This is a genomic window from Kineococcus haloalkalitolerans (genome assembly GCF_050871905.1).
In the GTDB taxonomy this organism is placed as follows: Bacteria; Actinomycetota; Actinomycetes; order Actinomycetales; family Kineococcaceae; genus Kineococcus.
The window spans coordinates 1-55,640 of record NZ_JBJLSH010000028.1; the positions used below are offsets into that span (position 1 = coordinate 1).

55 protein-coding genes and 1 tRNA gene are annotated in these 55,640 nt (G+C 77.1%); 45 read left to right on the forward strand and 11 right to left on the reverse strand.

Annotated elements, in window-relative coordinates; translation table 11 throughout:
* The first annotated feature begins 51 nt into the window (after nt 1–51).
* Nucleotides 52–603 (forward strand): transporter associated domain-containing protein, encoded by a 552-nt coding sequence (locus ACRYMY_RS12060; RefSeq protein WP_432547499.1) that lies wholly within the window; start codon nt 52–54, stop codon nt 601–603.
* Nucleotides 600–1,670, forward strand: coding sequence for a hemolysin family protein (locus tag ACRYMY_RS12065; RefSeq protein WP_432547500.1), 1,071 nt, complete (start codon nt 600–602; stop codon nt 1,668–1,670). Before ACRYMY_RS12060 ends, ACRYMY_RS12065 begins: the two co-directional genes overlap by 4 nt.
* Before the next feature lie 61 nt (nt 1,671–1,731).
* Here ACRYMY_RS12065 and ACRYMY_RS12070 read toward each other — a convergent pair whose 3' ends face one another.
* On the reverse strand, nt 1,732–2,094 hold the full coding sequence (locus tag ACRYMY_RS12070; protein WP_432547501.1) for a PRC-barrel domain-containing protein: 363 nt from the start codon (nt 2,092–2,094) through the stop codon (nt 1,732–1,734).
* A 140-nt stretch (nt 2,095–2,234) separates the two neighbouring features.
* Here ACRYMY_RS12070 and ACRYMY_RS12075 point away from each other — a divergent pair, with 140 nt between their 5' ends.
* Entirely contained in the window at nt 2,235–3,158 is a 924-nt protein-coding gene (locus tag ACRYMY_RS12075; protein WP_432547502.1) for a hypothetical protein, read from the forward strand.
* Nucleotides 3,159–3,204: 46 nt separating this feature from the next.
* Here ACRYMY_RS12075 and ACRYMY_RS12080 read toward each other — a convergent pair whose 3' ends face one another.
* The 4 genes from ACRYMY_RS12080 to ACRYMY_RS12095 all read right to left on the reverse strand — a co-directional run bounded on the left by ACRYMY_RS12080 (nt 3,205) and on the right by ACRYMY_RS12095 (nt 7,269).
* On the reverse strand, nt 3,205–4,134 hold the full coding sequence (locus ACRYMY_RS12080) for an NAD(+)/NADH kinase (protein WP_432547503.1): 930 nt from the start codon (nt 4,132–4,134) through the stop codon (nt 3,205–3,207).
* Nucleotides 4,135–4,168: 34 nt separating this feature from the next.
* Nucleotides 4,169–5,026 (reverse strand): ABC transporter ATP-binding protein, encoded by an 858-nt coding sequence (locus ACRYMY_RS12085; RefSeq protein WP_432547504.1) that lies wholly within the window; start codon nt 5,024–5,026, stop codon nt 4,169–4,171.
* An 81-nt stretch (nt 5,027–5,107) separates the two neighbouring features.
* A complete protein-coding gene (locus tag ACRYMY_RS12090) occupies nt 5,108–6,208 on the reverse strand; it encodes a FecCD family ABC transporter permease (protein ID WP_432547505.1) in 1,101 nt (366 codons plus the stop codon).
* Nucleotides 6,205–7,269, reverse strand: coding sequence for an iron chelate uptake ABC transporter family permease subunit (locus tag ACRYMY_RS12095; RefSeq protein ID WP_432547506.1), 1,065 nt, complete (start codon nt 7,267–7,269; stop codon nt 6,205–6,207). The genes ACRYMY_RS12090 and ACRYMY_RS12095 overlap by 4 nt, the downstream gene beginning before the upstream one ends.
* A 232-nt stretch (nt 7,270–7,501) precedes the next feature.
* Here ACRYMY_RS12095 and ACRYMY_RS12100 point away from each other — a divergent pair, with 232 nt between their 5' ends.
* The 4 genes from ACRYMY_RS12100 (at nt 7,502) to ACRYMY_RS12115 (ending at nt 13,734) form a co-directional block, all read left to right on the forward strand.
* Nucleotides 7,502–9,112 carry a DEAD/DEAH box helicase gene (locus ACRYMY_RS12100; RefSeq protein WP_432547507.1) on the forward strand — a complete coding sequence of 537 codons (1,611 nt, stop codon included), beginning with the start codon at nt 7,502–7,504 and terminating at the stop codon, nt 9,110–9,112.
* A gap of 80 nt (nt 9,113–9,192) precedes the next feature.
* Nucleotides 9,193–11,772: an ATP-dependent helicase HrpB gene (gene hrpB, locus ACRYMY_RS12105; RefSeq protein WP_432547548.1), complete on the forward strand. Its 2,580-nt coding sequence runs from the start codon at nt 9,193–9,195 to the stop codon at nt 11,770–11,772.
* Entirely contained in the window at nt 11,769–12,839 is a 1,071-nt protein-coding gene (locus tag ACRYMY_RS12110) for an FAD-dependent oxidoreductase (RefSeq protein ID WP_432547508.1), read from the forward strand. The genes hrpB and ACRYMY_RS12110 overlap by 4 nt, the downstream gene beginning before the upstream one ends.
* Before the next feature lie 73 nt (nt 12,840–12,912).
* Nucleotides 12,913–13,734, forward strand: coding sequence for a class I SAM-dependent methyltransferase (locus ACRYMY_RS12115; protein WP_432547509.1), 822 nt, complete (start codon nt 12,913–12,915; stop codon nt 13,732–13,734).
* 28 nt (nt 13,735–13,762) lie between these two features.
* Here the strand turns inward: ACRYMY_RS12115 and ACRYMY_RS12120 are convergent, their stop codons facing one another.
* Nucleotides 13,763–14,212, reverse strand: coding sequence for a SprT-like domain-containing protein (locus ACRYMY_RS12120; protein ID WP_432547510.1), 450 nt, complete (start codon nt 14,210–14,212; stop codon nt 13,763–13,765).
* A 123-nt stretch (nt 14,213–14,335) separates the two neighbouring features.
* Here ACRYMY_RS12120 and ACRYMY_RS12125 point away from each other — a divergent pair, with 123 nt between their 5' ends.
* A complete protein-coding gene (locus ACRYMY_RS12125) occupies nt 14,336–15,784 on the forward strand; it encodes a phytoene desaturase family protein (RefSeq protein ID WP_432547511.1) in 1,449 nt (482 codons plus the stop codon).
* A 19-nt stretch (nt 15,785–15,803) separates the two neighbouring features.
* On the opposite strand, the gene ACRYMY_RS12130 is transcribed toward ACRYMY_RS12125, so the two are convergent.
* Nucleotides 15,804–15,875: transfer RNA gene (locus ACRYMY_RS12130), tRNA-Arg, on the reverse strand.
* Nucleotides 15,876–16,013: 138 nt separating this feature from the next.
* Here ACRYMY_RS12130 and argS point away from each other — a divergent pair.
* From argS to ACRYMY_RS12250, 24 genes are all read left to right on the forward strand, one after another.
* Entirely contained in the window at nt 16,014–17,678 is a 1,665-nt protein-coding gene (gene argS / locus ACRYMY_RS12135; RefSeq protein ID WP_432547512.1) for an arginine--tRNA ligase, read from the forward strand.
* A complete protein-coding gene (lysA, locus tag ACRYMY_RS12140; RefSeq protein ID WP_432547513.1) occupies nt 17,678–19,111 on the forward strand; it encodes a diaminopimelate decarboxylase in 1,434 nt (477 codons plus the stop codon). Before argS ends, lysA begins: the two co-directional genes overlap by 1 nt.
* Nucleotides 19,112–19,217: 106 nt before the next feature.
* Entirely contained in the window at nt 19,218–20,537 is a 1,320-nt protein-coding gene (locus ACRYMY_RS12145; RefSeq protein WP_369053749.1) for a homoserine dehydrogenase, read from the forward strand.
* Nucleotides 20,537–21,628, forward strand: a complete 1,092-nt coding sequence (thrC, locus tag ACRYMY_RS12150) for a threonine synthase (protein WP_432547514.1) — start codon at nt 20,537–20,539, stop codon at nt 21,626–21,628. Before ACRYMY_RS12145 ends, thrC begins: the two co-directional genes overlap by 1 nt.
* A gap of 31 nt (nt 21,629–21,659) precedes the next feature.
* Nucleotides 21,660–22,688, forward strand: a complete 1,029-nt coding sequence (thrB, locus tag ACRYMY_RS12155; RefSeq protein ID WP_432547515.1) for a homoserine kinase — start codon at nt 21,660–21,662, stop codon at nt 22,686–22,688.
* Between the two features lie 307 nt (nt 22,689–22,995).
* Nucleotides 22,996–25,236, forward strand: a complete 2,241-nt coding sequence (gene rho, locus ACRYMY_RS12160) for a transcription termination factor Rho (protein ID WP_432547516.1) — start codon at nt 22,996–22,998, stop codon at nt 25,234–25,236.
* A 151-nt stretch (nt 25,237–25,387) separates the two neighbouring features.
* Entirely contained in the window at nt 25,388–25,603 is a 216-nt protein-coding gene (rpmE, locus tag ACRYMY_RS12165) for a 50S ribosomal protein L31 (RefSeq protein WP_432547517.1), read from the forward strand.
* Between the two features lie 147 nt (nt 25,604–25,750).
* On the forward strand, nt 25,751–26,812 hold the full coding sequence (prfA, locus tag ACRYMY_RS12170; protein ID WP_432547518.1) for a peptide chain release factor 1: 1,062 nt from the start codon (nt 25,751–25,753) through the stop codon (nt 26,810–26,812).
* Between the two features lie 53 nt (nt 26,813–26,865).
* Nucleotides 26,866–27,372, forward strand: coding sequence for an ArsR/SmtB family transcription factor (locus ACRYMY_RS12175; protein WP_432547519.1), 507 nt, complete (start codon nt 26,866–26,868; stop codon nt 27,370–27,372).
* The gene (locus ACRYMY_RS12180) at nt 27,369–28,952 is read left to right on the forward strand and encodes a serine hydrolase domain-containing protein (RefSeq protein WP_432547520.1); all 1,584 of its coding nucleotides are present in this window, start codon (nt 27,369–27,371) and stop codon (nt 28,950–28,952) included. Before ACRYMY_RS12175 ends, ACRYMY_RS12180 begins: the two co-directional genes overlap by 4 nt.
* Nucleotides 28,953–28,986: 34 nt before the next feature.
* Nucleotides 28,987–29,928, forward strand: a complete 942-nt coding sequence (prmC, locus tag ACRYMY_RS12185; protein WP_432547521.1) for a peptide chain release factor N(5)-glutamine methyltransferase — start codon at nt 28,987–28,989, stop codon at nt 29,926–29,928.
* Nucleotides 29,925–30,662, forward strand: coding sequence for an L-threonylcarbamoyladenylate synthase (locus tag ACRYMY_RS12190; protein WP_432547522.1), 738 nt, complete (start codon nt 29,925–29,927; stop codon nt 30,660–30,662). Before prmC ends, ACRYMY_RS12190 begins: the two co-directional genes overlap by 4 nt.
* Nucleotides 30,663–30,671: 9 nt before the next feature.
* On the forward strand, nt 30,672–31,853 hold the full coding sequence (locus ACRYMY_RS12195; protein ID WP_432547523.1) for a glycosyltransferase family 4 protein: 1,182 nt from the start codon (nt 30,672–30,674) through the stop codon (nt 31,851–31,853).
* 155 nt (nt 31,854–32,008) lie between these two features.
* The gene (locus ACRYMY_RS12200; protein ID WP_432547524.1) at nt 32,009–32,431 is read left to right on the forward strand and encodes a hypothetical protein; all 423 of its coding nucleotides are present in this window, start codon (nt 32,009–32,011) and stop codon (nt 32,429–32,431) included.
* 48 nt (nt 32,432–32,479) lie between these two features.
* The gene (locus tag ACRYMY_RS12205) at nt 32,480–32,740 is read left to right on the forward strand and encodes an AtpZ/AtpI family protein (protein WP_432547525.1); all 261 of its coding nucleotides are present in this window, start codon (nt 32,480–32,482) and stop codon (nt 32,738–32,740) included.
* 90 nt (nt 32,741–32,830) lie between these two features.
* On the forward strand, nt 32,831–33,616 hold the full coding sequence (gene atpB, locus ACRYMY_RS12210; RefSeq protein WP_432547526.1) for a F0F1 ATP synthase subunit A: 786 nt from the start codon (nt 32,831–32,833) through the stop codon (nt 33,614–33,616).
* A 64-nt stretch (nt 33,617–33,680) separates the two neighbouring features.
* Nucleotides 33,681–33,884 (forward strand): F0F1 ATP synthase subunit C, encoded by a 204-nt coding sequence (locus tag ACRYMY_RS12215; RefSeq protein WP_369053771.1) that lies wholly within the window; start codon nt 33,681–33,683, stop codon nt 33,882–33,884.
* 59 nt (nt 33,885–33,943) lie between these two features.
* Nucleotides 33,944–34,501: a F0F1 ATP synthase subunit B gene (locus tag ACRYMY_RS12220; protein ID WP_432547549.1), complete on the forward strand. Its 558-nt coding sequence runs from the start codon at nt 33,944–33,946 to the stop codon at nt 34,499–34,501.
* On the forward strand, nt 34,498–35,322 hold the full coding sequence (locus tag ACRYMY_RS12225) for a F0F1 ATP synthase subunit delta (protein WP_432547527.1): 825 nt from the start codon (nt 34,498–34,500) through the stop codon (nt 35,320–35,322). The genes ACRYMY_RS12220 and ACRYMY_RS12225 overlap by 4 nt, the downstream gene beginning before the upstream one ends.
* A gap of 221 nt (nt 35,323–35,543) precedes the next feature.
* Nucleotides 35,544–37,196 (forward strand): F0F1 ATP synthase subunit alpha, encoded by a 1,653-nt coding sequence (gene atpA, locus ACRYMY_RS12230; protein ID WP_432547528.1) that lies wholly within the window; start codon nt 35,544–35,546, stop codon nt 37,194–37,196.
* A gap of 46 nt (nt 37,197–37,242) precedes the next feature.
* Entirely contained in the window at nt 37,243–38,172 is a 930-nt protein-coding gene (locus ACRYMY_RS12235) for a F0F1 ATP synthase subunit gamma (protein WP_432547529.1), read from the forward strand.
* Nucleotides 38,173–38,223: 51 nt separating this feature from the next.
* The gene (gene atpD, locus ACRYMY_RS12240; RefSeq protein ID WP_432547530.1) at nt 38,224–39,687 is read left to right on the forward strand and encodes a F0F1 ATP synthase subunit beta; all 1,464 of its coding nucleotides are present in this window, start codon (nt 38,224–38,226) and stop codon (nt 39,685–39,687) included.
* The gene (locus ACRYMY_RS12245) at nt 39,687–39,959 is read left to right on the forward strand and encodes a F0F1 ATP synthase subunit epsilon (protein WP_432547531.1); all 273 of its coding nucleotides are present in this window, start codon (nt 39,687–39,689) and stop codon (nt 39,957–39,959) included. The genes atpD and ACRYMY_RS12245 overlap by 1 nt, the downstream gene beginning before the upstream one ends.
* Nucleotides 39,960–39,997: 38 nt before the next feature.
* The gene (locus tag ACRYMY_RS12250) at nt 39,998–40,450 is read left to right on the forward strand and encodes a DUF2550 domain-containing protein (RefSeq protein WP_432547532.1); all 453 of its coding nucleotides are present in this window, start codon (nt 39,998–40,000) and stop codon (nt 40,448–40,450) included.
* 54 nt (nt 40,451–40,504) lie between these two features.
* Here ACRYMY_RS12250 and ACRYMY_RS12255 read toward each other — a convergent pair whose 3' ends face one another.
* Nucleotides 40,505–40,873, reverse strand: a complete 369-nt coding sequence (locus tag ACRYMY_RS12255) for a hypothetical protein (protein ID WP_432547533.1) — start codon at nt 40,871–40,873, stop codon at nt 40,505–40,507.
* A gap of 463 nt (nt 40,874–41,336) precedes the next feature.
* On the opposite strand from ACRYMY_RS12255, the gene ACRYMY_RS12260 reads away from it, so the two are divergent.
* Nucleotides 41,337–41,690 (forward strand): STAS domain-containing protein, encoded by a 354-nt coding sequence (locus ACRYMY_RS12260; RefSeq protein ID WP_432547550.1) that lies wholly within the window; start codon nt 41,337–41,339, stop codon nt 41,688–41,690.
* Here ACRYMY_RS12260 and nucS read toward each other — a convergent pair.
* Nucleotides 41,642–42,322: an endonuclease NucS gene (nucS, locus tag ACRYMY_RS12265; protein WP_432547534.1), complete on the reverse strand. Its 681-nt coding sequence runs from the start codon at nt 42,320–42,322 to the stop codon at nt 41,642–41,644. The two genes, ACRYMY_RS12260 and nucS, sit on opposite strands and share 49 nt — an antisense overlap.
* 279 nt (nt 42,323–42,601) lie before the next feature.
* On the opposite strand from nucS, the gene ACRYMY_RS12270 reads away from it, so the two are divergent.
* From ACRYMY_RS12270 to ACRYMY_RS12280, 3 genes are read left to right on the forward strand one after another with little or no spacing between them, the layout of a single operon-like run.
* Nucleotides 42,602–42,886 (forward strand): hypothetical protein, encoded by a 285-nt coding sequence (locus ACRYMY_RS12270; RefSeq protein WP_432547535.1) that lies wholly within the window; start codon nt 42,602–42,604, stop codon nt 42,884–42,886.
* 30 nt (nt 42,887–42,916) lie between these two features.
* Nucleotides 42,917–44,026, forward strand: coding sequence for a threonine aldolase family protein (locus ACRYMY_RS12275; RefSeq protein WP_432547536.1), 1,110 nt, complete (start codon nt 42,917–42,919; stop codon nt 44,024–44,026).
* A complete protein-coding gene (locus ACRYMY_RS12280; RefSeq protein WP_432547537.1) occupies nt 44,019–44,765 on the forward strand; it encodes an alpha/beta hydrolase in 747 nt (248 codons plus the stop codon). The genes ACRYMY_RS12275 and ACRYMY_RS12280 overlap by 8 nt, the downstream gene beginning before the upstream one ends.
* Nucleotides 44,766–44,806: 41 nt before the next feature.
* Here the strand turns inward: ACRYMY_RS12280 and ACRYMY_RS12285 are convergent, their stop codons facing one another.
* Nucleotides 44,807–45,964 carry a coiled-coil domain-containing protein gene (locus ACRYMY_RS12285; protein ID WP_432547538.1) on the reverse strand — a complete coding sequence of 386 codons (1,158 nt, stop codon included), beginning with the start codon at nt 45,962–45,964 and terminating at the stop codon, nt 44,807–44,809.
* A 153-nt stretch (nt 45,965–46,117) separates the two neighbouring features.
* Between ACRYMY_RS12285 and ACRYMY_RS12290 the strand changes: the two genes are divergently transcribed.
* From ACRYMY_RS12290 to ACRYMY_RS12310, 5 genes are all read left to right on the forward strand, one after another.
* A complete protein-coding gene (locus ACRYMY_RS12290) occupies nt 46,118–46,459 on the forward strand; it encodes a thiamine-binding protein (RefSeq protein ID WP_369053787.1) in 342 nt (113 codons plus the stop codon).
* 104 nt (nt 46,460–46,563) lie between these two features.
* A complete protein-coding gene (locus ACRYMY_RS12295; protein WP_432547539.1) occupies nt 46,564–47,307 on the forward strand; it encodes a hypothetical protein in 744 nt (247 codons plus the stop codon).
* Nucleotides 47,304–48,314: a hypothetical protein gene (locus tag ACRYMY_RS12300; RefSeq protein WP_432547540.1), complete on the forward strand. Its 1,011-nt coding sequence runs from the start codon at nt 47,304–47,306 to the stop codon at nt 48,312–48,314. Before ACRYMY_RS12295 ends, ACRYMY_RS12300 begins: the two co-directional genes overlap by 4 nt.
* Nucleotides 48,315–48,391: 77 nt before the next feature.
* Complete coding sequence (locus ACRYMY_RS12305; RefSeq protein WP_432547541.1) at nt 48,392–49,357, forward strand: co-chaperone YbbN; 966 nt, start codon at nt 48,392–48,394, stop codon at nt 49,355–49,357.
* 78 nt (nt 49,358–49,435) lie between these two features.
* Nucleotides 49,436–50,953, forward strand: coding sequence for a serine hydrolase domain-containing protein (locus ACRYMY_RS12310; RefSeq protein WP_432547542.1), 1,518 nt, complete (start codon nt 49,436–49,438; stop codon nt 50,951–50,953).
* 25 nt (nt 50,954–50,978) lie between these two features.
* Here the strand turns inward: ACRYMY_RS12310 and ACRYMY_RS12315 are convergent, their stop codons facing one another.
* A complete protein-coding gene (locus ACRYMY_RS12315) occupies nt 50,979–51,989 on the reverse strand; it encodes a LacI family DNA-binding transcriptional regulator (protein WP_432547543.1) in 1,011 nt (336 codons plus the stop codon).
* 169 nt (nt 51,990–52,158) lie between these two features.
* On the opposite strand from ACRYMY_RS12315, the gene ACRYMY_RS12320 reads away from it, so the two are divergent.
* From ACRYMY_RS12320 to ACRYMY_RS12335, 4 genes are read left to right on the forward strand one after another with little or no spacing between them, the layout of a single operon-like run.
* Nucleotides 52,159–53,202, forward strand: coding sequence for an ABC transporter ATP-binding protein (locus ACRYMY_RS12320; protein ID WP_432547544.1), 1,044 nt, complete (start codon nt 52,159–52,161; stop codon nt 53,200–53,202).
* Nucleotides 53,199–53,849 (forward strand): ABC transporter permease, encoded by a 651-nt coding sequence (locus ACRYMY_RS12325; protein ID WP_432547545.1) that lies wholly within the window; start codon nt 53,199–53,201, stop codon nt 53,847–53,849. Before ACRYMY_RS12320 ends, ACRYMY_RS12325 begins: the two co-directional genes overlap by 4 nt.
* A 1-nt stretch (nt 53,850) precedes the next feature.
* A complete protein-coding gene (locus ACRYMY_RS12330) occupies nt 53,851–54,597 on the forward strand; it encodes an ABC transporter permease (RefSeq protein WP_432547546.1) in 747 nt (248 codons plus the stop codon).
* Nucleotides 54,598–54,641: 44 nt separating this feature from the next.
* Complete coding sequence (locus ACRYMY_RS12335; protein ID WP_432547547.1) at nt 54,642–55,577, forward strand: ABC transporter substrate-binding protein; 936 nt, start codon at nt 54,642–54,644, stop codon at nt 55,575–55,577.
* Nucleotides 55,578–55,640 lie beyond the last annotated feature (63 nt).

The window sequence follows — 55,640 nt, forward strand, 5'->3', positions numbered from 1 at the left end:
GTGGGCGCGGCGGCGGCGGGGGGGGGGGGGGGGGGGGGGGGGGGGGGGGGGGTGGGGCGGCCGCCCGCCGCCCCCCCCCCCCCCGACCACGACCGCGACCGCGGCGGGCTGCGCCGGCACCGCGACGGCTCCTGGACCGTCCCGGGCCTGGCCCGCCCCGACGAGGTGCGCGGGGGCACCGGGGTCGACGTGCCCGACGCCCCCGCCTACGAGACGCTCGGCGGCTTCGTCATGGCCCGGCTGGGGCGCATCCCCGTCGTGGGCGACGAGGTCGCCGTCGGGCAGGACGCGTTCCTGCGCGTGGTGCGGATGGAGGGCCGGCGCGTGGAGCGGCTGCGGCTGCGGCTGCGGGCCCCCGCGGCGGCGGGCGTCCCGGCGCCGCCGGAGCCGGTGGCGGCCGTGCCCGCGCCCGGGTCGGGCGCGGCGCCCGCGGTGACGCCGGACTCCTCGCCCGAGGTGGACCCCGCCCGGGCCTCGGGCCCCGCGGCGCGGCGGCGCGCGCACCGGCGCGCCGCCGAGCGCGCCGCCGCCCGGCGCGCGGCGGGCGACGAGGGGCGGGATGGGGCCTCCCGACCCGCCGGTGAGCAGGGGGTGCGCCGGTGAGCTCCGAGGTCTCCCTGCTCGTGGCGGTCCTGCTGCTGCTGGGCAACGCCTTCTTCGTCGGCGGCGAGTTCGCCGTCCTGTCCGCGCGCCGCAGCCAGGTCGAGCCGCTGGCCGCCACCTCCGCCCGCGCCCGCAGCGCCCTGAGCGCCATGGAGCACGTCTCCCTGATGCTGGCGCTGTGCCAGCTGGGCGTGACGCTGTGCTCGCTGGGGCTGGGCGCCGTGGCCGAGCCGGCCGTCGCGCACCTGCTGGAACCCGTGTTCGCGTCCCTCGGGGTGCCCGAGGGCCTCGTGCACCCGGTGTCCCTCGCGCTCGCGCTGACGATCGTCGTCTACCTGCACGTCGTCGTGGGCGAGATGATCCCCAAGAACCTCAGCATCGCCGGGCCCGACCGGGCCGTGCTGGCCTTCGCGCCGCCGCTGGTGGCCCTCGGCCGCGTCCTCGGCCCCGTCGTGCGGGCCCTGAACGCGGTGACGAACGCGCTGCTGCGGCTGGCCGGCGTCGAGCCGAAGGACGAGGTGGCCAGCGCCTTCACCGTGGAGGAGGTGCAGTCGATCGTCGCCGAGAGCCGCCGGGAGGGGACCCTGGAGGACACCCAGGGCCTGGTGACGGGGGCGCTGGAGTTCTCCGACCGCAGCGTCGGGGAGATCGCCGTCCCCCTGGACGCGCTGCGCACGCTGCCGCCCGGGGCCAGCCCGGCCGACGTGGAGGCCCTCGTGGCGCGTACGGGCTTCAGCCGCTTCCCGGTCGCCGACGCCGACGGCGACCTGCACGGCTACCTGCACCTCAAGGACGTCCTGTACGCCGACCCCGCCGAGCACCCCGAGCGCTACGAGCGGCCGGTGCCGGACAAGCGGGTGCGCCCGCTGGGGACGCTGGCGGAGGACGAGGAGGTGGAGGACGCGCTGGCCGCCATGCGGCGCACCGGCTCGCACCTGGCGCGCGTGGTCGACGGTCGCGGCCGGGTGACGGGGGTCGTCTTCCTCGAGGACGTCATCGAGGAGCTGGTCGGCGAGGTCGCCGACGCCACCCAGCGCGCCGACGTCGCGCTGCGCGCGGGGGGCTGAGGCGCTGCGCGCGCGGGGCTGACGCGCCGGGCGCCCGGGGACGGGCGCCCGGCGCGGTCCGTCAGCGGCGGGCCAGGCGCCGGCCGCTGGGGGTGTCGGCGGGCGTGTAGTCCAGGCCGTAGTGGGCGTAGATGCGCGGCTCGTCGTCCGGGCCGAGCTCCTCGTCGGTGGCGAAGGCCGGTGCGGCCTTGACGGTCTCCTTCGAGAAGGAGACGCGGATGTCGTGCCGGCCGACCGCCGCCTGGTCCAGCGGCACCATGACCACCTTCTTGAACCCCACGACCCCGGTCTCCACGGCCGCGAACAACCACTCGTCGGTGGCCGCGTCGACGTACACGGACGCGAGGGTGCCGATCTTGGCGTCGGTGACGTCGGTCACCGCGGCGCCCTTCCACTGGTTGAGGTCCTGCACCAGGATGGTCATGGCGTCACTGTGCCGTCGCCGCGGGTGCGCGGCCACCCGGTCGTCGCCGGCGCCTCCACGAGGGCTCCACACACCTCCGACAGCGCCGCGACGGCTCCCGCCCGGCCGGGGCCCGCGCGGGTGCGACGATGGACGACGGCATGAGCGAGCAGAGCACCGAGCCGGTCCGGCTCACGATCCCCTGGCTGCAGATCTGCGCGGGCGCCCTGGCCGCCGTCACCTCGGCGCTGGTCCTGGCGGGCGCGCGCAGCCTCGGCACCCTGGGCACCCTCCTGGGCGCGGCGCTGGGCAGCGTCGCCGCCTCGACGGCGGCCGCGGTCTACAACCACTACCTGAAGGTCAGCCGGGAGCGGGTGGCCGACGCCGCGCGGCGCGCCCGCGAGCGGCGCACCGCCCCGCTGCCCGTCCCGCCCGCGCAGGACCGGCACCCCGAGCGCGAGGACCCGCCCGCCGAGGACGCGGAGCCGGCCCCCGACCCGGACCCGCGCGGTGAGGAGCCGCGGGAGGTGCGCGAGCCCGCACCGCCCGCCCGCGCGCGGCGCCGGGTCGGCCGCCGGCACGCCGTCCTCGTCGGCGCGGCCGCGTTCGCCGTCTCCGTCGGCGGCATCGCCGCGTGGGAGCACGCCAGCGGCCAGACCGTGACGTCGGTGCGGCAGGGCACCGCGGGCAGCGGGGAGGTCGAGCGCGGCATCCTCGGCGGCAGCATCACCCCGTCGCCCGCGGACCCCGCCACCGAGGAGCCCGCGACCCCGGGCGGTGAGCCGACGTCCACGGGCACGGCCACGAGCACGGACGAGCCGACCGCCACCGGGACGGCGACGCCGGACAGCACCGGGGACACGACGCAGGAGCCCACCGCGACGGGCTCGGCCACCGGGAGCGCGACCTCGTCGCCGACCGCCACGGCGACGTCCGAGCCGACGGGTGGGGCGGGGTCGGCCGCCGGCGACGGGACGGCTGCGCAGGGGGAGGAGGCGGCCGCCGCCGAGCGCGTGGCCGCGGGTGCGGCCGCGGTCGACGAGGCCGCGGCGACCGCCCCCACCGCCGCACCCCGCGCGGACTGAGCCCGCCCGGCCCGCCCGCCGCTCGCCGCTCGCAGCGGGCGACGGGTCAGCGGGCCTGCGGGGCCAGCTTGCGGCGCAGCTGCTCGGGCACCAGCTCCAGCATCTCGTCGGGCAGCAGCGGCAGGTCGAGCAGGCTGAGCTTGACCCGCGAGCGGCGCCCGTGCCCGCCGGGGTCCATCCGGATGACGTGCCCGGCGTCGCGCTCGGCGACCACGTCAACGACCGAGCCGGGCGTCAGCGGCCCCGCGTCGATGCCGTCGACCTCCACGGTGGGGGTGCCGGAGGACTCCATGAGCTCCAGGCGCACCGGCTCGTCCACCCCCAGCACGATCGAGCGGGAGATCCCGGACATCGGCGCCACGGGCGTCACGACGAGGGCGTCGGCGCCGGGGGAGACCACCGGCCCGCCCGCGGCGTAGCTGTAGGCCGTCGAGCCCGACGGGGTGGACAGCACCACGGCGTCGCAGCGCAGGTAGCCGATGCGCTGCCCGGCCACGCTGAGCGCGGCGGACACGGTGCCGCGGCCGGGGACCCGGGCGATGGCGACGTCGTTGAAGGCGACGGCCTCGCGCCCGGGCAGGCCGGTGCGCAGGCACAGGTGGGGCTCGACGGTGAAGTCCCCGCGGGCGATGCGCTCCAGCGCGCCGGGCAGCTCGCGCGGCTCCAGCTCGACGAGGAACCCCAGGTGGCCGAGGTTGACGCCGAGCACGGGGATGCCGCGCCCGACGACCAGGCGCAGCGCGCCGAGCATGGTGCCGTCCCCGCCGAGGCTGACGACGGCGTCGACGGTGCGCAGGAACTCGGCCTCGGTGACGGTGGGCACCTCGGGCGGCAGGCGGCCGGCGTCGCGCTGCAGACCGACGACCTGCCCCTCGTGCTCGCGGGCCCAGGCGGCCACGACGCCCGCGGCCTCCGCGGTGTCGCGCACCGGGTGCACGACCAGTCCGAGCCGCCGCCCGCGCACGTGCTGCTCCACGCCGCTCACGCTAACCGCGCGCCCGCGCCGGTCCTCACGCGCCCCGGCGGGCGGCGCTGCGGTGGCGGGCCAGCGGCACGACCAGCGGTGTGCCGGTCTCGGGGTCGGGCACGACGACGCAGGGCAGGCCGAAGACGCGCTCCACGAGGTCGGCGGTGACGACCTCGCGCGGGTCGCCCTGCGCCATGACCCGCCCGTCCTTGAGGGCGACGAGGTGGGTGGCGTACCGGCAGGCGTGGTTGAGGTCGTGCAGGACGGCGACCAGCGTGCGGCCCTGTTCCTCGTGCAGCGCGGCCAGCAGGTCGAGGACCTCGATCTGGTGGGCGATGTCCAGGAACGTCGTGGGCTCGTCCAGCAGCAGCAGCGGCGTCTCCTGCGCCAGCGCCATCGCGATCCACACCCGCTGGCGCTGCCCGCCGGACAGCTCGTCGACCGCGCGGTCGGCGAGGTCCTCCACGCGGGTGCTGGCCATCGCCGCGTCCACGGCCCGCTCGTCGTCGCGGGTCCACTGCCGCAGCAGCTTCTGGTGCGGGAAGCGGCCGCGGGCGACGAGGTCGGCCACGGTGATGCCCTCGGGCGCCGAGGCCGTCTGCGGCAGCAGGCCCAGGCGGCGGGCCACCTCCTTGGACGGCAGGGAGCGGATGTGCTCGCCGTCCAGCAGCACGTGCCCGCTGGTCGGCTTGAGCATCCGCGCCAGCGCCCGCAGCAGGGTCGACTTGCCGCAGGCGTTGGGGCCGACGACGACGGTGAAGGAGCCGTCGGGCACCTCCAGCGACAGGTCGCGGGCGATGGTGCGCTCGTCGTAGGCGAGCGTGAGGTCCTGCCCGCGCAGGCGCGCGGTGCCGGTGCCGGGGGACCCGGTGGGCCCCGTGGAGGTGGTCAGCGCGGTCACGGGCGGATCGGTCTCCGGGGTCGGGGCGGGCGTTCTGGTGGGCGCCGGCCGGCGGCGGCGGGGCAGGGACGGCACGGCGCCTCAGCCGAGCCCGCGTCGCCACTGGGCGACGAGCAGCCAGCACAGGTACAGCCCGCCCACGGCACCGGTCATGACGCCCACGGGCAGCTGCACGGGGGAGAACAGGCGCTGGGCGGCCAGGTCGCTCAGCAGCAGCAGCACCGCGCCGGTCAGGCCCGCGGCGACCAGGCCGCTGCCGACGGCCCCCGTCAGCCGGCGGGCCACCTGCGGGGCGGCCAGGGCGATGAAGGCGATCGGCCCGGCGGCGGTGGCGGCCAGCGCGGTGACGGCGACGGCCGCCGCCAGCACCGCGAGCTTGAGGCGGTCCACGCGCACGCCCAGCGCGCGGGCGGCGTCGTCGCCGAGGTCCAGGAGGGTCAGCGAGCGGCCCAGCACCAGCAGCACGGGCAGCAGCACGGCCAGCCCGACGGCCAGCGGCAGCGCCTGGTCCCAGCCGCGGGCGTTGAGGCTGCCGGTGATCCACAGCTGCGCGGCCTGCGCCTGCTCCACCCGCGAGCGCGTCAGCAGGTAGTTGTTGACGGCGATGAGCACGGCGCTGACGCCGATGCCGACGAGGATCAGCCGGTACCCCTGCAGGCCCCCGCGCACCGACAGCGCGTAGACGAGGGCCGCGTTGGCGGAGCCGCCGACCAGGGCGCCCAGCGGGACGGCCGAGCCGGTGCCGCCGAGCACGAGCAGCACCACGAGGGCGCCCGTCACGGCGCCGTGGGTGAAGCCGATGACGTCCGGGCTGCCGAGCGGGTTGCGGGTGACCTGCTGGAACACCGCCCCGGCCACGCCGAGCGCGACGCCCACCAGGACGCCGACGACGACGCGCGGCAGGCGCAGCCCCGTGACGACGAACGCGTCCGCGGGCCGGCCCTGTCCCAGCAGGGCGCTGACGGCCTGCGGGACGGTCAGCGGGTAGTCCCCGGTGGTCAGCAGCACCGCCACCACGGCGGCCAGCGCCGCCAGCAGCCCCGCGCACACGAGCGCGGTGCGGCCCTCGAGGCGGACGCTGAAGCGCGCTCCGGTGCGCCCGCGCAGCGTGCGCCCGCGGCGGGCGCGGTCGGCGACCCCGGTGGGCCGGGTCAGCGGACCGGGCCGGACGTCGACGCTCACAGCTGCGCCAGCCGGCGCCGCCGGACGAGGGCCACCAGGACGGGTGCGCCGAGGACCGCGGCCACGATGCTCACCTCCAGCTCGCCGGGGCGCACGACGACCCGGCCGATCACGTCGCCCAGCAGCAGCAGGCCGGGGGCCAGCAGCGTGGACAGGGGCAGGACCCAGCGCTGGTCCGGGCCGGTCAGGGCCCGCACGAGGTGGGGGACGGCCAGGCCGACGAAGGCGACCGGCCCGACCGCGGCAGTCGCCGACCCGCACAGCAGCGTCACGGCCAGCGCCGTCAGGACGCGGGTGCGGGTCACCGAGGCGCCCAGCGCGCGCCCGGAGTCCACGCCGAGCGCGAGGGCGTTCAGCGGGCGCACCTGGCTCAGGCCGAGGGCGGTGCCGACGAGGACGAAGGGGGCCAGCTGGGCCACGACGGTGGCGTCCTGCCCGGCCAGGGAGCCGACCTGCCAGAAGCGGAAGCGGTCGAAGGTGCGCTGGTCGAGCAGGATCCACGCGGTCGTGTACGCGGTCAGCGCGGCGGTGACGGCCGTGCCGGCCAGCGCCAGGCGCACGGGCGTCGCCCCGCCGCGGCCCGCCGAGCCGATGACGTAGACGGCCACGGAGACGACGGCCGCGCCGAGCATCGCGAACCACACCAGCTGCAGGCGCGAGGTGGTCCCGAGGACGGCCAGGGCGGTGACCATGGCGGCCGCGGCGCCGGCGTTGACGCCGAGCAGGCCGGGATCGGCCAGGGGGTTGCGGGTCAGCGCCTGCATGAGCGCCCCCGACAGCCCGAGGGCGGCGCCGACGAGGAGCCCGGCGAGGGTGCGCGGCACGCGCAGCTCGCGCACGACGAGGGCGTCCTGGCCGGTGGCCGTGCCGCGCAGGGCGTCCCAGACGGTGCCCAGGGGGACGTCGCGGGAGCCGACGGCCAGGCTGGCGACCACGGCGGCCAGGAGCACGACCGCGGCCAGGGCGAGCACCGCGCCGCGCCCGTGCCGCCGGCCGCCGGCCCGGCGCCGCGGTGGTGGCGGGGCCGCCGCGGCGGGCAGCGGGCTCGTCGAGGTGGCCACGAGGTGAGGTTAGCCTACCCACCGCAGCGGTGCGGGTCGCCGCCCGCGGCTCAGGTCCCGCGCGCGGCGGCCGATCGGGGCAGCGGGTCCCGTGCGGCATGATGGGTCCCCGGCGGGCGCGCCACCAGGTGCGGCCCGCGGTCGAGTGTTCAGCGCCGTCGCGGCGCGCAGGTCCCTCCTCACCGGAGCGCGGTCGGGCACCACGGCCACCCCGTCGTCCCGAGAGGAACCCGTGAGCACCTCCGCGTCCAGCGGCCCCCGCACGTCCACCGACCCCCGCACGACCCCCACCACCAACCCCTTCGCGACCCCCGCCGGCCCGTCCGGCGAGGGGGTGCCCGCCCCCCGGCGCCGCCGTCGCGGCGGCCGCGGGCGCGGCGGGCAGTCCGCCGCCGCGAACGGCACCGCCACCACCGGCACGAGCACCGCGGCGGCCGTCCCCGCCGAGCGCACCGACGAGCGCCCCGCCGCGCAGCCCGCCGCGCAGCCCGCCGCGGACGCCCCGCAGGACGGGCGCGGCTTCGCCGAGCTCGGCGTGCCCGCCCCCCTCGTCGCCTCCCTGGCCGAGCGCGGCGTCACGGCGCCCTTCCCGATCCAGGCCGCGACGCTGCCGGACTCCCTGGCCGGCCGCGACGTGCTGGGCCGCGGGCGCACCGGCTCGGGCAAGACCATCGCCTTCGCGCTGCCGCTGGTGGCGCGCCTGGCCGCCTCCACGCGCCCGCGCCGCGCCACCCGCCCGCGCAGCCTCGTGCTGGTGCCCACCCGCGAGCTGGCCAGCCAGGTCGCCGCCACCCTGACCCCGCTGGCCACCGCGGTCGGCCTGCGCACCACCGTCGTCTTCGGCGGCGTGGGGCAGAACCCGCAGGTCAGCGCGCTGCGCGAGGGCGTCGACGTGCTCGTCGCGTGCCCGGGCCGCCTGGAGGACCTCGTCCGCCAGGGGCACTGCCGCCTGGACGCCGTCGAGGTCACCGTCCTCGACGAGGCCGACCACATGGCCGACCTGGGCTTCCTGCCCGGCGTGAAGCGGCTGCTGGACGCCACGCCCGTCGTGGGCCAGCGGATGCTGTTCTCCGCCACGCTCGACGGCGGGGTGGACGTCCTGGTGCGCCGCTACCTGTCCGAGCCGGTGACGCACTCGGTCGACCCGGCCGTCGCGCCCGTGTCGACGATGGAGCACCACGTCCTGGAGGTGCCCGCCGACGGCAAGGGCGGCCTCGTCCGCGACCTGGCCGCCGGCCGCGGGCGCACCGTGCTGTTCACCCGCACCAAGCACGGGGCGAAGAAGCTGGCCAAGCAGCTGACCGCCTCGGGCGTGCCGGCCGTGGACCTGCACGGCAACCTCAGCCAGAACGCCCGCGAGCGAAACCTCGGCGCCTTCACCGACGGCTCGGTCAAGGTCCTCGTGGCCACCGACATCGCCGCCCGCGGCATCCACGTCGACGAGGTCGGCCTCGTCGTGCACGTGGACCCGCCCACCGAGCACAAGGCGTACCTGCACCGCTCCGGGCGCACGGCGCGCGCCGGGGCCGGCGGCACCGTCGTCACCGTCTGCACGCCCGACCAGCGCGGCGACGTGCGCACGCTGGCCAAGCAGGCCGGCATCAGCCCCCGCTGGAGCGCCGCCGCGGCCGGCGCGCCCGTCGTCGACGGCCTCGTCGGCCCGCGCGCCGAGCACGTGGACCCGGCCAGCGCGCCGGTGCCGCAGGCCCCGCCGCAGCCGGTGCGGCGTCGCACGGCCCCGCCGGCCGCCCCCGGCGGCCGTGGCGGGGAGGGCGCCGGTGCGCCGTCGCGCCGTCGTCGCGGCGGCCGCGGTCGCAGCGGTGCCCGTCCCCAGGGCGCCTGAGCCCCTCCCGCGAGCCCCGTCCGGTGCAGCCCACCCGCCCCGCCGCCCCCGGCGCGGGCGGGTGGGACCGTGACGGGGTGCTGACGCCCGACCTGCTCGGTTCCCTGCCCGTCGGCGCCGTCGTCCCGCAGCTGCTCGGGGCGCTGGAGCGCGCCGGGACCGCCGTCCTGCAGGCCCCGCCCGGCACGGGCAAGACGACCCTCGTGCCGCTGGCGCTGGCCGGCGCGCTGCCGGGCGGGCGGGTGGTCGTGGCCGAGCCGCGCCGGGTGGCCGCCCGCGCCGCGGCGGCCCGCTCGGCGGCCCTGCTGGGCGAGGAGGTCGGCGCCCGCGTCGGCTTCGCGGTGCGCGGCGAGCGGCGCACGAGCGCGGCCACCCGCGTGGAGGTCGTCACCACGGGCCTGCTGCTGCGGCGCCTGCTGCGCGACCCCGAGCTGCCCGGCATCGCCGCCCTCGTCCTCGACGAGGTCCACGAGCGCCACCTGGACACCGACCTGGCGCTGGCGCTCGCGCTGGAGTCGCGGGCCGTGCTGCGCCCGGACCTGCGGCTGCTGTGCGCGTCGGCGACGGTGGAGGCCGACCGCGTGGCCGCCCTGCTCGGCGGGTCCGGGCCGTCGGCCCCGGTCGTCACCGCCACGGCCGCCGTCCACCCCCTCGACGTGCGCTGGTGCCCGCCGCCGCGCCCGGTCCGCCCGCCGGAGGGCCTGCGCGTGGACCCGGCCCTGCTCGACCACGTCGCCGCGCTGACCGCCACCGCCCTGGCGGACCTGGCCGGCGACGTCCTCGTCTTCCTGCCCGGCGCGGGAGAGGTGAGCGCCGTGGCCGCCCGGCTGCACCGGCTCCCGGTCGCCCGCGACGTCGACGTCGTCGCCCTGCACGGCCGGCTGGGCGCCCGCGAGCAGGACGCCGCCCTGCGCCCGGGGACCCGCCGACGCGTCGTGCTGGCCACCGCCGTGGCCGAGTCGAGCCTGACCGTGCCCGGCGTGCGGGTCGTCGTCGACGCCGGCCTGGCCCGCGTGCCGCGCACCGACCACGCCCGCGGTCTGGCGGGCCTGGACACCGTGCGCGTCTCGCGCGCCGCCGCCGACCAGCGCGCCGGCCGCGCCGCCCGCGAGGCGCCGGGGACGGTGCTGCGCGCCTGGTCGCGCGCCGACCACGCCCTGCTGCCGGCCCACCCCGACCCCGAGATCACCACCGCCGACCTGAGCGCCTTCGCGCTGACGAGCGCCGCGTGGGGCGCGGGGGAGGACCTGCCGCTGCTCGACCCGCCGCCACCGGGCCCGCTGGCCGCCGCGCACCGGACGCTGCGCGTGCTGGGCGCCCTCGACGACGACGGGCGCGTCACGGCGCTGGGGCGCGCCCTGGCCGGCACCGGTCTGCACCCGCGGCTGGCGCGCGCCCTGCACGAGGGGGCGCCGCGGGTGGGTCGGCGCCGCTGCGCGGAGGTCGTGGCCCTGCTGTCCGAGGACGGCCTGGCCCGCGGCACCGACGACCTCGTGGCCGCCTGGCGGCGGCTGCGCGCGCAGCCCGGATCACCGGACGCGCGCCGCTGGGAGGCGGAGGTGCGGCGCCTGCTGCGCGAGCTGCCCGCCGGGCCCGAGCAGCGCGGCGACGGGCGCGGCGACGGGACGGGAGGACCGCCCGACGACCTGGCGGCCGGCGAGGTGGTCGCCCTGGCCCACCCCGAGCGGATCGCCCGCCGCCGCGGCGCGGGCCTGCTCACGGTGGGCGGCGGTGGGCTGGAGACCGCGCCCGGTTCGGCGTGGGAGGGCGCCGCGTGGCTGGCCGTGGCCGAGGCGGACGCCGGGATCGGCACGGGCCGGGCGGCGGGCCGCGTGCGCCTGGCCGCCCCGCTGGACGAGGCGACCGCCCTGCGGGTGGCCGCGCGCGAGCGCGCGCGGGACGAGGAGGTCGTCTGGCGCGAGGAGCGGGTCGTCGCCGAGCGGGTGGACCGGCTCGGCGCCGTGGTGCTCTCCCGCTCCCCGCTGCCGCGGCCGGACCCGGACGCGGTGACGGCGGTGCTGCTGGACGTGCTGCACCGCGACGGGCTGGCCCGGCTGGGCTGGTCCCCGGCGGGCCGGTCGCTGCGCGCGCGGCTGGCGGCGTGCCGGGCCGCGCTGGGGGAGCCGTGGCCGGACGTGCGCACCGCGGCGCTGCTGGAGCGGGCCGGCGAGTGGCTGCTGCCCGCGCTGGCCGGGGTCCGCACCGCCCGCGACCTGGCCGCCGTCGACGCGGGCGCCGCCCTGCGCGCCCTGCTGCCGTGGCCGGCGGCCGCCCGCCTGGACGAGCTGGCCCCCGAGGCCGTCGCCGTGCCCAGCGGCAGGCGGGCGCGGCTGACGTGGCCGGAGGACCCGCCGCGGGACGGGGAGGACCCCGCGCCCCCGGTCCTGGCGGTCAAGCTGCAGGAGGTCTTCGGCTGGACCGCCTCCCCGCGCGTGCTGGACGGGCGGGTGGCCGTCGTGCTGCACCTGCTGTCCCCGGCCGGGCGCCCGCTGGCCGTCACGAGCGACCTGGCCTCCTTCTGGGCCGGGCCGTACGCGCAGGTGCGCGCGGAGAACCGCGGGCGCTACCCGAAGCACCCGTGGCCGCAGGACCCGCTGACCGCGACGGCGACCTCCCGCACGACGCGCGCCGCCGGCCGCACCTACGATCACGGATCGTGACCACCCGGCCGGCGCTGCGGACGCTCGACGTCGTGGTGGTCGGCGCCGGGCAGGGCGGCCTGTCGGCGGCGTGGTTCCTCGAGCGGGCGGGCCTGCGGCCCGGCCGGGACTTCACCGTGCTGGACGGCGGCGATGCCCCCGGCGGCGCGTGGCGGCACCGCTGGCCGTCCCTGCGCATGGAGCGCGTGCACGGCGTGCACGACCTGCCGGGTCTGCCGATGGGGCCGGTCGACCCGCGCGAGCGCGCCGCCGACGTCGTCCCGGACTACTTCGCCGCCTACGAGGAGCTGCTGGGGCACCCCGTCGAGCGGCCCGTGGGCGTCGTGGAGGTGCGTCGCGGCGGCCCCCGCCTGCTCGTCGTCACGGACGCCGGGACGGTCGCGGCGCGCGCCGTCGTCAGCGCCACCGGCACCTGGAGCCGGCCGTTCTGCCCGTGGTACCCGGGCCGCGACGTCTTCGGCGGCCGGCAGCTGCACACCGCGCAGTACCGCGGCCCGGAGGAGTTCCGCGGCCAGCGCGTCGTGGTCGTCGGCGGCGGTGCCTCCGCCGTCGAGCACCTGCTGGAGCTGGACGGCGTGGCCGAGACCACCTGGGTCACCCGGGGCGAGCTGCGGGTGCGCGAGGACTTCGCCGACGAGGCCGTGCGCCGCGAGGCGGTGGCGGTCGTCACCGAGCGCGTCGCGGCCGGCCGCCCGCCGGGCAGCGTCGTCTCGGCCACCGGCCTGGTGCTGACCCCGCAGGTGGCGGCCCTGCGCGAGCGGGGGCTGCTGCACCGGCGCCCACCGCCGCGGCGCCTGGTCGCCGACGGCCTGGAGTGGGACGACGGCACCCGCCTGCGGGCGGACGCGGTGCTGTGGGCGACGGGGTTCCGGCCCGCGCTGGACCACCTGCGCCCGCTGCGGCTGCGCGAGCGCGGCGGCGGGGTGCGGGTGGCGGGCACGCGGGTGGTGGCCGAACCGCGGCTGCACCTGGTCGGCTACGGCCCCTCGGCCAGCACGGTCGGCGCCTCCCGCGCCGCGCGCGAGGCCGTGCGGGAGGTCGTGCGCGACGTCCTCGCGGGACGCTGACCCGCTGTCTCGATATCCGGGACGTGAGTCTCGAGGCGTGGACACCGTGCCCGGGGGGCGCCAGGGTCCGGTCATGACCACGACGCCCGGGTACGTCCACGGCCACGCGGCCGCGGTGCGCCGCTCGCACGCGCACCGCACCGCGGAGAACTCGGCCGCCCACCTGCTGCCCCACCTGGCGCCCGGGCTCGACCTGCTCGACGTCGGCTGCGGCGTGGGCACCCTGACGGCCGACCTCGCCGCGCGCACGGCCCCCGGCCGGACCGTCGGCGTCGACGCCTCGGCCGACGTGCTGACCGACGCCGCCGCGGCCGCCCGCGAGCGCGGGGTCGGCGTCGAGCTCGCCGTCGCCGAGGCCGGCGCGCTGCCCTTCGCCGACGGCACCTTCGACGTCGTGCACGCCCACCAGGTGCTGCAGCACCTGGCCGACCCCGTCGGAGCCCTGCGCGAGATGGCCCGAGTGTGCCGGCCCGGCGGGCTGCTCGCCGTGCGCGACGCCGACTACGCCTCCGTGCACGCCCACCCCGACCTGCCGGGGCTGCGCACGTGGCGCGAGGCCTACCGCCGCGCGGCCCGCTCCGCCGGGGGCGACCCCGACGCCGGCGCCCACCTGCTCGCCCTGGCCCGCGCGGCCGGCCTCGCCGACGCCGCGGAGGTGGCCGAGCTGGTGCCCAGCGCCTCGGTGTGGCTGTTCGCCACGCCCGCCGAGCGGGCCTGGTGGGGCGGCACGTGGGCCGAGCGCGCGGAGGGCGAGCCGCTGGCCGGCCGACTGCGCGCCGCCGGCGCGGGCGCGGAGGACCTGCGGGAGGTGGCCGCCGCCTGGCGGGAGTGGAGCGCCCACCCCGACGGCTGGATGACGATGACGCACGGCGAGCTGCTCGTGCGCCTGCGCTGAGCGTCGCCGCCCGGCCCGGGTCCCCGCCTCAGGAGCCCGCGCGCTCCCAGGTGAAGGCGTGCCGCGGGTCCCAGGTGCGCGAGCAGCGCGTGCACGAGGACGTCCGCGCCGGGCGCCGGTGCCGGGTGACGGTGTGCCCGGCGGGGCAGGTGCCCGTCCACGCGCCCGGCAGCCGCGGCGCCGTGGGCGGCAGGGTGCGCCGGTCGTCCCCGCCGATGCGGCGCACCCGCTCGCGCCAGACGGCGTCGTGCCCGTGCTCGGGGCCCACCAGCGCGTGCGCGACCTCGTGCAGGACGGTGAGCCGCACCTCCTCCTCGCTGTGCAGCGCGGTCAGCGGCCGGCTCAGCCCGATCTCGCGCCGGTGCGCCCGGCAGACGCCCGCGCGCGTGCGGGCCCGGTCCAGGACGACCGTCCAGTCGCGCAGCCCGTGCTCGTCCAGCACCCGCCGCGCCATCGCCACCGCCGCGACCACGTCCACCCTCGTCCGCTCCCGTCCCCCGCGCCGCGGGCCCGTCCCGCCGGCGCCGGGCAGTCCACCACGCGGCCGCGACCGGCCCGCGCCCGGCGCGCCGCCCCGCGCCGGCCGTGGCAGCCTCGCGGGGTGCCCGACGCCGTGGTGGTGGGGGCGGGGCCCAACGGGCTGGCCGCCGCGCTCGTGCTGGCCCGCGCCGGGCTGGAGGTGGAGGTGCGCGAGCGCGCGGGCACCGTCGGCGGCGCCGCGAGCACCCGGGAGCTGACCCTGCCCGGGCACTGGCACGACGTGGGCTCCGCCGTGCACCCGATGGCGCTGGCCTCGCCGTTCTTCCGCGCCCTGGACCTGCCCGCGCTCGGGGTGGAGCTGCTGCAGCCCGAGGTGGCCTACGCCCACCCCCTGGACGGCGCCCGCGCCGCGCTGGCCCTGCGGGACCTGGACGCCACCGCCGACGGCCTGGGCGCCGACGGGCCGGCCTGGCGGGGCCTGCTCGGCCCGCTGGTGCGCCGCTGGCGCGAGGTCGTCGACCTGGCCCTGGGCGACCTGCGCCACCCGGCGCCCCGGCCCGCCGCCGCGCTGCGGCTGGCGCTGGCGGTCGCCGAGCAGGGCGGGCCGGCGTGGGGGGCCCGCTTCAGCGCCGACCTCGCCCCGGCGCTGCTGACCGGGGTGGCCGCGCACGCCGTCGCCCCGCCGCGCGCGCCCGGCCCGGCGGGCGCGGGGCTGCTGCTGGCCACGCTGGCGCACGCCGTGGGCTGGCCGGTGCCGCGCGGCGGCTCGCAGCGCATCAGCGACGCGCTGGCCGGCGAGGTGCGCCGCCTGGGCGGGCGGGTCGTGCTGGACGCGCCGGTGACGTCGCTGGCCGAGCTGCCGCCGGCGCGCGCGGTCCTGCTGGACGTGCTGCCGGGGGCGCTGGCGCGGATGGCACCGGGCCTGCCGTCCGGGTACGCCGCGCACCTGCGCCGCTGGCGGCACCGCTCGGCGGCCTCGCCCGTGCACTTCGTCCTCGACGGCCCGGTCCCGTGGGCGGCGCCGGGCGTGGACCGCGCCGGGACGGTGCACGTGGGCGGCCCGCGCGGGGAGGTGGTCGCCGCCGAGCGCGACGTCGCCGCCGGCCGGCACGCCCGGCGCCCCTACGTGCTGCTGTCGCAGCCGTCGCTGCTCGACGGCGGGCGGGCCCCGGCGGGCCGCTCGACGCTGTGGACGTACGCGCACGTGCCGTTCGGCTCGACGCTGGACGTGGGGGAGGCGGTGCAGCGGCAGGTGGAGCGCTTCGCGCCGGGCTTCTCCGACCGGGTGCTGCACCGCACGGCCGTGCCGGCCGTCGAGCTGGAGCGGGGCAACCCCAACCTGCCCGGCGGGGACGTCACGGGCGGGGCGGTCACGCCGTGGCAGCTGCTGGCGCGCCCGGTGCCGCGCTGGGACCCGTACCGGACCCCGCTGGAGGGGGTGTACCTGTGCTCGGCGGCGACCCCGCCCGCCTCGGGCGTGCACGGCATGTGCGGCGTGCACGCGGCGCGGAGGGCGCTGCGGCAGCGCTTCGGGATCGTGGTGGGCCCCGACGGGCTGACGCCCGGCTGAGGGCCGGTGGAGAGGTGGGTGCCCCCGGCAGGACTCGAACCTGCGCACACGGCTCCGGAGGCCGATGCTCTATCCGCTGAGCTACGGGGGCGCAGCGAGCGAGGTGGACACTACCAGCGCCGCGCCCGCGGTCGGACCAGGGGCCGCTCGACGGGCCCCCCCCGACGGGCTCCGGGCGGCTCCCCGGACGGCGGCGGGGAGGCCGCGGGCCCGCCGGTAGGCTCGTGGCGTGACCCCCGCCGAGCTCTCCTCCGCCCTGAGGGACGCCCTGACCGCGGCCGTCGCCGCCGGCGAGCTGTCCCTGGACCCCGCCGACGTCCCGGCGGACGTGCGGGTGGAGCGCCCCAAGAACCGCGACCACGGCGACTGGGCGACCAGCGTCGCGCTGCAGCTGGCCAAGCGCGCCGGGCGCCCGCCGCGCGAGGTCGCCGACGTCGTGCGCGCGCGCCTGCTCGAGGTGCCCGGCGTGCGCGCCGTCGACGTCGCCGGCCCCGGGTTCCTCAACGTGACGCTCGAGGCGGCCGCCGCGGGCGAGCTGGCCCGCACCGTCGTGGAGGCCGGCGAGCGCTTCGGCGCAGCGGCGACCCCCACGGGTGAGCGCGTGAACCTGGAGTTCGTCTCGGCCAACCCCACCGGCCCGATCCACCTGGGCGGCACCCGCTGGGCCGCGGTCGGCGACTCCCTGGCGCGCATCCTCACCGCCGCCGGCGCGGAGGTGACGCGCGAGTACTACTTCAACGACCACGGCGCGCAGATCGACCGGTTCGCCCGCTCGCTGCTGGCCCGGGCGCACGGCGAGCCCGCCCCCGAGGACGGCTACGGCGGCGACTACGTCGGTGAGATCGCCGACGCCGTCCTGGCCCGCGTGCCGGACCTGCTGCAGCGCCCGCGCGACGAGCAGCAGGAGGTGTTCCGCCGCGAGGGCGTGGACCTCATGTTCACCGAGATCAAGCAGAGCCTGGCCGAGTTCGGCGTGCAGTTCGACGTCTACTTCCACGAGGACTCCCTGCACGCCTCCGGGGCCGTGCAGCGGGCCGTGGACAAGCTGCGCGAGCTGGGCCGGATCTACGACGCCGACGGCGCGGTCTGGTTGCGCACCAGCGACTTCGGTGACGACAAGGACCGCGTCGTGATCAAGAGCGACGGGAACCCGGCGTACATCTCCGGGGACCTGGCCTACTACCTCGACAAGCGCGAGCGGGGTTTCGACCGGGCCGTCATCATGCTCGGCGCGGACCACCACGGCTACATCGGCCGGATGATGGCGATGTGCGCCGCGTTCGGCGACGAGCCCGGCCGCAACCTCGAGATCCTCATCGGCCAGATGGTGAACCTCGTCAAGGACGGCGCCCCGGTCCGGATGAGCAAGCGCGCCGGCACGGTCGTCACGATGGAGGACCTCGTCGAGGCGGTCGGCGTGGACGCCGCCCGGTACTCGCTGGTGCGCTCCTCGGCGGACACCGCCATCGACGTCGACCTCGACCTGCTCGTCAAGCGCAGCAACGACAACCCCGTCTTCTACGTGCAGTACGCGCACGCCCGCACGTCGAACGTGGCGGTCAACGCCGCCGCCGCCGGGGTGCGCCGCGAGGACGCCTTCGACCCCGCGCTGCTCGTGGAGGAGACCGAGTCGCTGCTGCTGGCCGCGCTCGCGGAGTTCCCCGCGGTGGTCGCCCGGGCCGGTGAGCTGCGCGAGCCGCACCGCGTGGCGCGGTACCTGGAGGAGCTGGCGGGGCGCTACCACAAGTTCTACGACGCGTGCCGGATCACCCCGCGCGCCGAGGAGGAGGTCCAGGACGTGCACCGCACCCGGTTGTGGCTGAACGACGCGACGCGGCAGGTCCTGGCCAACGGCCTGGGTCTGCTGGGCGTCTCGGCCCCGGAGCGCATGTAGTGGCCCCCTCGCACGAGGCCGGGACGCTGCACGCCCCCGGCAGCGGCCAGACCGCGATCGTCCCGTCCTGGCTGCGCGCCCCCGACGACGTCAACGAGCTGCTGCCCGCGCTGTGGGCGCGCACGGTCGAGCGCGGCGCGGACGGCGCGCTGCGGGTGGGCGGGGCCAGCGTCGCCGACCTGGCCGCCACCCACGGAACGCCGCTGTTCGTCCTGGACGAGGTCGACTTCCGGGCCCGCGCCACGGCCTTCCGCGACGCCTTCGCCGACGCCTTCGCCGACCTGTGCGGCGGCGCCGACGTCTACTACGCGGCGAAGTCCTTCATGGCCACCGGGGTGGGCCGCTGGCTGGCCGAGGACGGGCTGTCGCTGGACGCCGCGAGCGCCGGGGAGATGGAGCTGGGGCTGCGCGGCGGGGTACCGGGTTCGCGGATCGCCTTCCACGGCAACAACAAGTCGCGCGCGGAGCTGCGCGGCGCCCTGGAGCGCGGGGTGGGCCGGGTCGTCGTCGACAACCTCACCGAGGTCGAGGTGCTGGCCGACGTGGCCCGCGAGCTCGGCGTCGTGGCGCCGGTGATGATCCGCGTGACGGTGGGCGTGGAGGCCCACACGCACTCCTACATCGCCACCGCCCACGAGGACCAGAAGTTCGGGCTCTCGCTGGCCGGCGGCGGCGCGGAGGCCGCCGTCGCGGCCGTGCTGGCCCGCCCGGAGCTGCGCCTGCTGGGCCTGCACAGCCACATCGGCTCGCAGATCTTCGACATGTCCGGCTTCGAGGTCTCCGCGCGCCGCCTGCTCGGGCTGCACGCGCGCGTCGAGCGCGAGCACGGCGTGGCGATGCCCGAGGTGGACCTCGGCGGCGGGTACGGGATGGCGTACACCTCCGAGCACGAGCCGCTGGCACCCGCGGAGATCGCGGGCCGGCTGGCCCAGATCGTGGAGCGCGAGTGCCGCGCCGAGGGCGTGGCGGTGCCGCGCGTGTCGGTCGAGCCGGGCCGCTCGATCTCGGGGCCGAGCACCTTCACGCTCTACGAGGTCGGCAACGTCAAGGACGTCGAGCTCGGCGGCGGCGCCAGCCGCCGCTACGTGGCCGTCGACGGCGGGATGAGCGACAACATCCGCACCGCCCTGTACGACGCGGACTACTCCGCGACGCTGGCCTCGCGCCACTCGGCCGCCCCGGCCGTGCTCAGCCGGGTCGTCGGCAAGCACTGCGAGAGCGGCGACGTCGTCGTCAAGGACGAGTTCCTGCCCGGCGACACCGGCCGCGGGGACCTCGTCGCCGTGCCGGGCACGGGGGCTTACTGCCGCAGCATGGCGAGCAACTACAACCAGCTGCCGCGCCCGGGCGTGGTCGCGGTGCGCGACGGCGCCGCGCGGGTCCTGGTGCGCCGCGAGACGCCGGAGGACCTCCTGGCGCTCGACGCCGGCTGACCGGCCGGGTGCCCGGAGGGCTGGTCGGACCCCGGACGGGGTCCGTGGGAGGGTTGTCGGCGGTCCGGGCGGGGTGCCCGGCGAACGGAGCGGGGGGACGTCTGCGGTGGAGCCGGTGAAGGTCGCGTTGCTCGGGTGCGGGGTCGTCGGCACCGAGGTGGCGCGTCTGCTGACGAGCCAGGCCGACGAGCTGGCCGCCCGCGTGGGCGCCCCCCTGGAGCTGGTGGGCATCGCCGTGCGCCGCCTGGGCCGCGCGCGCGACCTGGACGTGCCGGCGGAGCTGTTCACCACCGACGCCGAGGAGCTGGTGACCCGCGCCGACGTCGTCGTGGAGGTCATCGGCGGCATCGAGCCCGCGCGCGGCCTGCTGCTGCGCGCGATGGAGCACGGCGCCGGCGTGGTGACGGCCAACAAGGCGCTGCTGGCCGCCGACGGCCCGGCCCTGTACGAGGCGGCCGCCGCGAACGGCGTCGACCTGTACTTCGAGGCGTCCGTGGCCGGGGCCATCCCGCTGCTGCGCCCGCTGCGCGAGTCGCTGGCCGGGGACCGGGTCACCCGCGTCCTCGGCATCGTCAACGGCACGACGAACTACGTGCTGGACCAGATGGACACCACGGGCATGGGCTTCGGCGAGGCCGTGGAGCAGGCGCAGGCGCTCGGCTACGCCGAGGCCGACCCCACCGCCGACGTCGAGGGCTTCGACGCGGCCGCCAAGGCCGCCATCCTCGCCTCGCTGGCCTTCCACACCCGCGTGGACCTGGACCGCGTGCACCGCGAGGGCATCACCGAGGTCAGCGCCGCCGACGTGCGCGCGGCGCAGCAGCAGGGCTGCGTGGTCAAGCTGCTGGCGATCTGCGAGCGCGCCCGCACCGCCGACGGCGCCGAGGCCGTCTCGGTGCGCGTGCACCCGGCGATGCTGCCGCGCGAGCACCAGCTGGCGGGCGTGCGCGGGGCCTTCAACGCCGTGTACGTCGAGGCGGAGGCGGCCGGGCAGCTGATGTTCTACGGCCCGGGCGCGGGCGGGCAGCCGACCGCGAGCGCGGTGCTGGGCGACGCGGTCGCGGTCGCGCGCCACCGCGTGCTGGGCGGGCGCGGGCCGGGGGAGTCGGCGTACGCCGACCTGCCGGTGCAGCCGATGGGCGAGACCGTCACCCGCTACCACGTGCGCCTGGACGTGGCCGACCGCCCGGGCGTGCTCGCGCAGGTGGCGGGGGTCTTCGCCACGCACGGCGTGTCGATCGAGGCGGTGCGCCAGCGCCAGGACGACGCCGGGCGCGCCGTGCTGGTCGTCGTGACGCACGCGGCGCCCGACGCGGCGCTGGCCGCCACCGTCGACGAGCTGGAGCAGTTGGACATCGTGGAGTCCGTGGCCGGGGTGCTGCGGGTCGAGGGCGCCGACGGCGCCGGCAGGGGAGGGGACGCCTGATGGCGCACGTGTGGCGCGGCCTGGTCGAGGAGTACCGGGACCGCCTGCCGGTCACCGCGGACACGCCGGTGGTGACGCTGCACGAGGGCGGCACGCCGCTCGTGCCCGCGCGCAAGCTGTCGGAGCTGACCGGCTGCGACGTGCGGCTGAAGGTGGAGGGCTGCAACCCCACGGGCTCCTTCAAGGACCGCGGGATGACGATGGCGATGTCCAAGGCCAAGGAGGCCGGCGCGGAGGTCGTCATCTGCGCCTCCACGGGCAACACCTCCGCCTCGGCGGCCGCCTACGCGACGGCCGCCGGGATCCGCTGCGCCGTCCTCGTGCCCGACGGCAAGATCGCGATGGGCAAGCTGTCGCAGGCCGTGGCCCACGGGGCCACGCTGCTGCAGGTCGACGGCAACTTCGACGAGTGCCTGACCCAGGCGCGCAAGCTGGCCGAGGCGTACCCGGTCGAGCTGGTGAACTCGGTGAACCCGTACCGCATCGAGGGCCAGAAGACCGGCGCCTTCGAGGTCGTCGACGTCCTGGGCGACGCCCCGGACATCCACGCGCTGCCCGTCGGCAACGCCGGCAACATCACCGCGTACTGGAAGGGCTACGTCGAGTACGCCGCGGACGGGGTGGCCACCCGCCGCCCGCGCATGTGGGGCTTCCAGGCCGCCGGCGCCGCGCCCATCGTGGCCGGGCACCCCGTCGACCAGCCGGAGACGATCGCCACGGCCATCCGGATCGGCAACCCCGCCTCCTGGACGGGCGCCACGACGGCCCGCGACGACTCCGGCGGGCGCATCGACGCCGTCGACGACGAGCAGATCCTCGAGGCGCACCGCTGGCTGAGCGCCGAGGAGGGCGTCTTCGTCGAGCCGGCCTCGGCCGCGGGCGCGGCGGGGATCCTCGCCGCGCACCGCGCGGGCGAGCTGGAGCGGGGCCTGCGCATCGTCATCACCGTCACCGGGCACGGGTTGAAGGACCCCCAGTGGGCGCTGGAGCTGGCCGGGGAGCGCGAGGGCGGGCTGCGCCGGCCCGTGCAGCCGGTGCGCGTGCAGCCGGACGCGGTGACCATCGCCCGCGCCCTGTCGCTGGACGTCTGAGCGGGGCCGGGCAGCCGTGGAGCTGACGGGGGTGCCGGTCCCGCCGCGCGGCCGGGCCGTGCCCGCCGGGCCGTCGCGGCGGCTGCCGGAGGGGGCGGCCGCGCGGGTGTCGGTGCCGGCCACGAGCGCCAACCTCGGGCCCGGCTTCGACGCCTTCGGCCTGGCCCTGGAGGTGCGCGACACCGTCGTGGCGCGGGCCGGCGCCCCCGGGGAGGGGCTCGTGGTGCGCGTGGAGGGCGAGGGCGCCGGCCGGGTGCCCACCGACGGCCGGCACCTGGTGGTGCGGGTCCTGCGCGACGAGCTGGCCGCCCACGGCGTCGAGGCCCCGGACCTGCACCTGCTGTGCCGCAACGCCGTCCCGCACGGGCGCGGGCTCGGCTCCTCCGCCTCGGCGATCGTCGCGGGCCTGGCCGCCGCGCACGGCCTGCTGGCCGCCGCGGGGTACGCGGACGACGACGCCGCGGGGGACGCCGCGGTGCGCGAGCGGCTGCTCAGCGAGGCCACCCGGCTGGAGGGGCACCCCGACAACGCCGCCCCCGCCGTGGTGGGCGGGTTCACCATCGCCTGGACGCGCGGCGACGACCCGGCGCACCCGCAGGCCGTGCGCACCGTGCGGCTGGACGTGCACGAGGACGTGCGCGCGCTGGTGTGCGTGCCCGACGAGGAGCTGGCCACCTCCCGCGCCCGCGCCCTGCTGCCGGCGACGGTCCCGCACGCGGACGCCGCCCTGACGGCCGGGCGGGCGGGGCTGCTCGTGCACGCCCTGACCCGGGACCCGTCGCTGCTGCTGGACGCCACCGAGGAGCGCCTGCACCAGGCGCAGCGGGCACCGGCGATGCCGGCCACCGCGGACCTGCTGGCCCGGCTGCGCGGGGCGGGCCTGCCCGCGGTGGTCTCCGGCGCCGGGCCGAGCGCCCTCGTCCTCGTGCCCGCGGACCGCACGGCCGACGTGCGCGCCCTGGCCGGTGGGGCCGGCGGCTGGCGGGTGCACGAGTGCGCCGTCGCGGCCGGCGGCGTGACGTGGGAGGTCGTGCGGGACCCGGGCGCCGCGGGCCGCTGAGCGCACCGGCGCCGCGCACCGGGACAGCCCGGTGGTCCGGCACCAGCGCGCGCACCCGTCCGGGTGGCCGGGGGTGTCGGGAACGATCCGCCGGGGCCCGGGTGTTACAGTCGTCAGCAGCACCTCCGGCGAGACCGCGACGCGTCGTCGACGTCTCTCGCAGGCACCTCTCGCCTCACGGTGCGCCTCCACGACTTCCTCGCGCTTCCCCGCGCGTCCGTGGAGATCTGACAGCTGCCCCACGGGCAGGCATCGCGACCGTGCCTCATCTCTCCTGGCCGTCGCTGGACGAGGGGGAAGGACCTTCGTGACAGACACCACCGACATCGCTGCCACCGCAGCGACCGACGGCACCACCGGCGCGGACGCCGGCGCGCCGCGCCGCACCGGCAGCCTGTCCGCCCTGCGCCTGCCCCAGCTGCAGGCCCTCGCCGCCGAGCTGGGCATCTCCGGCACCGGCCGCATGCGCAAGGTGGACCTGCTCGCCGCGATCCGCGAGCACCAGTCCGGCGTCCCGCAGGCCGCGGCCCGGGCCGACGTCTCCACCGCCGCTCCCGCCGCCGACGCCCCCGCCGACGCGCAGGGCACCGACGGGCAGGGCACCGACGGGCAGGCCGTGTCCGCAGCGTCCACCGCGACGTCGCGCACCCGCTCGCGGCGCGCCTCCGCGCCGGCCGGTGCGCCGTCGGCCCGCCAGGACGTCCTGGCCGCCGACGCCGGGCAGGACGACCCCGCCGCCCAGCTGGCCGCCCGCCCGGCCGACGGCGCGGACGTCCCCACCCGCACGACGACCGACACCGCCACGGGGGCGGTCACCCCGGGCACCGCGCCCGCCGAGTCGCCCGCCGGCAGCGAGAACGGCCCCAGCCGCACCGGCGAGCTGTCCACGCCGTCCGTGCCGAGCCTGGACGACTTCGCGGCGCGCTCGCGCCCGGAGCAGCGCGAGCGACTCGAGGCCCGCGCCGAGGGCGAGCGCACCGAGCGCCTCTCGCGCCGCGAGCGCGCCCGCCGCGACCGCGTGCGCGAGCCCGACCAGCAGGTCGAGCTGCCGAGCATGCCGGTGCGCGAGCGCGTCGAGCAGGCCGAGCGCCCCGACCGGGACGGCCGGGCGGACCGCACCGAGGACGTCCGCGCGGACGACCGGGGCGAGCGCGGCGAGGACCGGGCCGACCGCCCCGAGCGCGGTGACCGCGCTGCGCGCGCCGACCGCGCTGAGCGGACGGACCGCGCCGACCGCGCCGAGCGCACCGACCGGGTCTCCGCCGGTCCCGCGGGCCCGGCGGACGACGACGACGACCGCGGCGGCCGCCGCGGCCGGGGCCGCAACCGCTACCGCGACCGCAAGGGCCGTCGCGGCGGGCGCGGCGAGGCTCCCGAGGTCGACACCGACATCAGCGAGGACGACGTCCTGCTGCCCGTGGCCGGCATCCTCGACGTGCTGGACAACTACGCGTTCATCCGCACCTCCGGCTACCTGGCCGGCGCGAACGACGTGTACGTCTCGCTGGGCCAGGTGAAGAAGAACAACCTGCGCCCCGGCGACGCCGTCACCGGTGCGGTGCGCCAGCCCCGCGAGGGCGAGCAGCAGAACCAGCGCCAGAAGTTCAACGCCCTGGTGCGGGTGGACACCGTCAACGGCGCCCCGCCGGAGCAGGCGCGCCAGCGCCCGGAGTTCACCAAGCTGACGCCGCTGTACCCGCAGGAGCGGCTGCGCCTGGAGACCGAGCCCAACGTCCTGACCACGCGGATCATCGACCTGATGTCCCCGCTGGGCAAGGGCCAGCGCGGTCTGATCGTCGCCCCGCCGAAGGCCGGCAAGACGATGGTCATGCAGGCCATCGCCAACGCGATCACGACGAACAACCCCGAGTGCCACCTCATGGTCGTCCTCGTCGACGAGCGGCCCGAAGAGGTCACCGACATGCAGCGGACGATCAAGGGCGAGGTCATCGCCTCGACGTTCGACCGTCCCGCCTCCGACCACACCGCGGTCGCCGAGCTCGCCATCGAGCGCGCCAAGCGGCTGGTGGAGCTGGGCAACGACGTCGTCGTGCTGCTGGACTCGCTGACCCGCCTGTCGCGCGCCTACAACATCTCGGCGCCGGCCAGCGGCCGGATCCTGTCCGGCGGTGTGGACGCCTCGGCGCTGTACCCGCCCAAGCGCTTCTTCGGCGCGGCCCGCAACGTGGAGAACGGCGGCTCGCTGACCATCCTCGCCTCGGCCCTGGTCGAGACCGGCTCCAAGGCCGACGAGGTGATCTTCGAGGAGTTCAAGGGCACCGGGAACATGGAGGTGCGGCTGTCGCGCCAGCTGGCCGACAAGCGCATCTTCCCCGCCGTCGACGTCCCGGCCTCGGGCACGCGGCGCGAGGAGATCCTCATGTCCCGCGAGGAGCTGCAGACCGTCTGGAAGCTGCGCCGGGTCGTCACCGCGCTCGACGCGCAGGCGTCGATCGAGCTGCTGCTGGACCGCCTGAAGAAGACCCGCAGCAACCTGGAGTTCCTGCACCAGGTGCAGAGCTCCACCCCCCTGGCCCAGAAGGACTGAGGGAACACCCGCGGGGGGCGCTCGGTTGCAGACCGTGGCGCCTCCCGCGGGACATCCCGCGGGGAACCCTGTGGGAGACTGCGCCGACCGCAGGCACCGGCTCACGCCCCGACGGGCGACCCGGTGCCGACCACGCGACGAGGAGATGACCATGAAGGCCGGTATCCACCCGGAGTACGTCGACACCCAGGTGACCTGCACCTGCGGGAACACGTTCACCACCCGCAGCACGTCCACCTCGGGCGAGCTCCGCGCCGACGTCTGCAGCGCTTGCCACCCGTTCTACACGGGCAAGCAGAAGATCCTGGACACCGGCGGCCGCGTCGCCCGCTTCCAGCAGCGCTACGGCAAGAAGACCGCCAAGTAGCCAGCCCCCAGCGCCGGTCCCACCGCCTCCCCGGAGGCCGGAGGGGCCGGCGCTGTCGCACGTCCACCCCCTTCCTCGCCCCGTCGTGATCACGGACGGTGGACGGCTCACCCACCCGTGATCACGGTCGTCGAGGAGGAGTCCGTCGTGTTCGAGTCCGTCCAGCCGCTGCTCGCCGAGCACGAGGAGCTGGAGCGCCGCCTGGCCGACCCGGCGGTGCACGCGGACCCGGGCCTGGCGCGCTCGCTGGGGCGGCGCTACGCCGAGCTCGGCGCCGTCGTCGACGCCCACGCCACCTGGCGCGCCGCCCTCGACGACGCGGGCGCCGCGCGCGAGCTGGCCGCCGAGGACGCCTCCTTCGCCGCCGAGCTGCCGGGCCTGGAGGCCGCGGCCGACGAGGCGGCCGAGCGGCTGCGCCGGCTGCTGCTGCCCCGCGACCCCGACGACGGCCGCGACGTCATCCTGGAGATCAAGGCGGGGGAGGGCGGGGAGGAGTCCGCGCTCTTCGCCGGGGACCTGCTGCGCATGTACCTGCGCTACGCCGAGCGCCGCGGCTGGGCGACGGAGGTCCTGGACGCCACGGAGTCCGACCTGGGCGGGTACAAGGACGTCTCGGTGGCCGTGAAGGCGCGGGCGGCGGCGCCCGAGGGCGTGTGGCACTGGCTGAAGTACGAGGGCGGGGTGCACCGCGTGCAGCGCGTGCCGGTCACCGAGTCCGCCGGCCGCGTCCACACCTCCGCGGTGGGCGTCCTCGTCGTGCCCGAGGCCGAGGAGGTCGAGGTGAGCGTCGACCCGGGCGACCTGCGGATCGACGTCTTCCGCTCCTCCGGCCCCGGTGGGCAGAGCGTCAACACCACCGACTCCGCGGTGCGGATCACCCACCTGCCCACGGGCATCGTCGTCAGCTGCCAGAACGAGAAGTCGCAGCTGCAGAACCGCGAGCAGGCGATGCGGATCCTGCGCGCCCGGCTGCACGCCGCGGCGCAGGAGGCCGCTGACGCGGAGGCGTCGCAGGCGCGCCGCTCGCAGGTGCGCACGGTGGACCGATCCGAGCGGATCCGGACGTACAACTTCGGCGAGAACCGCATCGCCGACCACCGCACGGGCTTCAAGGCGTACAACCTCGACGCCGTCCTCGACGGGGACCTGGACCCGGTGGTCCGCTCGGCCGTCGAGGCGGACGAGGCGGCGCAGCTCGCCGCGGGCTGACGCGACCGTACGAAAATCTTGAACTTCCTACGCTTCGGCGTAGAGTCGTCGTCGTGGACGACGAGCGCTGGGAGCTGCTGGAGAAGCGGGTGGCCGCGCTGGAGGCCCGCGCGGCCGACGCGGTCCGCCCGGGGGACCGCGGTGAGTTCTGGGCCCTGGAGGGCCTGCGCGAGCGGGCGCAGGGCCGCTCGCAGGTCCTGTTCACCGGCTCCGTGGTCCTGCCGACCGGTGAGGAGGCCGCCTGGCAGGAGGGCGCCGACACCACCGCGCTGCTCGACGGCCTCGCCCAGGCCCTGGACACGGACGCCGAGGCGGCCGTCGCCCCGCTGAGCGCCCTGGCCCACCCCGTCCGGCTGCGCCTGGCCCTGGCGGTCCTGTCCGGCCGGCGCACCGTCGCCGAGCTGGGGGAGGGGCTGGGCACGACCGGGCAGCTGTACCACCACCTGCGCCAGCTGACCGCTGCCGGCTGGTTGACCGCCAGCGGTCGGGGCACGTGGACCGTCCCGGCCCAGCGGGTCGTCCCGCTGCTGACCCTGCTCGCCGCGGCGGGGTCCCGGTGAGCGCCCTGCGCGCCCGCCCCCCGCGCACCCGCGCCCGGGCGGCCGCCCCACCCGTCGTCGAGCTGCCGCGCCCGACCCGCCGGCAGAGGCTGGTGGGCCTGGTCGCCGCCCTCGCCCTGGCCGCGCTGGCCCTCGCGCTCCTGCCCCGGCCGCCCGCCCTGCGCGCCGACGCGACCGGCGACCCCGCGCTCGCCGAGCGCCTGCGCGCCGCGAGCACCGACCTCGACGTCCAGGGCGTGGCCGCGGCGACCGGCACCGGCGGGGACGTCGCGGCGGAAGCCGCCGTCGGCCGCGCCGACGCCCGCCCCGGCCGCGAGCGGGCGATGACGCCGGGAACCCCGCAGGAGATCGGCTCGGTCACCAAGTCCCTCACCGGCCTGCTGCTGGCCGACGCGGTCGCGCGCGGGGAGGTGGAGCCCACCACGACGCTCGGCGAGGTCCACCCCGGCGCCGGCCTGCCCGCCGACGTGGCCGGCCTGACGCTGGCCGAGCTGGCGACCCACGCCTCCGGGCTGCCGTCCCTGGGCGACGGCCGCACGCTGCGCGGCCTGGTCGCCAACGTGGCCGCGGGCAACCCCTACGCCGACCAGAGCGCGGCCGACCTCCTGGCCGAGGCGTCCTCCACGCGCCGCGACGGCGGCCGCGGGCGGTACTCGTACTCCAACCTGGGGTTCGGGCTCCTCGGGCACGCCCTGGCCGAGCGCGCCGGCACGCCCTACCCGCAGCTGCTCGACGAGCGCGTCCTGCGGCCGCTCGGGATGGCGGACACCGCCGTCACGCCCGACCCGCTGCCCGCCGGGCGGGCCCACGAGGTCGCGGCCAACGGCCGCGCGGTCGAGCCGTGGACGTCGGTGGGCAGCGGCCCGGCCGGTGCGGGCGCCTGGTCGACGGCCGCGGACCTGGGCCGCCTGGCCGCGGCGGTCGCGGCCGGCACGGCGCCCGGCCAGGACGCCGTCGCCCCGCGCGCGCCCACGGACCAGGAGCGGACGCTCACCGGCTGGGGGTTCTTCACCGCCGAGGTGGACACCGGCGACGGGGCGCGCCGCACCCTGCTGCTCAACAACGGCGCCACCGCCGGCGGGGCGTCCTCCCTGGTCGTCGACCCGGCCACGGGGGACTGGGTGGCGGTGACGACCCCGTCGGCCGCGCCCACGCAGACGATCGCCTTCCGCCTGCTGGGCGTGGACGTCCCGCCCGCGGGCGCGCGCGAGCGCTGGCTGTCCCCACCCGTCCTGCTGACGCTGTTCCTGCTGGTGGTCGGCGTGAGCGCAGTCCTGCCCGCCGCCCTGGCCCGCCGCGCGCGCACGGCCGCGCAGGTGCCCGACCGGTTGCGGGTGCTCGACGCCGTCGTCACGTCCGCGACGCTGCTGGTCGTGGTCCGCCTGACCGGCGCCTGGCAGACGGTGCCTCCGGCGCTGTGGGCCGTGGCCGTCGCCCTCGCCGGGCTGGGCGCCGGGCTGCTGGTCTCCCGCTGGCGCGCGCTGGACTGGCCGCGCGAGCGCTGGGCGCGGCGCTGGACGGGCGCCGGGCTGGGGTTCGCGGTGGTGGCGGGGCTGGCGGGGGCCGCCGTCCTCCTCTGAGCGGCCGCCGGGCCGGTGGTGAGAGGGTCGCCCGGTGCCCGACCCCGCCCCCACCGAGCGCGCCCTCGGCCCCGTCCTGACCGCCGCGGCCCGCCGGCTGGCCGACGCCGGCGTGCCCAGCCCGCGCGCCGACGCCGAGGCGCTGCTCGCCCACGCCCTCGGCGTGGACCGCTCGCGCCTGGCCGTCCTCGTGGCCCTCGGGAGCGCCGTCGAGGTGCCGGCGGCCCTCGAGCGGCTGCTGGCCGAGCGCGCCGACCGGGTCCCGCTGCAGCACCTGACGGGCCGCGCGCCGTTCCGGGGGCTGGAGCTGCTCGTCGGACCCGGCGTGTTCGTGCCGCGGCCCGAGACGGAGGTCGTGGCCGGACTGGCCGTCGAGGAGGCCGCGGCGCTCGCGGCCGCCGGCGGCGCGCCGGTCGTGGTCGACCTGTGCACCGGGTCGGGGGCGATCGCGCTGGCCGTGGCCACCGAGGTGCCGGCGGCGCGGGTGCACGCCGTCGAGCTCGACCCGATGGCACGCGCCTGGGCGCAGCGCAACGTCGAGGAGGTCCTCGCGGGGACCGGTGCGGCCGTGGACCTGCGGCTGGGCGACGCGGCCGCGGCCTTCGCCGACCTCGACGGCGGCGTGGACGTGGTGGTGTCCAACCCCCCGTACGTGCCGCCCGGCGCGGTGCCGCAGGAGCGCGAGGTCGCCGAGCACGACCCGGAGCTGGCCCTGTACGGCGGGGGACCGGACGGCCTGGAGGTGCCGCGCGCCGTCGTGGCCGCCGCGGCGCGGCTGCTGCGGCCGGGGGGCCTGCTGGTGTTCGAGCACGCCGAGGTCCAGGAGACCTCCGCGCGCCGGCTGGTGGCCGGGTCCGCGTGGGAGGCCGCGGCCGGGCACCGCGACCTCACCGGGCGCCCGCGGGCGACGTCGGCGCGCCGGGCCCCGGGGCCCGCCGGGCGGCGGGCGCCGGCGGTGGGAGACTCGCTCGCGTGAGACCCCCCTACGTGTGCGCCGAACCGGCCTCGCGCGAACGCGGCCTCGCGGCCGCGCACAGCGCGGTGCAGCGCGGTGAGGTCGTGGTCCTGCCGACCGACACCGTCTACGGCATCGGCGCCGACGCCTTCTCGCCGTCGGCGGTGCAGAAGCTCCTGGACGCCAAGGGCCGCGGGCGCTCGATGCCCCCGCCGGTGCTCGTGCCGGAGGTCCGCACCATCGACGGGCTGGCCACGGGCGTGCCGTTCGCGGTGCGCGAGCTCGTCGACGCCTTCTGGCCGGGAGCCCTGACGGTGGTGTGCCGGGCGCAGCCGTCCCTGACGTGGGACCTGGGCGACACCGGCGGCACGGTGGCGCTGCGGATGCCGCTGCACCCGGTGGCCCTGGAGCTGCTGCGCCGCACCGGCCCGATGGCCGTCTCCAGCGCCAACCTGTCCGGACAGCCGGCCGCCACCACCGTCGAGGAGGCGGTGGAGCAGCTCGGCAGCAGCGTGCGCGTCTACCTCGACGGCGGCCCGAGCCCGAAGGGCGCGCCCTCCACCATCGTCGACGCCTCCGACGGCACCCTGCGGGTGCTGCGCCTGGGCGCGCTGTCGGAGGAGGAGCTGCGCCGCGCCGTGCCGAAGGGCTGGGCGGACGACCCCGCCGAGGCCGGAGCCGGGCCCGCGGACGAGGCGGAGCCGGCGGACGAGCCCGGTGAGCCGGTGGACGGCGCCGCCGAGCGCAGCGGCTGAGGTGCCGCCGTGAGGGCCTACCTGCTCGTCATCGTCGTCGCGGCCGCCGTGACGTACCTGACGACGCCGCTGGTGCGGCTGCTGGCGCAGCGCGTGGGGGCCGTCACCCCGATCCGCGACCGCGACGTGCACGCGGTGCCGGTGCCGCGCATGGGCGGGGTGGCGATGCTGCTGGGGGTGGGCGCCGCCCTGCTGGTGGCCTCGCAGATCCCCTTCCTGGGCCGGGTGTTCGAGACCCGGCCGGGCCCGCTGTGGGTGCTGGTCGGCGCGCTCATCGTGTGCGCGGTCGGCGTGGCCGACGACGTGGTGCAGCTGGACGCGGTCACCAAGCTCGCCGGGCAGGTGCTGGCCGCGGGCGTCATGGGCTGGCAGGGCGTGAGCCTGCTGCAGCTGCCCATCGGCGGGGTGACGCTGCTGAGCAGCCAGGCGCTCATGGCCATCACGGTCCTCGTGGTGCTCGTGTCGGTGAACGCCGTGAACTTCGTCGACGGCCTCGACGGGCTGGCGGCCGGCATCGTGGGGATCGGCGCCACGGCGTTCTTCGTCTACTCCTACGCCCTGCAGCGCGGCGCCTCGGACGACTACGCCTCGCTGGCGACGCTGGTGGCAGCCGTCACGGTGGGCTGCTGCGTGGGGTTCCTGCCGCACAACGCCCACCCGGCGCGCGTCTTCATGGGCGACTCCGGCTCCATGCTGCTGGGTCTGCTGCTGGCCAGCTCGACGATCGCCGCGACGAGCACCGTGGACCCCGAGGTGGTCTCCAGCGAGCAGATCGCCCCGGCGTTCTTCCCGCTGCTGCTGCCCATCGCGGTCCTGCTGGTGCCGTTCTGCGACATGCTCCTGGCCGTCGTGCGCCGCACCCGCGAGGGCAGGGCGTTCTGGCACCCGGACAAGAAGCACCTGCACCACCGGTTGCTGCAGATGGGGCACTCGCACGGGGTGGCCGTGCTCGTCATGTACTCCTGGGCGGCGTTCCTCAGCTTCGGCGCCGCCTCCTACGCGTTCCTGCCGCTGTCGCAGGCCCTGGCCGTCGCCGTGGGGGCCGGGCTGGCGGTGCTGGCGTTCACGTTCGGGCCGCTGTACTGGCGGCGCCGGCACGCTCCGCGCCCGCCCGCCGGAGGGGCCCCGCGCGGTGGTCCGGAGGGCGGCTCGCCACGGCCCGCGGCCCCCTCCGGCGCCGCCCGCCCGTGAACCGCCCGCGCCGCCGGGGCGTCTGCGACGGCGCGTAGGAGGTGGGAGAGCTCGTGATAGCTTTCACGAAGTCTCCCCGGCGCCCCCGCGGCTCCGGGAGCAGCGCCGACGAGCCGGACCCCCCGACGACCCGCCGACGACGGAGAGCAGCCACCGTGAGCAGCAGGACCGACGACGTGTTCAGCGTCGTCCCCCGGCGCTCGCTGCCCGTCGTGGCGGGAGCGGCGCTCCTGGCCACCGGCGCCGGCGCCCTGACCGGTGGTGCGGCCGCCGCGGTGAGCGCCCTGGTCGGCGGCGCCCTGGCGACGGCCTTCCTGGCCTCCACCTACCTGCTGCTGCGCGTCCTCAAGCACGTCGACGTGACGATGCACCTCGCGGTCGCGCTGTCCGTCTACCTGCTGAAGGTCAGCGTGCTGGCCGGCGCCGTCCTGGCCCTCAGCACCCGCAGCGACCTGCTCGGCGGCTGGGTCGCCGGCACCGCCGCGGTCTGCGCGCTGGTCTGGGTCGCGGCCGAGGTGCGGGCGTTCACCCGCCTGCGCCTGCCCGTGTTCACCCTCGGCGGCGGTGACGCCCGGTGAACCCGGCGCACCCCGGGGCCGCGCGCCCCTGTTACCGTTCCGCGCACCATGCCTGCGCAGGACGACCCCACCCCTCCCGCACCGCGGCAGCAGCCGCCGTCGCCGGAGCCGGGCGAGCAGGACGCGCGCAGGGACAGCGACACCGCGTGGAACGCGGTCTCGTACCTCATGACCGGGGTCTTCGGCGGGGCCCTGGCCGGGTGGGCGCTCGACCGCTGGCTGGGCACCGCGTTCCTGACGCCGGTGCTGCTGCTGGCCGGGGCGGCGTCCACCGTCTACTACGTCTGGTTCCGGTACGGTTCGCGCTGAGCCTGAGGAGCCCGGGGTGCTGACGACGTCGCCCGCCCCGCAGCACCACCACACCCGTTCCCACACCGGCGTTCGTACGGAGGAGAGGCAGTGACCCTGCAGGCGTTGGCCGCGCAAGGCGGTTTCGAGGCGCCCGGCGTCAAGGACTTCTGGCAGCCGCTGGTCGGCGACGGCAACTGGGCGCTGACCCGGTCCTCCTTCGTCTTCGCCATCCTCGCGGTCCTGCTGGGCGTCGTCCTGATCGCAGCCACGCGCAAGCTCTCCGTCGTGCCCACCAAGGGCCAGTTCATCACCGAGAGCTTCTACGGGTTCGTCCGCAACGGCGTCGCGCGGGACATCATCGGGTCGAAGGAGTTCCTCCGCTTCGTCCCGCTGCTGTTCACGATGTTCACGCTGATCCTGGCGAACAACCTGGTCGGCGTCATCCCGCCGGTGATGTTCCCGACGAACAGCCGCATCGCCTTCCCGCTCGCGCTGACGATCGTCGTGTACCTCACGTACCACATCGTCGCGATCCAGCGGAAGGGCGGCACCGGCTACCTCAAGAGCCTCATGCCGCCGGGCGTGCCCGGGTACATCGCGCCGCTGGTGTACGTGCTGGAGCTGCTGACGTACTTCGTCACCCGGCCCTTCACCCTGGCGCTGCGCCTGTTCGCGAACATGTTCGCGGGCCACATGCTCATCCTCGTCCTCGTCCTGGGCGGGGAGCACCTGCTGCTCCACACGAGCGGGTTCCTCCCGGTGACCGGCGTCGTCGCGTTCGTCTTCAGCATCGTCATGCTCTTCTTCGAGCTGCTGATCCAGGTGCTGCAGGCGTACGTGTTCACGCTCCTCACCGCCACCTACATCGCCGGCGCCATCGCCGACGAGCACTGACCCACCGCCCGACCCCGACCCGCGGCGCAGACGCGCCGCGGACCGAGAAGAGAGAAAGAGGACCATGGAAGGCAGCCTGAACGCCATCGGTTACGGCCTCGCGGCCATCGGCCCCGCGATCGCCGTCGGCCTCATCTTCGCCGCCTACATCAACGGCGTGGCCCGTCAGCCCGAGTCGCGCGGCATGCTGCAGCCGATCGCCATCCTGGGCTTCGCGCTCGCGGAGGCCCTCGCGCTGCTGGGCTTCGTGCTCGCGTTCATCCTCTGACGTCCGCCTGACCACCCACCCGTGAGCCTCATCGAGGAGCTGCCGTGCCAGCCTTGATCATGGAAGCGGCCACCGAGGAAGGCGGCTTCTGGGAGAACGCGTACCCGATCATCCCGCACCCCGCGGAGCTGATCGTCGGTCTGATCTTCCTCGCCATCCTGTACTTCCTCGTGTCGAAGCTCGTCGTGCCGCGCCTCGAGACGGCCTTCGAGGAGCGTCGTGCGGCCATCGAGGGCGGTGTGGAGAAGGCCGAGCGCGCTCAGGCCGAGGCCAACGCCGCGCTGGAGGAGTACAAGGCCCAGCTCGCCGACGCGCGCGGCGAGGCCAACCGCATCCGCGAGGACGCGCGCCGCCAGGGCGCGCAGATCGTGGCGGAGATGCGCGAGCAGGCGCAGGCCGAGGCTGAGCGCATCACCACCTCGGCCCGCGCCACCATCGAGGCGGAGCGCCAGCAGGCGTCCGCGTCGCTGCGGGCGGAGGTCGGCCGCCTGGCGACCGACCTGGCCTCGCGCATCGTCGGCGAGTCCCTGCAGGACCCGGCCCGCCAGTCCGGCGTGGTCGACCGCTTCCTCGCCGAGGTCGAGCGCGGCGAGGCCACGGGGGCGACGCGTCGATGAGCCTCGACTCCGGTTCGGCGAGGGCGAACCTCACCGCTGCGGGCGAGGTCCTCGAGCGCCAGCTGGCGCACGAGGAGGCCGATCCCGGCCGCGTCGGGGACGACCTCTTCGCGCTGACCTCCCTGCTCGACGAGTCCATCGGGCTGCGCCGGACGCTGTCCGACCCGGCGCGCCCGGCGGAGAGCAAGGCCGACTTCGTGCGGCGCACCTTCACCGGCCGCGTCTCGGCGCCGGCCGTGGAGGCGCTGGCCGTGCTGGCGGCCGGCCGGTGGACGGCCGCCCGGGACCTGGCCGACGCCACCGAGCGCCTCGCGGTGCTCGCCGTCGTCGCCCGGGCCGAGCGCGCCGGGCGCGGCGAGGCCCTCGAGGACGAGCTGTTCCGCTTCTCGCGGATCATCGCCGGCAACCCCGCGCTGCGCGACGCCCTCGCCGACCGCAGCGCCCCCGCGGCCCACCGCGCCTCCCTGGCGGCGCGGCTGCTCGTGGACAAGGCCTCCCCGGAGGCCGTGCAGCTGGCTCGCCGCGTCGCCGCGTCCTCGCGCGGCGTGCGGGCCGAGCGGCTGCTGGAGGAGTACGTCGAGGTGGTGGCCGAGAGCCGCCGCCAGCTGGTCGCGCACGTCGTGACGGCCCAGCCGCTGACGGACGCCCAGCGCGAGCGCCTCGCCGCCGCGCTGGGCCGCCAGTACGGCCGTCCGGTGCGCCTGAACGTGGACGTCGACGCCTCGCTCGTGGGCGGGCTGCGCGTGAGCGTCGGCGACGACGTGATCGACGGCGCCGTCTCCACCCGCCTGGAGGAGGCCCGCCGCCGCCTGGCGGGCTGAGCGCACCGCCTGCGCACGCAGCAGCGCGGCGGGCGGGGGAGAATGAGCGGGAGACCACCGGCGAGACCGGCACCGGGCACCGCCGCCGACCCCGCCCGCCGGACGCGCGCAGCAGGACAGCACCACCGCCGCGCGGCTCCGCAGGACCAGCAGGACCAGCAGGACCCAGCACCACCCCGCACGACCCAGCAGCAGGACCGAGAAGGAGAGCAGGGCACCCCATGGCCGAGCTGACCATCCGCCCGGAGGAGATCCGGGACGCTCTCGACGCCTTCGTGGCGTCGTACGACCCCGGGACCGCCGCGCGCGAGGAGGTCGGTCGCGTCGTCGACGCCGGTGACGGCATCGCCCACGTCGAGGGCCTGCCCTCGGTCATGGCGAACGAGCTGCTGCGCTTCCAGGACGGCACCCTCGGCCTGGCGCAGAACCTCGACGTGCGCGACATCGGTGTCATCGTCCTCGGCGAGTACGCCGGCATCGAGGAGGGCCAGGAGGTCCACCGCACCGGCGAGGTCCTGTCCGTGCCCGTCGGCGACGCCTTCCTGGGGCGCGTCGTGGACCCGCTGGGCCAGCCCATCGACGGCCTGGGCGCCATCGAGGCCGAGACCCGCCGCGCCCTGGAGCTGCAGGCCCCCTCGGTCGTGCAGCGCCAGGAGGTCCGCGAGCCCCTGCAGACCGGCATCAAGGCCATCGACGCCATGACGCCGATCGGCCGCGGCCAGCGCCAGCTGATCATCGGTGACCGCCAGACCGGCAAGACGGCCATCGCGATCGACACGATCCTCAACCAGAAGGCCAACTGGGAGTCCGGCGACCCCAAGAAGCAGGTCCGCTGCATCTACGTCGCGATCGGCCAGAAGGGCTCCACGATCGCCTCGGTGCGCCGCTCGCTGGAGGAGGCGGGCGCGATGGAGTACACGACCATCGTCGCCGCCCCGGCCTCCGACCCGGCCGGCTTCAAGTACCTCGCCCCCTACACCGGCTCGGCCATCGGCCAGCACTGGATGTACGACGGCAAGCACGTCCTCATCGTCTTCGACGACCTGTCCAAGCAGGCCGAGGCCTACCGCGCGGTGTCGCTGCTGCTGCGCCGCCCGCCGGGCCGCGAGGCGTACCCCGGTGACGTCTTCTACCTGCACTCCCGCCTGCTGGAGCGCTGCGCGAAGCTGTCCGACGAGCTCGGCGCCGGCTCGATGACGGGCCTGCCCTTCATCGAGACCAAGGGCAACGACGTCTCGGCGTACATCCCGACCAACGTCATCTCGATCACGGACGGGCAGATCTTCCTGCAGTCCGACCTCTTCAACGCCAACCAGCGTCCCGCCATCGACGTGGGCATCTCGGTGTCCCGCGTCGGCGGCGCCGCCCAGACCAAGGCGATGAAGGGCGTGTCCGGCACGCTGAAGCTCGACCTGGCGCAGTACCGCGCGATGGAGGCGTTCGCCATGTTCGCCTCCGACCTGGACCAGGCCTCGCGCAACCAGCTCGCCCGCGGCAGCCGCCTCGTGGAGCTGCTCAAGCAGCCGCAGTACTCGCCGTTCCCGGTCGAGGAGCAGGTCGTCTCCATCTGGGCCGGCACGAACGGCCACCTGGACTCCGTCGCGGTCAGCGACGTCGGCCGCTTCGAGCGCGAGTTCCTCGACTACCTGCGCCGCGAGCACGGCGACGTGCTCGCGGGCATCCGCGAGTCGGGCAAGTTCGAGGACGGCGCCAAGGAGACGCTCGCCCAGGCGATCGCCGACTACAAGCAGCAGTTCTCCTCCAGCGAGGACGCCGCCCCGGTGGAGTCCGACGAGCCGGCCGCCGACGCCGACGACGTCTCCCAGGAGCAGATCACCACCCGCCGGGGCGCCACGGCCGCCCGCCGCGGCTGAGCACGCTGCACAGGGACCGGGCGGACGCGAGGAAGAGGAGAACGACGTGGCAGGCGAGCTGAGGGCCTACCGGCAGCAGATCCGCTCGGTCCAGGCGACCAAGAAGATCACCCGGGCGATGGAGCTCATCGCCGCCTCGCGCATCGTGAAGGCGCAGGCGGCGGTGCGGGCCTCCACCCCGTACGCGCGGGCGCTGACGCGGGCGGTGTCGGCGGCGGCGTCCAACTCGAACGACCTCGAGCACCCGCTCATCACGGAGAAGGCGCAGGTGCGCCGTGCCGCGGTGCTCCTATGCTCCTCCGACCGCGGCCTGGCGGGCGCCTACTCGGCGAACGTGCTGCGCGAGGGCGAGCGCCTGACGACGCTGCTGCGCGAGGAGGGCAAGGAGGTCGCGCCCTACCTCGTCGGCCGCAAGGCCAGCGGCTACTACCGCTTCCGGCGCCGCACGGTGACCGAGGAGTGGGTCGGCTTCTCCGAGAGCCCGCAGTTCTCCGACGCCAAGGCCATCGGCGACCGCCTCGTCGAGGACTTCGGCAAGGAGCACGACGAGGGCGGCGTCGACGAGATCCACGTCGTCTACACGCACTTCGTCAGCATGGTCACCCAGGAGGTCCGGGTGGTCCGCCTGCTGCCGCTGGAGGTCGTCGAGGGCGTGGAGACGTCCTCCTCGGCCGGCGACGGCGGTGGCGGCGAGCTGGAGCCGCTGTACGACTTCGAGCCCGGCCCCGACGAGGTGCTCGACGCGCTGCTGCCCAAGTACGTCAACAGCCGCATCTACAACTGCCTCCTGCAGGCGTCGGCCTCCGAGCTGGCGGCTCGCCAGCGGGCCATGAAGTCCGCCACCGACAACGCGGACGAGCTGGTCAAGAAGCTGACCCGGCTCGCCAACAACGCGCGCCAGGCGGAGATCACCCAGGAGATCACCGAGATCGTCGGCGGCGCGGACGCGCTGGCGGCCTCGGGTGCCGACCGCTGAGCCCGCCCGCCCCGACACGCCCCAGATGCTGAAGGAACCGAGGAGCCGTTCATGACCGCCACCGTCACCGAGGCGCCGGGCACCACCGACCGTGGCGCCACCGGCCGCATCGCCCGCGTCATCGGGCCCGTCGTCGACGTCGAGTTCTCCGTCGACACGATGCCCGACATCAACAACGCCCTGACCATCGAGGTCACCCTGGGCGGCGAGACCTCGACCGTGACGCTCGAGGTCGCCTCGCACCTGGGCGACAACATGGTCCGGGCCATCTCGCTGAAGCCGACCGACGGCATGGTGCGCGGCGCCCCCGTGGTCGACACCGGCGCCCCGATCTCGGTGCCCGTCGGCAACGTGACCCTGGGCCACGTGTTCAACGCCATCGGCGACTGCCTCAACCTCGAGGAGGGCGAGCGCCTCGAGGTGACCGAGCGCTGGCCCATCCACCGCAAGGCGCCGAACTTCGACCAGCTCGAGTCGCGGACCACGATGTTCGAGACCGGCATCAAGGTCATCGACCTGCTGACCCCCTACGTGCAGGGCGGCAAGATCGGCCTGTTCGGCGGTGCGGGCGTCGGCAAGACGGTCCTCATCCAGGAGATGATCCAGCGCGTCGCCCAGAACCACGGCGGTGTGTCGGTCTTCGCCGGCGTCGGGGAGCGCACCCGTGAGGGCAACGACCTCATCGGCGAGATGGCCGAGGCCGGCGTCTTCGACAAGACGGCCCTCGTCTTCGGCCAGATGGACGAGCCGCCGGGCACCCGCCTGCGCGTGGCCCTGTCCGCGCTGACGATGGCGGAGTACTTCCGCGACGTGCAGGAGCAGGACGTCCTGCTCTTCATCGACAACATCTTCCGCTTCACCCAGGCCGGCTCCGAGGTCTCCACGCTGCTGGGCCGCATGCCCTCCGCGGTGGGCTACCAGCCGACGCTGGCCGACGAGATGGGCGTGCTGCAGGAGCGCATCACCTCCACCCGCGGCCACTCGATCACCTCGATGCAGGCGATCTACGTGCCGGCCGACGACTACACCGACCCGGCCCCGGCGACGACGTTCGCGCACCTGGACGCCACGACGGAGCTGTCCCGCGAGATCGCCTCGCGCGGTCTGTACCCGGCCGTGGACCCGCTGGCCTCGACCAGCCGGATCCTGGACCCGCTGTACATCGCGCAGGACCACTACGACACCGCGGTGCGCGTCAAGCAGATCCTCCAGCGCAACAAGGAGCTGCAGGACATCATCGCCATCCTCGGTGTCGACGAGCTCAGCGAGGAGGACAAGCTGACGGTGAGCCGCGCGCGGCGCATCCAGCAGTTCCTCTCGCAGAACACCTACATGGCGGAGAAGTTCACCAGCGTGCCCGGCTCGACCGTGCCGCTGCGCGACACCATCGAGGGCTTCAAGGCCATCGCCGACGGCGAGATGGACCACATCGCCGAGCAGGCCTTCTTCAACGTCGGTGGCCTCGAGGACGTCGAGCGCAACTGGTCCCGCATCCAGAAGGAGACCGGAGCCTGATGCCCCTGCAGGTCGAGCTCGTCGCCGCCGACCGCTCGGTGTGGTCGGGGGAGGCCTCGCTGGTGCGCGCCCGCACCACCGAGGGCGACATCGGGATCATGGCCGGTCACGAGCCGCTGCTGGCGGTGCTGGGCGCGGGTGAGGTCCACATCTCCGGTGCCGGCTCGGACGACCTGACGGCCACCGTGGACGGCGGGTTCTTCTCCGTCGACCACGACCGGGTCACCATCGTCGCCGAGTCGGTGGACGTCGGCTCCGGCCCGGGCCGCTGAGCCGCGGTCGCTGACGGACGAGCTGCCGGAGGAGCCGCGTGCGGGAACTGCTGATCTCCCTGGAGATCGCCGGCGCCTGCGCGCTGCTCCTCCTGCTCACGCTCGTCCTCGTCGTGCTGCGCCGCCGCCGCCTCGAGCGGCGGCTCGGCACGTTCGACTGCTCGGTGCGCCGCCCGGCCGCCGGGCACGGCCGCTGGGCGCTCGGGGTGGCCGCCTACCGCTCCGACCGCCTCGACTGGTACCGCACCTTCTCGCTGTCCCCGCGCCCCTCGTGCTCCTACGCACGGGGGGCGCTCGACGTGGTGGGTCGGCGCGACCCCAGCGAGCAGGAGGCGGTGGCGGTGCAGCCGGGCGCGCTCGTCGTCGAGTGCCGCCTGCGCGAGGGGCTCCTCGCCACCGACCTCGAACTGGCGATGGGCGAGGACGCCTACACGGGCTTCGCCTCGTGGCTGGAGTCCGCCCCGCCCGGGCAGAACGTCAACGTGGCCTGAACCCCGCGCGCCCCGGGTCCCGGAGGCCGGGTCCCGGGGCCAGGTGCGGGCCGGTCAGCCGTGCGTCGCGGGCGGGCGACCCTCGCCGGCCAGCACGGCGCGGGCGATGTTCGCCTCCGAGGGGAAGACCATGACGCGCGGCCCCTCCGTCGTGGGGGCGAGGGTGGCGCGGATGCCCGCGTCCAGGAGGGTGCGGCGCTGCACCTCGGCCTCGATGAAGGTCTCGGGGGCGGAGACGGCCTCCAGGAGCCCGTACTCGTCGCTGCCGCCCCGCTCGGGCCGGCGCTCGACGAGGGAGTGCCCGCGCGAGAACGTCCAGCGCAGCAGCAGGACGAGGACCCCCACGGCGAGGAAGGCGATGGTGGGCCCGACCGCGTAGGAGTAGGAGCCGAAGGCCGAGGACCACGAGGCGAAGGCCGACACGGCTCCAGTGTCCTCCCGCCCGCTGCCCCCGCCAGCCCTCCGCGGGACCCGTCCCGGCGGCCGCCGCCGGTCCCCGCCCGGACTCCGCGCCAGCGCTGCGGGCGGCCCGGCGACCGCGGCGTCTCGGGCAGGTCACCGTTGGGCAACGCTGCCGCCGATGTCACCCGTCCAGCCCTGACTGGTGGCACTGTGTGATCACGGTGGATACCGAACGTCACGGTGTTCGCGGGACCACGACGAGCGGCGCACGACGCCGCGTGCTGTTCGTCGGCGACCGCGTGCAACCGGGCGGCGCTCCGCCGCGTCTGAGCCGGAGACCACGACCGGCGTCCTCGGGGGAGGAAGAATGGCGATCCAGGTCGCAGAGCGATCGGTGGGGCGCGTCGCGCTCGAGGCCGCCGACGAGATCGCGGCCCGCCGCGCCGCGCGGGCCGGTGCCCGCGGGAGCGTGCGCGCCGCCGCCGTGGTCGAGGCCGTGCCCGGTCAGGTCGTCCACGTGTCGGGGCACCTCGACGTCGCCTCCGTGCCGGACGTGCGCGCGCGGCTGCACGCCGCGCTCGACGCCGGCACCGGCGACCTGCTGGCCCACCTGGACGAGGCCGTCGTGGCCGACGCCACCGGGCTGGGCGTCCTCGTGGGGGCCCACCGCCGGGCCCAGCGCGTGGGCCGCCGCCTCGTGCTGGCCGGCGTGCCGCTGACCACGTGGCGCCTGCTGCGGGTGACCAAGCTGCACCGCGTGCTCGTGCTCGCCGACGACGAGCGGGCCGCTCAGAACAGGCGGGCGCTGCCGTCGTCGATGCCGCGCAAGGCGTCGTAGTCCAGCGTCACGCAGCGGATGCCCCGGTCCAGGGCCAGGGTGCGTGCTTGCGGCTTGATCTCCTGGGCGGCGAAGACGCCGGCCACCGGGCTCAGCAGCGGGTCGCGGTTGAGCAGCTCCAGGTAGCGGGTCAGCTGCTCGACCCCGTCGATCTCGCCCCGTCGCTTGATCTCGACGGCCACCGTCGCGCCGCCCGCGTCGCGGGCCAGGATGTCGACCGGGCCGATCGCCGTCATGTACTCGCGCCGCACCAGCTGGTAGCCCTCGCCCAGCGTGCTGATGTGCTCGGCCAGCAGCTCCTGCAGGTGCGCCTCGACGCCGTCCTTGACCAGGCCCGGGTCCACGCCCAGCTCGTGGGAGCTGTCGTGCAGGACCTCGTGCACGTGCACGACCAGCCGGTCGTCGGTCTTCTGGTGCTGCACCGTCCAGGTCTGCTCGACCTCCCCGTCACCCGGGGCCACCGTCAGCTTCGCCGGCGGGCTCATCCAGTTGAGCGGCTTGTAGGAACCGCCGTCGGAGTGCACGAGGACGCTGCCGTCGGCCTTGACCAGCAGCAGGCGCGTGGCCAGCGGCAGGTGCGCCGACAGACGGCCGGCGTAGTCGACGGAGCAGCGGGCGATGACCAGGCGCACGGGCGCCGAGCTTACGTGCCCGCACCGGCCGCCCGGCCCCCGGCAGGGGCCCGTCGCGCCACCGCGGAGGCGTCCCGAGGACCTCGTCCGGCCGGTGTGTAACACCCGGGGCGGGTGCAGCGATCAGAGGTCGAACCGGGCGCGCCACGGTGGTGTGGAGGGGACACCGCCGCGGCAGCGCCCGGTCGGTGCGTCCGGGGCCGGACCGCGGCCCGCGGGAGCTCGAGGGAGCCCGGGGGAGCGCGCGCCGCCACCGGGCCGCGCTGGGACGATGGCGCCGTGCCCCGCGCCAACCGCCGACGCTCCGACCCGCCGCCCCGCGCGCCGCTCGGCCGCGGCGTCGACCGCACGGTGGCCGCACCCGACGGCGAGTGGGTCGTGCGCGAGCTGCGCCCCAGCGGCTCGGGCAAGACCTACCGCTGCCCCGGCTGCGCGCAGGAGCTGCCCGCCTCGACCCCCCACGTCCTCGTGTGGCCGGCGCGCGGCACGTTCAGCCCGGCCGGCGGCCTCGACGAGCGCCGGCACTGGCACCGCGCCTGCTTCCAGGCCCGGCACCGCCGCTGAGGCCCCGCCGCGGGCGGGTACGGTCGCCGGGTGAGCAGCGCGGTCAGCACCCCCGCTCCGGCGGTCCTGCACGACCCGGGCGCGCGGGGCTTCGCCAGCGACAACGCCTCCGGGGCGCACCCCGACGTGCTCGCGGCCCTCGTGGCCGCCAACGGCGGGCACGTCGCCAGCTACGGCGGCGACCCGTGGACGGCGGCCCTCGAGGAGCGGCTGCGCGAGCAGTTCGGCGCGGACGTGGCCGCCCTGCCGTGCCTGACCGGCACGGGCGCCAACGTCGTCGCGCTGCAGGCGCTCACGCAGCGCTGGGAGTCCGTGCTGTGCTCGGACCAGGCGCACGTCCTGCACGACGAGGGCGGCGCGCTGGAGCACGTGGGCGGCACCAAGCTGGTCCCGCTGGCCGCGCCCGACGGGCTGGTGGACCCCGGCAGCCTCCAGCCGGCCGTCGAGGCCTCCCGCCACCCCATGCGCGCTCCCGTCGGCGCCCTGACGCTCACCCAGAGCACCGAGCTGGGCACCACCTACTCCCGCGAGCACCTGGCCGACCTCGTGCGCGTGGCGCACGGGCTGGGGCTGCGCGTGCACGTCGACGGCGCCCGCCTGGCCAACGCCGCGGTCGCGCTGGGGGAGGACCTCGGCGGCGCGAGCACCCGGCTGGGCGTGGACGCGGTGTCCTTCGGCGGCACGAAGAACGGCGCGGCGCTGGCCGAGGTCGTCGTCCTGCGCGACGCGGCCGCCGCCCCGGGCGCCGCGCGGCTGCGCAAGCAGTCGCTGCAGCTGGTCAGCAAGGCGCGGTTCGTGTCGGCGCAGCTGCTCGCGCTGCTCACCGACGACCTGTGGCGCCGCCTGGCGGCGCGCGCCAACGGGGTGGCCGCCGACCTGGCGGCGGGCGTCGAGGCGCTCGCGCGGGCCGGGCACCCGGTGGCGCTGACGCGGCCGGTGCAGGCCAACGCCGTCTTCGCGCAGCTGCCCGCCGACGTCGCCGCGCGCCTGCAGCGGCGCGTGCCCTTCCACGTGTGGGACCCCGCTCGCGCCGCCGGCGCCGTGGAGGTGCGGTGGGTGGCCAGCTGGGACACCGCCGACGGCGACGTCGCGCACCTGCTGGCGGCCCTGCGCGAGGAGCTGGGAGCCGGCCGTGGGTGAGGGAACGGGTGGGGGCGCGGTCGAGGAGGTCCGCTCCGGCACCGTCCTGCCGGCGCGCCGCCGGGAGGTCGAGCTGCACACGGCCGACGGCGTGACGCTCGTGGGGGAGCTGGCGCTGCCCGCCGAGCGCGACCCCGTCGCCACCCTCGTCACGCTGCACCCGCTGCCCACGGCGGGCGGGTTCATGGACAGCCACGTGCTGAAGAAGGCGGCCAACCGGCTGCCGGCCCTGGCGGACCTGGCGGTGCTGCGCTTCAACACCCGCGGCACCTCCAGCGAGCGCGGCACCAGCGGCGGCAGCTTCGACGCCGGCGGCGCCGAACGCTTCGACGTCGCGGCCGCGCTGGAGTTCGCCGAGTTCTCCGAGCTGCCGCACGTGTGGCTGCTGGGCTGGTCCTTCGGCACGGACCTGGCCCTGGTGCACGGGCGCGACCCGCTCGTGGAGGGGCTCCTCCTGCTGTCGCCGCCGCTGCGCTGGTCCACCGACGACGACCTGCGCGCCTGGGCCGAGCTCGGCAAGCCCGTGACGGCGCTCGTGCCCGAGCACGACGACTTCCTGCGCCCGGCCGAAGCGCGCGAGCGGTTCGCGCTCCTGCCGCAGGCGGAGGTGGTCGCCGTCGAGGGCGCCAAGCACCTGTGGGTGGGCGAGAACGCCGTGCGGCGCGTGCTGGACGAGGTCGTGGCGCGGGTCAACCCCGCCCGATCCCCGCTGCCCACCACCTGGCCGCCGGCCGGCTGACCGGCGGCCCGGGCGGGACGGGACGGGAAGCCCGCGACGGGTCAGGCGGGGGCGTTCGCCCGGTCCGCCCCGGCGCTCGCGGCGGTGCTGCCGGAGCTCGCGGCGTCGACGTCGACCTCGTCGCCGGTGACGTCCACGACGGGCCGGCGCGGGCCGTCGCCCTGCTCGCCACGCTCACCCGGCAGGCCCAGCAGGCCGCGCAGGTCGTCGAGCTGCTGGGTGATCTCGTCGCGCTGGGACATCAGCTCGTCCACCTCGGCCTGGGCGCCGGTGCGGCTGCGCTCGGCCTCCTCGCGGGCGCTGGCGAGCATCTGCTGGGCGCGGGCGCGCGCGTCGGCGAGCAGCTCGTCGGCCTCCCGGCGGGCGGTCTCGGCGCGCAGCGCCGCCTGAGCGGCGGCCTCCTGGCGGATGGACTCGGCGGACTCCAGCGCCTCGGCGGCGCGCTCCTCCGCCTCGGTGGCCCGCTGCTCGGCCTCGGCGATGCGCGCGGCGGTGCGGGCCGCGGCGACCTCCAGGCGCTGGCGGTCCTCCTCGGCGGCCTGCTCGCGGGCCGCGGCCAGCGCCAGCTCCTGCTCGCGCACGGACGCCTCGGTGCGCGAGCGCAGCTCCAGGGCCTCCCGCTCGGCCTGGGTGCGCAGGGCCGTGGCCTGCCGCTCGGCGGCGGCGAGCGTCTCGGCCCGCTCGTGCTCGGTGCCCGCCTCCAGCTGCTCGGCGCGCCGCTGCGCGGCGGCGGTCGTCTCGGCGGCGCTGCGCTGGGCGGCCTCCAGCAGGGCGCGGGACTCCTCCTGGGCGCGGGAGACGATCTCCTCGGCGTCGCGCGAGGCCTCCCCGGTGCGGCGGCGGGCGTCCTCGTCGGCCTGGCTGCGGGTGCGGGACGCCTCGGCGCGCGCCTCCTCGCGCATCCGGTCCGCGTCGCGCCGCGCCGAGCGCAGGATCTCCCCGGACTGGTCCTCGGCCAGGCGCAGCAGCTTCTCCATGCGCGCGCCGAGGCCCGCGTACGTGGGGCGCTCGTGCTCGCGCAGCTCGCGCTGGGCCTGGCTGAGCTCGCCGGCCAGGCGCAGGGCGCGCGCGTCGGTCTCCTCCACCCGGGCGCGGGCCTCGGCGAGGGCGTCCTCGAGGTGCTGCAGGCGCGCCTCGACCTGCCCGCGGTCGTAACCGCGGACGACGATGCTGAAGGCGTCGTGGGACTCGCTGGGCACCGGGACCTCCGGGCGGGGACGGCGGGTGGGAACGGCACGCAGCGTACTTCCGCCCGGGGGCCCGCGGGCGCGACGCGCGAGGCCGCACCGCGGCAGAACCGTCGCGCCGTGTGGTCGAGACAACACCGAGGGTGCCTGGCTTACGGTGGCCGGGTGCTCGTCGCCTTCTCCGTCGCCCCCTCCGGTGGACCCGCGCCCGCGGACGGCGCCCCGGACTCCGTCAGCGCGGCCGTCGCCGACGCCGTCCTCGTCGTCCGCTCCTCGGGCCTGCCGCACCGGACCGACGCCATGTTCACCACGGTCGAGGGCACCTGGGAGGAGTGCATGGACGTCGTGCGCCGCGCCTGCGAGGCCGTCGGCCGGCACGGACCGCGCGTGTCCCTCGTGCTCAAGGCCGACATCAGGCCAGGTCACGAGGGCGAGCTGACCGGCAAGCTGGAGCGCCTCGAGGCCGCCGTCGAGCGCGCGCAGGGCGAGGCCGGCCGCGGCCAGTGACGTCCCCCCGGGCTCCTCAGGGGTCCGGGGCAGCCGCCGGCGGCTCGTAGGGTGTCACCGGCCCGGGCGCGCCGGGCCGGTCGAGCGGAGCGGGAGGCATCGCGGTGCGGAGGGTCCTGGCGTGGCTGCTGCTGGCCGCCGGTGCCGCGGCCGCCGTCACCGGCGCCCTGCTGCTCACCGTCCTGGCCCCGCCGCAGCGGCTGACCGCCGCCGCGCCCGCGGGGGCCGCCGCGCCCCTGACCGTCACCGACCGGGGCGTGCTCGACCTCACCGGGTCCCCGGTCACCGTGCGCGCCACCGGCCCGGGGGACGTCTTCCTCGGGGTCGCCCGCACCGCCGACGCCGAGGCCTGGCTCGACGGCGCCGCGCGCACGCGCGTCACCGGGGTCGCCGGCGACCTCGACGACCCCCGGCTGACCACGGCCGACGAGCCCGGCGGGGAGGCCGGTGCGCCGCCCGACCCGCGCGCGGCCGACGTGTGGGCGCTCACGGCCGGTGGCGAGGGTTCCGCCGAGCTGGTGTGGGACCCCGCGGCGACCGGCGCCCCCGACCGCACCGGCGCCTGGGTGCTGCTGGCGACCAGCACCAGCACCGGCGCCGGGGACGAGACCGGGGACGGCGCCGCGGGCGCGACCACCGCCGTGGACTCCCTGCGCCTGACCTGGTCGCTGAGCGGCGACGACGCCCGCCACCCCGCGGGCACGCCGCTGCTGCTGGCCGGCGCCGCCGTGCTCGTCCTCGGCGCGGTCGGCGTCCTCGTCGAGGAGCGCCGTGCCCGCCGTGCCCGCCGGGCCCGCCACACCCGCGGGACCCGTGGTGCCCGTCGCGCCGCGGGGGAGGGCGCGTGAGCCGCCGCCCCGCCGGCGCCCTCCGCGCCGCGCCGGCCGTCCTGGCGGTGCCCGCGCTGCTGGCCGGCTGCGCGCAGCTGCCCCCGGTGCCCGCCGTCCCGCGGGCCCCGGCCTCCCCAGCGCCCGTGGTCGCGCCCGTCCAGGCCGAGCGGGTCGTCGACGACGTCGTGCGGGTCGTGCGCGAGGCCGGGGACGACCCCGAGGCGCTCGCCGGCCGCGTCACCGGTCCCGAGCTGGCGCTGCGCCGTGCCGCCGCCCGCGTGCGCGAGGCCGGCGCGGAGCCCCCGCCGACGGGTTCCGCCGACGAGCTGACCCCGCTGTCCTCCTCCCTGCCCCGCGAGGAGGACTGGCCGCGCTGGTTCCTCGTCATCACCGAGCCCGGCGCCGACAGCGCCCCGTCCGTGGTCGTGCTGCGCTCGGCGTCGGCGCGCGAGCCGTACCGGGTGTGGGCGACGCCGTCCCTGCTGCCCGGCGCGAGCCTGCCCACCACCGAGGCGCCCGCGCTCGGCGTCGCCGCCGTCGGGCCCGACGAGGACGCCAACCTGCTCGCCTCCCCCCGCGAGGTCGCCCAGCGCTACGCCGACGTCCTCACCGACGGCGACGCCAGCCCGGCCGACGCCGACTTCGCCGAGGACGCCTACCGCGAGCAGGTGACGCGCAGCGTGGCCGAGCAGACCGACGCGCTGCGGGCCGGCGGCGGGACGTTCACCCAGACCCGGGAGCTGCTGGACGGGGCGGACGACCGGCCGCTGGTCGCCCTGCGCACCCGCGACGGCGGCGCCCTCGTCGTCGCCGGCTACCGGTGGGAGACGACGGCCACCGGCCCCGAGGGTGGCCTGCTCGGCGACCTGGACCCCGTCACCGCGGCGCTCGCGGGCCGCGAGCAGGCGCGCAGCGCGCGGCTGGTGCGCGAGGAGGTCGTCGTCCTCGACGTGCCGCCCACCGACGGCGGGGTCGTCTCGGTGCTGGCCGTCCAGAGCGGCCTGACCGAGGTCGAGGCGGGCTGAGGGCGGCGCCCGCCGGCCCCGCCACCACCCCGCCACCACCCCCGGGCGCCTCCGGGGCGCGTGAGAAGCTACCGGCCATGACGTCGCAGCCCTCTGCTCCGGGACCGGGTCTCAACCTGCGCGGAGCGGTCGACCTGGGCGCCCTGGCCGCCCGCAACTCCCGCCGCGAGGAGGTCGCCCGGCGCGCCGCGGCCGACCCCTCGGGCGCGGCGGCCGGCGGCTCGCCGTTCGTCGTCGACGTGCGCGAGGAGTCCTTCGCGGAGGTCGTGCAGCGCTCCGTCGAGGTGCCGGTCCTGCTGGAGCTGTGGGCCGAGGGCTACGACACCGGCGCGGAGGTGCTGCAGCAGCTGGCCGCCGAGGCCGGTGGGCGCGTCCTGCTCGCGCGCGTCGACGCGCAGGCCAACCCGCAGCTGGCGCAGACCCTCGTCCAGACGCTGCAGGCCCGGGCGCTGCCGGTGGTGGCCGCGGTCGTCAAGCAGCAGCCCGTCCCCCTGTTCACCGGCTCCTACCCGGCGCTGGAGGACGCCCGCGCGCTGCTGGAGGAGGTCCTCAAGCTCGCCGAGGCCAACGGCGTCACCGGCCGTCTGGCCGGCGGGGACGAGCAGGACGCGGAGCCGGCCGAGCCGCAGCTGCCGCCCCTGCACGCCGAGGCGCGGGCGGCGCTGGCGGCCGGCGACCTGGAGGGCGCCGCGGCCGCCTACCAGCGGGCCCTGGCGCAGGACCCGCGCGACGCGGACGCCGCCGAGGGACTGGCCCGCACCGGCGTGCTGCGCCGCGTGCAGGGGGTCGACCTCGACGCCGCCCGCGCGGCCGCCGCCGCCGACCCCGACGACGTCGCCAAGCAGCTCGTGGTGGCCGACCTGGACCTGGTCGGCGGGCACGTCGAGGACGCCTTCGCCCGGCTGCTGGCCGTCGTGGCGCGCACGGCCGGGGAGGAGCGCGACACCGCCCGCGTGCACCTGCTCGAGCTGTTCACCGTCGTCGGCACCGCCGACCCGCGCGTGGTCAAGGCCCGCCAGGCGCTGTCCCGCGCCCTCTTCTGAGGCACCTGCCGGGGCCCGTCCCGGGCCCCGGCGCACGGCCGGCGCCCTCCGGGGCGCGGGCCCGCTAGCGTCGGCGGCGTGACCAGCGCCGCTCCCACGCCCCCCGCCGCACCCACCGGCACGTCCTCCTCCGACCTCCCGGCGGGCGCGCCGCCGCACCGGCTGCCGCGCGCCGCCCCCGCCGAGCGGGGGGTCGACGCCGCCGGCGTCCTGGCCCTGCTGGACGCCCTGGAGTCCACGCCCGGCGTGGAGCCGCACAGCCTCCTCGTCGTGCGCGGCGGGGCCGTGGTCGCCGAGGGCTGGTGGGCGCCGTACGCGGCCGACCGCGTGCACCTGCTGTACTCCCTCAGCAAGAGCTTCACCGCCACCGCGCTGGGCCTGCTCGTCGACGCCGGCCGCGTGGACCTCGACGACACCCTCGTCAGCCGCTTCCCCGAGCTGGAGGCCGACGTCACCGACCCGCGCAGCCGGGCCGTGCGGGTGCGGCACGTCGCGGCGATGGCCAGCGGGCACCGGGAGGAGACGCTGGAGCGCGCGAGGGCCCTGGACCCGGCCGACCTCGTGCGCGGGTTCCTGCTGCTGCGCCCGGACGCCGAGCCGGGCACGGTGTTCGCCTACAACCAGCCGTGCACGTACTCCCTGGCGGCGCTGGTGCAGCGCGAGAGCGGGCAGCGGCTGACGGAGTTCCTGCGCCCGCGCCTGTTCGACCCGCTGGGGATCGGCGAGGTCGGCTGGACCGCGGACGGCTCCGGGCGCGAGATCGGCTGGAGCGGTCTGCACGCGCGCACCGAGGACGTCGCGGCGCTCGGCGAGCTGCACCTGCGCGGCGGCCGGTGGGGCGGGCGGCAGCTGCTGTCGCCGGAGTGGGTCGAGACGGCCACCCGCTCGCACGTGGACAGCGCGGACGGCATGCCGAACCCGGACTGGCAGCGCGGGTACGGCTTCCAGTTCTGGCGGGCGCGGCACGGCTACCGCGGCGACGGGGCGTACGGGCAGTTCTGCCTCGTGCTGCCCGAGCAGGACGCCGTGGTGGCGATCACCTCGCAGTCGCCGGACATGCAGGCCGTCCTGGACGCGGTGTGGGAGCACCTGCTGCCCGCGCTGGGCGTGCCGGCTTCCGGCGAGCGCGACGCGGAGCTGGCGCGGCGCCTGGCGGGGCTGGCGCTGCCGCCGCTGACGGGCGAGGGCGCCCCGGACCTCCCCGCGCAGCTCGCCGCGGGCGCGGCGGGCGTGGAGCTGGTGCGCGCCCCCGGCGACGCGGAGAGCAGCGGCGACCAGCCGCAGCTGACCTCGGCGCTGCTGCGGCCGGCCGGGGACGCCGGGGACGCCGGGTCGGGTGCGTGGGAGCTCCAGCTGCGCGAGCCCGGGTCCGTGCTGACGGTGCCCGTCGTCGTGGACGGCTGGGCGGAGGGTGACGCGGTGGCGGCCACGGCGGCCTGGCGCGGCGGTGTCCTGGCCGTGGACGTCGTGCTGGTCGAGACCCCGCACCGACTGCACGTGCTGGCCGACCTCACCGCTGGCACCTTCACCGCGCGGTGGGGGACCCGCCCGCTGCACGGCTCGCCGCTGACCGAGCTGCGCTGCCCCCGCCCCTGACGTCACCGGGGGAGGGGGCGGCGGGTCAGCGCGCCGGGCCGGTGGAGGAGCGCACCACCAGCTCGGGGCGGAACTCCACCCGTCCGGGCGGCTCGGGCCGCCGCTCGTCGCTCGCGAGCAGCCGCAGGAGCTGCTCGAGGGCGGCGGCGACGATGGCGTCCTCGTCCCAGGCCGTGGTGGTCAGGGGCGGCGCGACGAGCGGCGCCAGCTCCTGGTCGTCGTAGCCGAGGACGGACACGTCCCCGGGCACGTCGAGCCCGGCGTCGCGGGCGGCGCGGTAGGCGCCGTAGGCGAGGGAGTCGCTGAGGCAGAACAGCGCCGTGGGCCGCGCCGGCGCCGCGAGCACGGCGCGCGCCACCGCGACCGCGCCGGCCGTGGAGGCGGGGGAGGGCGCCACGGGCAGCTCCAGGCCGAGCTCGCGCGCCACCTCCTGCGCGAGCAGCTGGGAGGGCCGGCCGGGCGTGGTGGGCAGGGCGGGGGTGAGCAGGGCCACGCGGCGGTGCCCCAGCTCGTGCAGGTGCCGCAGGGACGTGCTGACGCCGTGCCGGTTGTCGAAGAGGACCGCGGAGGCGTCGGGGCGGGCCGTCAGGGCGTCGCCGATGGTGACGAGGGCGGTGCCCGGGTCGAGCAGCGTCCAGTAGTCCGCGGACGGGTCGGCGGGCACGGCGACGACACCGTCCACGCGCTGGGCGGCGAACTGCTCCAGCACCCGGCGCTCCTGGGCGGGGTCGGCGTCGCTGTCGGCGATGGCGGCCATCAGGTCGTGGGCGCGCAGGGCGTGGTTGAGGTCGACGGCCAGGTCCTGCTGCCACAGGTCGCGCAGGGCCGCGGCCACGCCGACGGTGCCGGTGCGCCCGCTGGCCAGGGCGCGGGCGATGGGGTCGACGCGGTAGCCGAGCTCGGCGGCCACGGCGCGCACCCGCTCGATGGTGGCCGGGGCCCCGCGGGTGCCGCGCAGCGCGTAGCTGGTGGCGGCCAGCGACAGGCCCGCCGCGTCGGCGACGTCCTGCAGCGTGCGGCGCGGGGCGGGGGGCACGCCGGGCAGGGTACGTCGCGGAGCCGGGGACCGCGCCGGAGCGCCGGGTGCGCGCCGGGTTCGTGCCGAGTGTGCTGTCAAGCGCTTCACCGTGGTGGGATCCCCCGTGCGCCCCGCCCGGGCGCACCGGTGCAGCCCGTGCCGTCCCTCCGAAGCAGCCGGAGCAGCCGTGATCACCTTCGAGGCCGTCCGCAAGGAGTTCGGCGACGGCACGGTCGCCGTGGAGCACCTGGACCTGGAGCTGCCCGCCGGGCAGATCACCGTCTTCGTCGGTCCCTCCGGCTGCGGCAAGACCACCAGCCTGCGGATGATCAACCGGATGGTCGAGCCGACGTCCGGCCGGGTGCTGCTCGACGGGCGCGACGTGGCCGCGCAGGACCCGGCGACGCTGCGCCGGGGCATCGGCTACGTCATCCAGCACGCGGGGCTGTTCCCGCACCGCACGGTGGCCGACAACATCGCCACCGTCCCGCGGTTGTCCGGGCGCTCGCGCCGCGAGGCGCGCGCCGCGGCCGGGGCGCTGCTGGAGCGGGTCGGTCTGGACGCCGCCCTGGGCGACCGCTACCCGGCGCAGCTGTCCGGCGGGCAGCAGCAGCGGGTGGGGGTCGCCCGCGCGCTGGCCGCCGACCCGCCGGTGATGCTCATGGACGAGCCGTTCAGCGCCGTGGACCCCGTCGTGCGCGAGCAGCTGCAGCGGGAGTTCCTGCGCCTGCAGGCCGAGCTGGGCAAGACCATCGCGCTGGTCACCCACGACATCGACGAGGCCGTCGTCCTCGGCGACCGCATCGCCGTGTTCCGCCAGGGCGGGCACCTGGCGCAGTTCGGCACGCCGCGCGAGCTGCTGGAGCGGCCCGCCGACGACTTCGTGCGCGAGTTCGTCGGCCGCGACCGCGGCTTCCGGGGGCTGTCCTTCACGGGGGCCGGCGACCTGCCCGTGCGCCCGGTCGCCGAGCGGGTGCGCGGCGCCGCGCTGGTGCTGGACGCGGCCGGACGGCCCACCGGCTGGGAGACCGCCGACGGGACGGTGCCCACGGCGGGCACGTTCACCGCCGCCGACTCGCTGCGCACCGTGGCCGACCTCGCGCTGCTGTCGCCCGTGGGCGTCGCCGTGCGGGTGGACGCGGCCGGCCGCGCGGACGGGCTGGTCGCCCACCACGACCTCGTCGACCACCTGGACGCGCGCCGGGCGCGCGCCGCCGGGGAGCGCGTGTGATCCAGTACCTGTCGCAGAACGGCGACGCGGTCCTGGCCGCGCTGCGCCAGCACGTCGTGCTGGCCGTGCTGCCGCTGCTGCTGGGGGCGCTGCTGGCGCTGCCCGTCGGCTACCTCGCGGTGCGCTTCCGGTGGCTGTACCACCCGCTGCTCAACGTCTCCGGCGTCGTCTACGCGATCCCGTCGCTGGCGCTGTTCGTGACGCTGCCGTTCGTGCTGGGCACCCGGATCCTGGACCCGCTGAACATCGTCGTCGCCCTGGGCCTGTACACGCTGGCGCTGATGGCCCGCACGGTCGCCGACGGGCTGCGCTCGGTGGACCCGCAGGTCGTCGCGGCGGCCACGGCGATGGGCTACACGCCGCTGCGCCGGCTGGTGGCCGTGGAGCTGCCGCTGGCCCTGCCGGTGGTGCTGGCGGGGCTGCGGGTGGCGGCCGTGTCGAACATCAGCCTCGTCAGCGTGGGCGCCCTCATCGGCGTCGGCGGCCTGGGGGCGCTGTTCACCCGCGGGTTCCAGCTGTTCTGGACCGCGCCCATCCTCGTCGGGGTCGTGCTGTCCGTGCTGCTGGCCGCGGTCGCCGACCTCGTCATCGTGCTGGTGCAGCGGGCGCTGACGCCGTGGACGCGCGCGAGCGCGGGGAGGGCCTGACGTGGACGAGAGCCCGTACCTGTTCCGCGCGGCCAACTGGGACCCGTCCCGGCCCGGGAGCATCCCGGACCTGCTGCTGGCCCACCTCGGCTACACCGGCCTGGCGGTCCTGGTCGGCCTGGCGATCGCCCTGCCGGTGGGCTTCTGGATCGGGCACACCGGCCGCGGCTCGTTCCTGGCGATCAACGCCGGCAACGCCGGCCGGGCCCTGCCGACCCTGGGCCTGCTCTCGCTGGTGGTGACGCTGATGGGCCTGGGCCTGACCCCGGTGGTCATCGCGCTCGTCGTCCTCGTCGTGCCGCCGATCCTCACCTCCTCCTACGCCGGCATCCGCAGCGTCGACCCGGCCGCCGTCGACGCCGCGCGCGGCATGGGCATGACGGAGCTGCAGGTGCTGTTCCGCGTCGAGCTGCCGATGGCCCTGCCGGTGCTGCTGGGCGGGCTGCGCAGCGCCGTCCTGCAGGTGGTCTCCACCGCGACGGTGGCCGCCTACGCGGGTCTGTCCGGACTGGGCCGGCTGCTCATCGACGGCCTGGCGCTCAACGACTACGGCCGCGTCGTCGCCGGCGCCGTCGTGGTGGCCGCCCTCGCCGTCGCCCTCGACCTGCTGATCGCGCTGGTCCAGCGGCGCGTCGTCTCGCCCGGCATCACGGGGCGCGGTCTGGCCCGCGCCCGCGAGACCGCCGGCACCCGTCCCGCAGCCGAGGCCGCCACCTCCGGCGACCGCCGCGCCCCTGCGGCCCCCTGAACCCCCGGGCAGAGCGCCCGGACCGTCCCGACCAGGAGAACCCCATGAGACGCAGGACCCTCACCGGCGCCGTGCTCGCCGGAGCGATCGCCCCGCTGCTCGCCCTGACCGCCTGCGGTGGCGGCGGCGACCCCCTGGCCGAGGAGACCACCGACGCCACCAGCGCCCCCGGCGCGGTGACCGTCGGCTCGGCGAACTTCCCCGAGAGCGAGCTGCTCGCCGAGATGTACGCGCAGGTGCTGGAGGGGGAGGGCGTGCAGGTCGAGCGCTCCTTCAACATCGGCGCCCGCGAGGTGTACCTGCGCGCGCTGCAGGACGGCTCCATCGACCTGCTGCCGGAGTACAACGGCGCGCTGCTCGCGGCGCTGAGCCCGGACGGGGTGCCGGAGGACGTCAGCAGCCCCGAGGACGTGTACGACGCGCTGCAGGACGTCCTGCCCGACGGCACGGAGACGCTGGAGCAGGCGGCCGCGGAGGACAAGGACACCCTCACGGTCACGCGGGAGACCGCCGAGCAGTACTCGCTGACCTCGATCGCGGACCTCGCGCCCGTGGCTGGGGAGCTGACCGCCGGCGGCGGGCCGGAGTTCCAGGAGCGCTACCAGGGCCTCATCGGCCTGGAGCAGGTCTACGGCGTCACCTTCGGGCAGTACCGCCCGCTGGACGCCGGCGGCCCGCTGACGGTGCAGGCGCTGTCGGACGGCACGATCCAGGTCGCCAACCTGTTCTCCACCGACTCGGCCATCGAGACGAACGACTTCGTCCCGCTGGAGGACCCGGAGAACCTGTTCCTGGCGCAGAACATCGTCCCGCTGATCCGCTCTGAGGCCAACAGCGAGCAGATCACCGAGGCGCTGAACGCGTTCTCGGCGACGCTGACCACGGAGAACCTCACGGAGTACCTGGCGCGCGTCCAGGTCGACCGCGAGACGCCCGGCGCCGTCGCCCAGGCCTACCTGGCCGACAACGGCCTGGCCTGACGCCCGCAGCGGCCGGTCGGCCGCCGCGCGACGCGGCCCCGGTCCCCTCAGGGGACCGGGGCC

Coding starts and splice junctions, on each gene's coding strand:
- ACRYMY_RS12070 (WP_432547501.1), bottom strand. CDS start 2,094: ATGACCATCCTGGTGCAGGACCTCAACCAGTGGAAGGGCGCCGCGGTG.
- ACRYMY_RS12075 (WP_432547502.1), top strand. CDS start 2,235: ATGAGCGAGCAGAGCACCGAGCCGGTCCGGCTCACGATCCCCTGGCTG.
- ACRYMY_RS12115 (WP_432547509.1), top strand. CDS start 12,913: ATGACCACGACGCCCGGGTACGTCCACGGCCACGCGGCCGCGGTGCGC.
- thrC (WP_432547514.1), top strand. CDS start 20,537: ATGGCGCACGTGTGGCGCGGCCTGGTCGAGGAGTACCGGGACCGCCTG.
- rpmE (WP_432547517.1), top strand. CDS start 25,388: ATGAAGGCCGGTATCCACCCGGAGTACGTCGACACCCAGGTGACCTGC.
- ACRYMY_RS12205 (WP_432547525.1), top strand. CDS start 32,480: ATGCCTGCGCAGGACGACCCCACCCCTCCCGCACCGCGGCAGCAGCCG.
- ACRYMY_RS12215 (WP_369053771.1), top strand. CDS start 33,681: ATGGAAGGCAGCCTGAACGCCATCGGTTACGGCCTCGCGGCCATCGGC.
- ACRYMY_RS12220 (WP_432547549.1), top strand. CDS start 33,944: ATGGAAGCGGCCACCGAGGAAGGCGGCTTCTGGGAGAACGCGTACCCG.
- ACRYMY_RS12225 (WP_432547527.1), top strand. CDS start 34,498: ATGAGCCTCGACTCCGGTTCGGCGAGGGCGAACCTCACCGCTGCGGGC.
- atpA (WP_432547528.1), top strand. CDS start 35,544: ATGGCCGAGCTGACCATCCGCCCGGAGGAGATCCGGGACGCTCTCGAC.
- atpD (WP_432547530.1), top strand. CDS start 38,224: ATGACCGCCACCGTCACCGAGGCGCCGGGCACCACCGACCGTGGCGCC.
- ACRYMY_RS12245 (WP_432547531.1), top strand. CDS start 39,687: ATGCCCCTGCAGGTCGAGCTCGTCGCCGCCGACCGCTCGGTGTGGTCG.
- ACRYMY_RS12305 (WP_432547541.1), top strand. CDS start 48,392: ATGACGTCGCAGCCCTCTGCTCCGGGACCGGGTCTCAACCTGCGCGGA.
- ACRYMY_RS12335 (WP_432547547.1), top strand. CDS start 54,642: ATGAGACGCAGGACCCTCACCGGCGCCGTGCTCGCCGGAGCGATCGCC.